Origin of the sequence: Actinomyces sp. ICM47, assembly GCF_905369875.1 — a bacterium.
Taxonomy (GTDB): domain Bacteria; phylum Actinomycetota; class Actinomycetes; order Actinomycetales; family Actinomycetaceae; genus Pauljensenia.
The window spans coordinates 1-57,671 of sequence record NZ_CAJPJE010000010.1 but is presented as its reverse complement, the minus strand read 5'-3'; the positions used below and the strand labels follow the sequence as shown (position 1 = coordinate 57,671).

General features: G+C 65.4%; 52 protein-coding genes and 4 tRNA genes (1 of these 56 running past the window's edge). 47 read left to right on the top strand and 9 right to left on the bottom strand.

Annotation, left to right across the window (positions count from 1 at the left end; translation table 11 throughout):
• A protein-coding gene (locus tag QZ149_RS03715; RefSeq protein WP_366488164.1) for an isochorismate synthase crosses the window boundary here: on the bottom strand, nt 1–657 show its 5' portion. Its footprint begins 483 nt before the window's first position; the window shows 657 of its 1,140 coding nt (coding positions 1–657); the start codon lies at nt 655–657; the stop codon falls past the left edge of the window.
• A gap of 195 nt (nt 658–852) precedes the next feature.
• Between QZ149_RS03715 and QZ149_RS03710 the strand changes: the two genes are divergently transcribed.
• The 19 genes from QZ149_RS03710 (at nt 853) to htpX (ending at nt 23,525) form a co-directional block, all read left to right on the top strand.
• Nucleotides 853–1,560, top strand: coding sequence for a class I SAM-dependent methyltransferase (locus tag QZ149_RS03710; RefSeq protein ID WP_291449933.1), 708 nt, complete (start codon nt 853–855; stop codon nt 1,558–1,560).
• A gap of 374 nt (nt 1,561–1,934) precedes the next feature.
• Complete coding sequence (locus tag QZ149_RS03705) at nt 1,935–3,203, top strand: geranylgeranyl reductase family protein (protein ID WP_291449941.1); 1,269 nt, start codon at nt 1,935–1,937, stop codon at nt 3,201–3,203.
• A 28-nt stretch (nt 3,204–3,231) separates the two neighbouring features.
• Nucleotides 3,232–3,591, top strand: coding sequence for an NADH-quinone oxidoreductase subunit A (locus QZ149_RS03700; RefSeq protein ID WP_009055563.1), 360 nt, complete (start codon nt 3,232–3,234; stop codon nt 3,589–3,591).
• 22 nt (nt 3,592–3,613) lie between these two features.
• Nucleotides 3,614–4,168 carry an NADH-quinone oxidoreductase subunit B gene (locus QZ149_RS03695; protein WP_009648365.1) on the top strand — a complete coding sequence of 185 codons (555 nt, stop codon included), beginning with the start codon at nt 3,614–3,616 and terminating at the stop codon, nt 4,166–4,168.
• Complete coding sequence (locus tag QZ149_RS03690) at nt 4,165–4,902, top strand: NADH-quinone oxidoreductase subunit C (protein WP_291449932.1); 738 nt, start codon at nt 4,165–4,167, stop codon at nt 4,900–4,902. The genes QZ149_RS03695 and QZ149_RS03690 overlap by 4 nt, the downstream gene beginning before the upstream one ends.
• Nucleotides 4,902–6,248, top strand: a complete 1,347-nt coding sequence (locus QZ149_RS03685; protein WP_291449931.1) for an NADH-quinone oxidoreductase subunit D — start codon at nt 4,902–4,904, stop codon at nt 6,246–6,248. Before QZ149_RS03690 ends, QZ149_RS03685 begins: the two co-directional genes overlap by 1 nt.
• Complete coding sequence (gene nuoE, locus QZ149_RS03680; RefSeq protein WP_291449930.1) at nt 6,245–7,030, top strand: NADH-quinone oxidoreductase subunit NuoE; 786 nt, start codon at nt 6,245–6,247, stop codon at nt 7,028–7,030. Before QZ149_RS03685 ends, nuoE begins: the two co-directional genes overlap by 4 nt.
• The gene (gene nuoF, locus QZ149_RS03675; protein WP_291449929.1) at nt 7,027–8,331 is read left to right on the top strand and encodes an NADH-quinone oxidoreductase subunit NuoF; all 1,305 of its coding nucleotides are present in this window, start codon (nt 7,027–7,029) and stop codon (nt 8,329–8,331) included. Before nuoE ends, nuoF begins: the two co-directional genes overlap by 4 nt.
• On the top strand, nt 8,328–10,889 hold the full coding sequence (locus QZ149_RS03670; protein WP_291449928.1) for an NADH-quinone oxidoreductase subunit G: 2,562 nt from the start codon (nt 8,328–8,330) through the stop codon (nt 10,887–10,889). Before nuoF ends, QZ149_RS03670 begins: the two co-directional genes overlap by 4 nt.
• Nucleotides 10,886–12,214 carry an NADH-quinone oxidoreductase subunit NuoH gene (gene nuoH / locus QZ149_RS03665; protein ID WP_009647454.1) on the top strand — a complete coding sequence of 443 codons (1,329 nt, stop codon included), beginning with the start codon at nt 10,886–10,888 and terminating at the stop codon, nt 12,212–12,214. Before QZ149_RS03670 ends, nuoH begins: the two co-directional genes overlap by 4 nt.
• On the top strand, nt 12,207–12,857 hold the full coding sequence (gene nuoI / locus QZ149_RS03660) for an NADH-quinone oxidoreductase subunit NuoI (protein WP_291449927.1): 651 nt from the start codon (nt 12,207–12,209) through the stop codon (nt 12,855–12,857). The genes nuoH and nuoI overlap by 8 nt, the downstream gene beginning before the upstream one ends.
• Nucleotides 12,857–13,834: an NADH-quinone oxidoreductase subunit J gene (locus QZ149_RS03655; RefSeq protein ID WP_291449926.1), complete on the top strand. Its 978-nt coding sequence runs from the start codon at nt 12,857–12,859 to the stop codon at nt 13,832–13,834. The genes nuoI and QZ149_RS03655 overlap by 1 nt, the downstream gene beginning before the upstream one ends.
• Entirely contained in the window at nt 13,831–14,130 is a 300-nt protein-coding gene (nuoK, locus tag QZ149_RS03650) for an NADH-quinone oxidoreductase subunit NuoK (RefSeq protein ID WP_009647453.1), read from the top strand. Before QZ149_RS03655 ends, nuoK begins: the two co-directional genes overlap by 4 nt.
• 15 nt (nt 14,131–14,145) lie before the next feature.
• The gene (nuoL, locus tag QZ149_RS03645; protein WP_291449925.1) at nt 14,146–16,122 is read left to right on the top strand and encodes an NADH-quinone oxidoreductase subunit L; all 1,977 of its coding nucleotides are present in this window, start codon (nt 14,146–14,148) and stop codon (nt 16,120–16,122) included.
• 25 nt (nt 16,123–16,147) lie between these two features.
• On the top strand, nt 16,148–17,689 hold the full coding sequence (locus QZ149_RS03640; RefSeq protein WP_291449924.1) for an NADH-quinone oxidoreductase subunit M: 1,542 nt from the start codon (nt 16,148–16,150) through the stop codon (nt 17,687–17,689).
• An 11-nt stretch (nt 17,690–17,700) separates the two neighbouring features.
• A complete protein-coding gene (gene nuoN / locus QZ149_RS03635) occupies nt 17,701–19,254 on the top strand; it encodes an NADH-quinone oxidoreductase subunit NuoN (protein WP_291449940.1) in 1,554 nt (517 codons plus the stop codon).
• Complete coding sequence (locus QZ149_RS03630) at nt 19,251–20,264, top strand: polyprenyl synthetase family protein (RefSeq protein WP_291449923.1); 1,014 nt, start codon at nt 19,251–19,253, stop codon at nt 20,262–20,264. The genes nuoN and QZ149_RS03630 overlap by 4 nt, the downstream gene beginning before the upstream one ends.
• A gap of 714 nt (nt 20,265–20,978) precedes the next feature.
• Nucleotides 20,979–22,490 carry an FAD-dependent oxidoreductase gene (locus QZ149_RS03625; RefSeq protein WP_291449922.1) on the top strand — a complete coding sequence of 504 codons (1,512 nt, stop codon included), beginning with the start codon at nt 20,979–20,981 and terminating at the stop codon, nt 22,488–22,490.
• Nucleotides 22,491–22,637: 147 nt separating this feature from the next.
• Nucleotides 22,638–23,525 (top strand): zinc metalloprotease HtpX, encoded by an 888-nt coding sequence (htpX, locus tag QZ149_RS03620; protein WP_291449921.1) that lies wholly within the window; start codon nt 22,638–22,640, stop codon nt 23,523–23,525.
• A gap of 189 nt (nt 23,526–23,714) precedes the next feature.
• Here the strand turns inward: htpX and QZ149_RS03615 are convergent, their stop codons facing one another.
• Nucleotides 23,715–24,218, bottom strand: coding sequence for a YajQ family cyclic di-GMP-binding protein (locus QZ149_RS03615; RefSeq protein WP_291449920.1), 504 nt, complete (start codon nt 24,216–24,218; stop codon nt 23,715–23,717).
• Nucleotides 24,219–24,318: 100 nt separating this feature from the next.
• On the opposite strand from QZ149_RS03615, the gene QZ149_RS03610 reads away from it, so the two are divergent.
• The 5 genes from QZ149_RS03610 to QZ149_RS03590 all read left to right on the top strand — a co-directional run bounded on the left by QZ149_RS03610 (nt 24,319) and on the right by QZ149_RS03590 (nt 26,044).
• Nucleotides 24,319–24,403: transfer RNA gene (locus tag QZ149_RS03610), tRNA-Tyr, on the top strand.
• A 91-nt stretch (nt 24,404–24,494) separates the two neighbouring features.
• Nucleotides 24,495–24,567: transfer RNA gene (locus tag QZ149_RS03605), tRNA-Thr, on the top strand.
• Between the two features lie 27 nt (nt 24,568–24,594).
• Nucleotides 24,595–24,671, top strand: a tRNA-Met gene (locus QZ149_RS03600).
• Between the two features lie 53 nt (nt 24,672–24,724).
• Nucleotides 24,725–24,895, top strand: a complete 171-nt coding sequence (rpmG, locus tag QZ149_RS03595; RefSeq protein WP_003792256.1) for a 50S ribosomal protein L33 — start codon at nt 24,725–24,727, stop codon at nt 24,893–24,895.
• 105 nt (nt 24,896–25,000) lie between these two features.
• Nucleotides 25,001–26,044: a sialidase family protein gene (locus QZ149_RS03590; RefSeq protein ID WP_291449919.1), complete on the top strand. Its 1,044-nt coding sequence runs from the start codon at nt 25,001–25,003 to the stop codon at nt 26,042–26,044.
• A gap of 49 nt (nt 26,045–26,093) precedes the next feature.
• On the opposite strand, the gene QZ149_RS03585 is transcribed toward QZ149_RS03590, so the two are convergent.
• Nucleotides 26,094–26,753, bottom strand: coding sequence for a GntR family transcriptional regulator (locus QZ149_RS03585; protein WP_291449918.1), 660 nt, complete (start codon nt 26,751–26,753; stop codon nt 26,094–26,096).
• Between the two features lie 174 nt (nt 26,754–26,927).
• Between QZ149_RS03585 and QZ149_RS03580 the strand changes: the two genes are divergently transcribed.
• From QZ149_RS03580 to QZ149_RS03530, 11 genes are all read left to right on the top strand, one after another.
• The gene (locus QZ149_RS03580) at nt 26,928–28,475 is read left to right on the top strand and encodes an ABC transporter substrate-binding protein (RefSeq protein WP_291449917.1); all 1,548 of its coding nucleotides are present in this window, start codon (nt 26,928–26,930) and stop codon (nt 28,473–28,475) included.
• Between the two features lie 118 nt (nt 28,476–28,593).
• Nucleotides 28,594–29,547, top strand: coding sequence for an ABC transporter permease (locus tag QZ149_RS03575; RefSeq protein WP_009649241.1), 954 nt, complete (start codon nt 28,594–28,596; stop codon nt 29,545–29,547).
• Between the two features lie 3 nt (nt 29,548–29,550).
• Nucleotides 29,551–31,593, top strand: coding sequence for a dipeptide/oligopeptide/nickel ABC transporter permease/ATP-binding protein (locus QZ149_RS03570; protein ID WP_291449916.1), 2,043 nt, complete (start codon nt 29,551–29,553; stop codon nt 31,591–31,593).
• The gene (locus tag QZ149_RS03565) at nt 31,590–32,408 is read left to right on the top strand and encodes an ABC transporter ATP-binding protein (RefSeq protein ID WP_291449915.1); all 819 of its coding nucleotides are present in this window, start codon (nt 31,590–31,592) and stop codon (nt 32,406–32,408) included. The genes QZ149_RS03570 and QZ149_RS03565 overlap by 4 nt, the downstream gene beginning before the upstream one ends.
• Before the next feature lie 2 nt (nt 32,409–32,410).
• A complete protein-coding gene (locus QZ149_RS03560) occupies nt 32,411–33,328 on the top strand; it encodes a dihydrodipicolinate synthase family protein (RefSeq protein ID WP_291449914.1) in 918 nt (305 codons plus the stop codon).
• A 106-nt stretch (nt 33,329–33,434) separates the two neighbouring features.
• Nucleotides 33,435–34,355, top strand: coding sequence for an ROK family protein (locus QZ149_RS03555; protein WP_291449913.1), 921 nt, complete (start codon nt 33,435–33,437; stop codon nt 34,353–34,355).
• 8 nt (nt 34,356–34,363) lie between these two features.
• Entirely contained in the window at nt 34,364–35,038 is a 675-nt protein-coding gene (locus QZ149_RS03550; protein WP_291449912.1) for an N-acetylmannosamine-6-phosphate 2-epimerase, read from the top strand.
• A gap of 93 nt (nt 35,039–35,131) precedes the next feature.
• Complete coding sequence (locus QZ149_RS03545; protein ID WP_291449911.1) at nt 35,132–36,379, top strand: MFS transporter; 1,248 nt, start codon at nt 35,132–35,134, stop codon at nt 36,377–36,379.
• 119 nt (nt 36,380–36,498) lie between these two features.
• A complete protein-coding gene (locus QZ149_RS03540) occupies nt 36,499–37,488 on the top strand; it encodes an NADP-dependent oxidoreductase (protein ID WP_291449910.1) in 990 nt (329 codons plus the stop codon).
• Between the two features lie 199 nt (nt 37,489–37,687).
• A complete protein-coding gene (locus tag QZ149_RS03535) occupies nt 37,688–38,809 on the top strand; it encodes a UDP-N-acetylmuramate dehydrogenase (RefSeq protein WP_291449909.1) in 1,122 nt (373 codons plus the stop codon).
• A gap of 38 nt (nt 38,810–38,847) precedes the next feature.
• Nucleotides 38,848–39,483: a DNA alkylation repair protein gene (locus tag QZ149_RS03530; protein WP_291449908.1), complete on the top strand. Its 636-nt coding sequence runs from the start codon at nt 38,848–38,850 to the stop codon at nt 39,481–39,483.
• A 676-nt stretch (nt 39,484–40,159) separates the two neighbouring features.
• Here the strand turns inward: QZ149_RS03530 and QZ149_RS03525 are convergent.
• The 6 genes from QZ149_RS03525 to QZ149_RS03500 form a co-directional block, all read right to left on the bottom strand.
• The gene (locus QZ149_RS03525) at nt 40,160–40,519 is read right to left on the bottom strand and encodes an antitoxin (RefSeq protein WP_291449907.1); all 360 of its coding nucleotides are present in this window, start codon (nt 40,517–40,519) and stop codon (nt 40,160–40,162) included.
• A gap of 32 nt (nt 40,520–40,551) precedes the next feature.
• Entirely contained in the window at nt 40,552–41,022 is a 471-nt protein-coding gene (locus QZ149_RS03520) for a helix-turn-helix domain-containing protein (RefSeq protein WP_291449906.1), read from the bottom strand.
• 43 nt (nt 41,023–41,065) lie between these two features.
• Complete coding sequence (gene rmuC, locus QZ149_RS03515; RefSeq protein ID WP_291449905.1) at nt 41,066–42,745, bottom strand: DNA recombination protein RmuC; 1,680 nt, start codon at nt 42,743–42,745, stop codon at nt 41,066–41,068.
• 501 nt (nt 42,746–43,246) lie between these two features.
• Nucleotides 43,247–44,329: an adenosine deaminase gene (locus QZ149_RS03510; protein ID WP_291449904.1), complete on the bottom strand. Its 1,083-nt coding sequence runs from the start codon at nt 44,327–44,329 to the stop codon at nt 43,247–43,249.
• Nucleotides 44,330–44,332: 3 nt separating this feature from the next.
• Entirely contained in the window at nt 44,333–45,142 is an 810-nt protein-coding gene (locus tag QZ149_RS03505; protein ID WP_291449903.1) for an alpha/beta hydrolase, read from the bottom strand.
• Nucleotides 45,142–46,347, bottom strand: coding sequence for a pyridoxal phosphate-dependent aminotransferase (locus tag QZ149_RS03500; protein WP_291449902.1), 1,206 nt, complete (start codon nt 46,345–46,347; stop codon nt 45,142–45,144). The genes QZ149_RS03505 and QZ149_RS03500 overlap by 1 nt, the downstream gene beginning before the upstream one ends.
• Before the next feature lie 181 nt (nt 46,348–46,528).
• Here QZ149_RS03500 and QZ149_RS03495 point away from each other — a divergent pair.
• From QZ149_RS03495 to rplL, 12 genes are all read left to right on the top strand, one after another.
• Nucleotides 46,529–46,601 (top strand) — tRNA-Trp (locus QZ149_RS03495).
• A 34-nt stretch (nt 46,602–46,635) separates the two neighbouring features.
• Nucleotides 46,636–46,932, top strand: coding sequence for a preprotein translocase subunit SecE (gene secE / locus QZ149_RS03490; RefSeq protein WP_291449901.1), 297 nt, complete (start codon nt 46,636–46,638; stop codon nt 46,930–46,932).
• 76 nt (nt 46,933–47,008) lie between these two features.
• Nucleotides 47,009–47,806, top strand: a complete 798-nt coding sequence (gene nusG, locus QZ149_RS03485; RefSeq protein ID WP_291449900.1) for a transcription termination/antitermination protein NusG — start codon at nt 47,009–47,011, stop codon at nt 47,804–47,806.
• A 161-nt stretch (nt 47,807–47,967) separates the two neighbouring features.
• On the top strand, nt 47,968–48,399 hold the full coding sequence (rplK, locus tag QZ149_RS03480) for a 50S ribosomal protein L11 (protein WP_291449899.1): 432 nt from the start codon (nt 47,968–47,970) through the stop codon (nt 48,397–48,399).
• Between the two features lie 67 nt (nt 48,400–48,466).
• A complete protein-coding gene (gene rplA, locus QZ149_RS03475) occupies nt 48,467–49,174 on the top strand; it encodes a 50S ribosomal protein L1 (protein ID WP_009648753.1) in 708 nt (235 codons plus the stop codon).
• A gap of 198 nt (nt 49,175–49,372) precedes the next feature.
• Nucleotides 49,373–49,972: an MptD family putative ECF transporter S component gene (locus QZ149_RS03470; protein ID WP_291449898.1), complete on the top strand. Its 600-nt coding sequence runs from the start codon at nt 49,373–49,375 to the stop codon at nt 49,970–49,972.
• The gene (locus QZ149_RS03465) at nt 49,965–50,741 is read left to right on the top strand and encodes an energy-coupling factor transporter transmembrane component T (RefSeq protein ID WP_291449897.1); all 777 of its coding nucleotides are present in this window, start codon (nt 49,965–49,967) and stop codon (nt 50,739–50,741) included. Before QZ149_RS03470 ends, QZ149_RS03465 begins: the two co-directional genes overlap by 8 nt.
• Nucleotides 50,738–52,195, top strand: coding sequence for an ABC transporter ATP-binding protein (locus QZ149_RS03460; protein ID WP_291449896.1), 1,458 nt, complete (start codon nt 50,738–50,740; stop codon nt 52,193–52,195). Before QZ149_RS03465 ends, QZ149_RS03460 begins: the two co-directional genes overlap by 4 nt.
• On the top strand, nt 52,192–54,012 hold the full coding sequence (locus QZ149_RS03455) for an ABC transporter ATP-binding protein (RefSeq protein ID WP_291449895.1): 1,821 nt from the start codon (nt 52,192–52,194) through the stop codon (nt 54,010–54,012). The genes QZ149_RS03460 and QZ149_RS03455 overlap by 4 nt, the downstream gene beginning before the upstream one ends.
• Nucleotide 54,013: 1 nt before the next feature.
• A complete protein-coding gene (locus tag QZ149_RS03450) occupies nt 54,014–55,777 on the top strand; it encodes an ABC transporter ATP-binding protein (protein ID WP_291449894.1) in 1,764 nt (587 codons plus the stop codon).
• 398 nt (nt 55,778–56,175) lie between these two features.
• The gene (gene rplJ, locus QZ149_RS03445) at nt 56,176–56,697 is read left to right on the top strand and encodes a 50S ribosomal protein L10 (protein WP_291449893.1); all 522 of its coding nucleotides are present in this window, start codon (nt 56,176–56,178) and stop codon (nt 56,695–56,697) included.
• Nucleotides 56,698–56,787: 90 nt separating this feature from the next.
• Nucleotides 56,788–57,168: a 50S ribosomal protein L7/L12 gene (gene rplL / locus QZ149_RS03440; protein WP_291449892.1), complete on the top strand. Its 381-nt coding sequence runs from the start codon at nt 56,788–56,790 to the stop codon at nt 57,166–57,168.
• Nucleotides 57,169–57,671: the final 503 nt, after the last annotated feature.

Here is a 57,671-nt window from a genome sequence, read left to right as displayed (position 1 = left end):
CTCGCCGGGCTTGCACGTGCCCGCCAGGACGCGCGACGACGCGGTCCCGTGCGAAGCGGCAATCAGCATCTCCGGCGACGCCCCCACCAGCGAATCAACGCAGAAACGCCACGTCGAGGGGTACAAGTCGCTGAGGCGCTCGAGCAGGAAACGCTCATCGAAGCCGCGCGGGCAGCGGATCGTCATGTCGCGCGCCATGACGGCCTTATCAGCTGCTCCCTCGCGCAGCCGTGCAGCCATCGCCTGGACCGAATCACGCCACTGGGTCCGCGACATCGACCCCTGACCAAAGGACAGGGAATCGGGCACGCGGGCAGCGAGCCTCGCACAGGAGAGGGCAGCATCAACCGCAGACAGCGGATCGGGTGCATCCCCAATCCCGGCGGTGATCGCCCAGCGCGCCCCTGCCTCGTCGATGAGAGTCAGCGCGGGCACAAAAGCCACCGAGCGGGCAGGGGAGCGGAACGCGAAGGACGCGAAGAGGACCGGGGAGGGGCCAGGCGCGGGGGACGAGGCCGGGGTCGCCTGCCGGGTGCAGCGCGCGTCAGTGGTTGGGGCGGAAGACAAGGCCGAGGCGGCCTCCCACGCGCGGCGCACCCGGGCGATGGCGTCGGGGGTCGCGGACTCGAGCGTGAGTGCGCGACCGAGGCCGATCATGGAGCGGCGCTCGCCGAGCCAGGCCGCCCCACCCGATGTGGGAAGCAGAGATGTCAGTGAGCAAGTAGACCCCGGGTGCTGCGGGGGCAGGACCAACGCCCGAAAAGCGAGGCGTGAGCAGCCACAGTCGTCATGCATGGGTCCATGGTAGGAGCAGGGGCGGCGGCGTGCTGAAAGACGTGGGAGGATTAACGCATGACAGAAGCCCCGCGCGCGGACCTAACCAAGGTTCCCGAAGAGATTGCCTCGATGTTCGACTCCGTCGCCACGCGTTACGACATGATGGACACGCTAATGACGGGCGGTTTGAATCACGTCTGGATGACTGCCCTGCGCAAGGCGGTCGCCCCACACCCCGGTGAGCGCATCCTGGACCTGGCGGCCGGCACCGGCGCGTCGGCCGCTGCGCTTGCACAGGGCGGTGCCGAGGTCGTCGCCTGCGACCTGTCCGAAGGCATGATCGAGGTCGGTCGCGAGCGTCACCCCGAACTCGAGTTCGTCCACGGCAACGCGATGGACCTGGACTTCGAGGACGGCTCTTTCGACGCAGTCACGATCTCGTGGGGCCTGCGCAACATCCCGGATCCGGCCCTGGCGCTGCGCGAGATGGCGCGCGTCGTGCGCCCGCGCGGCCGACTCGTGATCCTGGAGTTCTCGACCCCGCCGTCGCGCGCGTTCCGCAGCCTGTACAGCGTCTACCAGAAGACTGTCATGCCGACGATGGCGCGCCTGGCGTCTACGAATGATGGCGCGTACGACTACCTGGTCGAGTCGATCCGCCAGTGGCCCGCGCAGGAAGAAATCGCGCGCATGGTCGCCGCGAACGGCTGGGATGAGGTCGAATACCGCAACCTGACCGGCGGCATCGCCTGCATGCACCGCGCGGTCAAGCCGCTGCCGTAGTTTGTCATTGACGAGGCCGGGGTCCCTTTGTAGGGATCCCGGCCTTTGTCGTGGGCGGGGGCGAGAGCCCCCCATGATGGCCGCAACGTGGGGTGACGGCGCGGTGGGGCTGGCGCGCCCGAGAGCGTTCACAATGGTGTAGCAGAAAGTGTCAATTACGACAAGGAAGCGTTGCGCAAATGACGGGTGTGAGTGTGGTCTTCCCCGGCCTCGGCGACTGAAAACGTGCGGAAAAGTCGCGTGCTCGGCGCGGTGAGGGTGACCTAGCTAGTCTGACTGGCGGAATGAAGTGATGTGCACACTTCGTCCGCCTTGCACACTTGCGCGGCTGCACCCGCGCGCCCACGTTACGGAGGAATGCCGTGGCATCCACCATGCCTAGCGACATGAGCGCTGACGTCGTCGTCGTCGGCGCGGGCCCGGGCGGGTCCTCCACCGCCTATCACCTGGCCAGAGCTGGCCTTGACGTCGTCCTTCTTGAGAAAAGCCCGTTCCCGCGCGACAAGATCTGCGGCGACGGACTCACCCCCGCCGCCGTCCACGAACTCATCGCGATGGGCGTGGACACCACCGGCTGGATGCGAAACCGCGGCCTGACCGTCATTGGTGGCGGCCACACCGTCCACTTGGACTGGCCCGACCAGAAGTCCCTGCCCGGATACGGCATGGCCCGAGCCCGCACGGACCTCGACCACGCGCTCGCCAAGCGCGCCGTCGAGGCCGGGGCACGCCTCTATGAAGGCGTGACCGTCACCGGAGCCCTCCAAGACGGCTCCGGCCGCGTCGTCGGCGTGACCGCAAAAGCCGGTCGCGGCAAGAGCGCCGCAACCTTCGAGGTACGCGCCTCCATCACCGTCGACGCCGGGGGAGTGGCCGCGCGACTGGCCACCAGCCTCGGCCTCGAAAAGAAGATGAACCGCCCTATGGGCGTGGCCGCGCGCGCCTACTTCCACAGCTCCCGCGGCGACGAGGAATGGATGGAATCCCACCTCGAACTGTGGAGCGGCACTCCCGGCGCCTCCGACCTTTTGCCTGGCTACGGCTGGATCTTCCCCATGGGCGACGGCATCGTGAACGTCGGCCTCGGTTCCGTCGCCTCGCGGGCCGGTGCCACTCACCTGCCCTACCGCGAGGTCTTTAAGACCTGGACCGCGAACCTGCCCGAGGAATGGGGCTTCACCCCCGAGAACCAAATCGGCCAGCTACGCTCCGCCGCCCTGCCCATGAGCTTCAACCGCAAGCCTCACTACGTCCAGGGCCTCGTCCTCGTCGGCGACGCCGGCGGCATGGTCTCGCCCTACAACGGCGAAGGCATCGCCCCCGCCATGAAGGCCGGACGCTACGCGGCCTCGTGCATCGCGCAGGCCTTGTCCCGCTCCCACCGCGCCGGCATCGACCGCGCCATGAGCGAATACCCCCACATGCTTCGCGACGAATACGGCGGCTACTACCAGCTCGGCCGCATCTTCGTCACGCTCATCGAAAACCCGACGATCATGCGCACCTGCACGAACGTCGGGCTGCCCATTCCGCGCCTCATGACGCTCGTCCACAAACTCCTGTCGGACGGGTACGAGAGGAGCGGGGGCGACTTCGACGACCAACTCATCACCATGCTGACCAAGGTGGTGCGTCCCGCATGACCACCACCACCCATAACCGGGAGGAACGATGACGAATCCCTACGTGCCGCTGCTCATCATGTCCGCAGCCGCCCTCGTCCTAGCCTTCGGAGGCCTGGTCGCCTCCGCGATCCTGGGCCCCACCAAAAAGTCCACGACCAAGGCCGACAACTACGAGTGCGGTATCCAGCCGACCAGCGCTCACCTCACCGAGGGCCGCTTCCCGGTGCGCTACTACCTGGTCGCGATGACCTTCATCATCTTCGACATTGAAGTTGTGTTCATGTACCCGTGGGCCGTCAGCTTCAACCAGCTGGGCCTGTTCGGACTGGTCGTCATGATGAGCTTCCTGGTCACCCTCTGCGTCCCCTACGCCTACGAATGGCGACGCGGCGGCCTGGACTACTAAAAGAGAAGTAAAGGATAGACAAGTGGGACTTGAAGAATCCCTGCCCGCGGGCATCGCGCTGACCAGCGTCGAAAAAGTCCTCGGACTCGCACGCAAGTACAGCCAGTGGCCCGTCACCATGGGCCTGGCGTGCTGCGCCATCGAGATGATGGCCGCCGGTACCCCCCGTTTCGACATGGCGCGCTTCGGCCTCGAGGTCTTCCGCGCCTCGCCGCGTCACTCCGACATGATGATCGTGTCGGGCCGTGTCTCGCACAAGATGGCCCCCGTCATCCGCCGCGTCTACGACTCGATGCCCGAACCCAAGTGGGTCATCTCCATGGGTGCATGCGCGTCCTCCGGCGGCGTCTTCAACAACTACGCCGTCGTCCAGGGCTGCGACCACATCGTCCCCGTCGACGTCTACCTGCCCGGATGCCCGCCCCGCCCCGAGGCCCTCATCCACGCGGTCCTCGTCCTGCGTGAGCAGATCGGCAAGGAACCCCTCGGCGTGCACCGCCGCGAGATCGCGCGCCGCGCCGAGCAGGCCGCCCTCGAGGCGACCCCCACCCACCAGATGAAGGGACTCCTCGCATGAGCGACCTTTCCACCCCCGAGGAAAACGCGCCCGCCGAGGTCGCCCCGGCCTCGTCCCAGCGCGGTTTTGCTCTCCCCGAGCCCATCGCACACCGCCAGGGCCTCTTCGGCGCGGGCACCGACTCCTCCACCTCCGGCTTCGCGGGCCTCGTGACCGATTCCTTCCTGCCCGGCGAGGCCTCACGACCCTACGGCGGCTGGTTCGACCAGGTCGTTGACGTCCTCGAAGAACTCATCGCCGCCGACGGTCTGAAGGTTTCCGACGTCATTGAGAAGGTCACCATCGACCGCGGCCAGCTCGGCATCTTCATCGCCCGCGAGCACATCGCGCGCGTCGCCAAGTACCTGCGCGACGACGCCGACCTGCGCTTCGAGCTGTGCCTGGGGACCAACGGCGCGCACTACCCCCTCGATAAGGGTCGCGAGCTGCACGCCATCTACCCGCTGTACTCGATCACGTACAACCGCATGATCCGCCTCGAGGTCACGTGCCCCGACGAAGACCCCCGCATCCCCTCCATCGTCTCCGTCTACCCCGGAAACGACTGGCAGGAGCGCGAAACCTGGGACCTCATCGGCATCGTCTTCACCGGGCACCCCTCGCTCACGCGCACCGCGATGCCCGACGACTGGGTCGGACACCCCCAGCGCAAGGACTACCCGCTGGGCGGCATCCCCGTCGAGTTCAAGGGCGCCGTCAACGCTTCCGCCGATGTTCGTAGGAGTGTGAACTGATGACCACCGCTTTCCACGCGCCCGCCGGCGCGACCGATCTGCCCCTCGAGGATATTCCCGAGGTCCTCACCCAGGGCGGCGACTGGGACGACGTCCTGCACGAGATCGAGGCCATCACCTCCGAGCGCATCGTCGTCAACCTCGGCCCGGTCCACCCCGCGACCCACGGCGTTCTGCGCCTCATCCTCGAGCTTGACGGCGAAAAGGTGCGCGAGACCCGCATCGACACCGGCTACCTGCACACCGGCATCGAGAAGAACATGGAGTACCGCACGTGGACCCAGGGCGTCGCATACTGCACGCGTATGGACTACGTGGCTCCCTTCTTCCAGGAGGCCGCCTACTGCCTCGGCGTCGAAAAGCTCCTCGGCATCGAAGAGGACATCCCCGAGCGCGCGTCCCTCATCCGCATCCTCATGATGGAGCTGTGCCGCATCGCCTCGCACCTGGTCGCCATCGGCTCGACCGGTAACGAAATGGGTGCCACGACGATCATGACGATCGGTTTCCGTGGCCGCGAGGAGATCCTGCGTATCTTCGAGCGCATCACGGGCCTGCGCATGAACCACGAGTACATCCGCCCCGGCGGCGTCGTGCAGGATATCGACGAGGGCACCACGGACTACATCCGTGACCGTCTACGCCGCTGCCGTAAGGACATCGGCGAGCTCCAGGACATCCTGGTCGAGAACCCGATTTTCAAGAAGCGTCTGTGCGACGTGGCCGTCATGCCACTGAGCGGCCTCATGGCCCTCGGCTCGACCGGCCCCGGCGTGCGCGCCGCCGGCCTGCCCCTGGACCTGCGCAAGAGCCAGCCCTACTGCGGCTACGAGAACTTCGAGTTCGATGTCCCCACCCGCGACAAGTCGGACGTCTACAACCGCACGATGGTTCGCTTCGACGAGTGCTACGAGTCGATGCGCATCATCTGGCAGGTGCTCGACAAGCTCGACCAGTGCGAGGGCGCGCCCACCATGGTCGCCGATCCCGAAATCGCCTGGCCCGCGCGCCTGGCTGTCGCCACGGACGGCCAGGGCAACTCGTTCGAGCACGTCCGCGAGATCATGGGGGAGTCCATGGAGTCCCTCATCCACCACTTCAAGCTCGTCACGGAGGGCTTCCACGTGCCCGCCGGCCAGGTCTACCAGACCGTCGAGCACGCGAAGGGCATCCTGGGCGTCCACCTCGTCTCCGACGGTGGCACGCGCCCGTTCCGCGCGCACTTCCGCGACCCCTCCTTCGCCAACCTGCAAGCGCTGGCCATGATGACCGAAGGCGGCCAGCTGGCCGACGTGGTCGTCGCCCTGGCCGCTATCGACCCCGTTCTCGGAGGCGTTGACCGATGAGCTACACACCCGACACCCTGGCACGCCTGCAGGCGGACGCCGCGCAGATCATCGCCCGCTACCCGGACGGTCACTCGCGCTCCGCGCTGCTGCCGATGCTGCACCTGATCCAGTCCGTCGACGGCTATGTCAGCCCGAACGGCATCGACTTCATCGCCGCCACGCTGGACCTGCCCCGCGCAGAGATCAGCGCCGTCGCGACCTTCTACACGCAGTACAAGCGCCACCCCACCGGCGACTACCTGGTGGGCGTGTGCACGAACGCGCTGTGCGCCGTCATGGGCGGCGACGAGATCTGGGAAAAGGTCTCCGAGAAGGTCGGCGTCGGCAGCGACGAGACCAGCGAAGACGGAAAGATCACGCTCGAGCGTATCGAGTGCAACGCGGCGTGTGACTACGCGCCCGTCGTCATGGTCAACTGGGAATTCTTCGACAACCAGAGTCCCGAGTCGGCCCTGGAGATGATCGAGGACATCCAGGCCGGTCGCGACGTCCACCCGACGCGCGGCCCCATCGTCGCCCCCACGTTCAAGGAGAACGAGCGCGTCCTGGCTGGCTTCCTGGATGGGCACGAGAACGAAGGCCCCTCCGCTGGCCCCGCCACCCTGCTGGGCCGCGAGATCGCCGCGAAGAACGGCTGGACCGAGCCGGTGGCTGACAAGGCCGCCGACCAGGCTCCCACGAAGGCCTCGAAGGCATCCGCGAAGGCCACGAAGGCCCCCACGAAGGCCTCGAAGGCATCCGCGAAGGCCTCGAATAAGAAGGGAGTGAAGGCGAAGTGAGCACCGCATATGTGACGCCCGGGCCGCTGACCCCGATCCTCACCAACGGGTGGGGAGAGGAGCGTTCCTGGACGCTGGACTCCTACCGAGGCCGCGGTGGCTACCAGGGCCTCGACAAGGCCCGCACGATGGAACCCGCCGAGATCATTCAGGCCGTCAAGGACTCCGGTCTACGAGGCCGTGGTGGCGCAGGCTTCCCGTCCGGCCTCAAGTGGTCTTTCCTGCCCCCGGCCGACGGCGGTCCACGCTACCTCGTGGTGAACGCCGACGAGTCCGAGCCGGGCACCTGCAAGGACATCCCACTCATCATGGGCAACCCGCACGTCCTCATTGAGGGCATCGCGATCACGTCGCGCGCGATCGGCTGCGACCATGCGTTCGTCTACCTGCGCGGCGAGGTCACCCACGTGTATCGCCGCCTGCTGGAGGCTGTGCGCGAGGCGACCGAAGCCGGCGTGCTCGGCGACCTGCGCATCACCGCTCACGCGGGTGCCGGTGCCTACATCTGCGGTGAGGAGACGGCCCTGCTGGACTCCCTCGAGGGACGCCGAGGCCACCCGCGCCTCAAGCCCCCGTTCCCCGCGGTGGCCGGCCTGTACGCCCGTCCCACGGTCGTCAACAACGTGGAGACTATCTCCCAGGTGGCGGGTATCTTCCGCAATTCCCCCGAGTGGTACGCGTCCATGGGCACCGAAAAGTCCAAGGGACACGGCATCTTCTCCGTGTCGGGTCACGTGAACAACCCCGGCCAGTTCGAGGCCCCCTTCGGTATCACGATGCGTCAGCTCATTGAGATGGCGGGCGGCATCCGCGATGGCCACACGCTCAAGTTCTGGACCCCCGGTGGTTCCTCCACGCCGATCTTTACTGAAGACGAGCTGGATACGCCCCTCGACTACGAGTCCGTGGGTGCTGCCGGTTCGATGCTGGGCACGCGTGCCCTGCAGGTGTTCGACGAGACCGTCTCGGTCGTCCGCGTCATCACCCGCTGGTCCGAGTTCTACCAGCACGAATCCTGCGGTAAGTGCACGCCCTGCCGCGAAGGCACCTACTGGATGAAGCAAATCATGCTGCGTCTCGAGCGAGGCGAAGGTCGCCCCGGCGACGTCGACCTGCTCGACGAGATCGCACACAACATCGCGGGCCGCAGCTTCTGCCCGCTCGGTGACGCCGCAGCAACCCCGATCATGTCGGGTATCAAGCGCTTCCGCGACGAGTTCGAGGCTGGCCTCACCACGCCCGCCCGCGAGCTTTTCCCCTACGAGGCGTCCGCTAACTACGCGCGAGGAGGTGGCCGATGAGCGACGCGCCCAACATGATTGACGTCACCATCGACGACGTTCAGGTTTCTGTCCCCCAGGGCACGCTCGTGATCCGCGCGGCCGAGCAGGCCGGCATCCGGATCCCGCGTTTCTGTGACCACCCGCTGCTGGCTCCCGTGGCCGCGTGCCGCCAGTGCCTGGTCGAGGTCGGCATGCCCGACCGCAACACGGGTCAGCTGCGCTTCATGCCCAAGCCCCAGCCCTCGTGTGCGCAGACCGTCACCCCGGGCATGGTCGTCAAGACCCAGTACACCTCCGAGGTGGTGGATCGCGCCCAGCGTGGCGTCATGGAGTTCCTGCTCATCAACCACCCGCTGGACTGCCCGGTCTGTGATAAGGGTGGCGAGTGCCCCCTGCAGAACCAGGCGCTCACGGAGGGTCGCGGCAAGTCCCGTTTCACGGACGCCAAGCGGACCTTCAAGAAGCCGCTGCGCCTGACCTCTCAGATCCTGCTGGATCGCGAGCGCTGCATCCTGTGCCAGCGCTGCGTGCGTTTCGGCAAGGAGATTTCGGGCGACGTGTTCATGGACTTGCAGGGCCGAGGCGGCGGCACCGCCCCCACGGACCACCACTACTTCATGGGCGAGCAGGTCGGCGGCTTCGATACGACCACGCTCGACTTCTTCGACCCGTTGGCCAAGGATGCCTCGACCTCGTCCCTGTCGTCCCCGTTCGGCACGGACGCGATCGTTGGGTCGCTCAACGAGGGCGAGTTGTCCGTCGCCGAGCGCGACGTGTCGGGTCGTGCCTTCGCGTCCTACTTCTCGGGTAACATCATCCAGATCTGCCCGGTCGGTGCCTTGACCGCCGCGTCCTACCGCTTCCGCGCGCGCCCCTTCGACCTGGTTTCCACGGCCTCGGTCACGGAGCACGACGCGTCGGGCAGCGCGATCCGCCAGGACATGCGCCGCGGCGAGGTCGTGCGTCGCATGAGCGGCAACGACCCTGAGGTCAACGAAGAGTGGATCACCGACAAGGACCGCTTTGCCTTCGAGTGGGACAAGGTTGATCGCCTGACCTACCCGCTCGTGCGCGAGGATGGCGAGCTGGTTCCCACCTCCTGGTCCGACGCGCTCGACCGCGTCCGCGAGGGCCTGGAGTCGGCGGGTTCGTCCGTTGGCTTCCTGCCCGGCGGTCGCCTCACGTTCGAGGACGCCTGGGCCTGGTCGAAGTTTGCTCGTACCGTCGTCGGCTCCGACTCGATCGACTTCCGTTCGCGTCCTTCCAGCGAGGAAGAGCGTTCCTTCCTGGCCTCCTTCGTGGCGGGCTCCGGCCTCGATGTCACGTACTCCGATCTGGAGAGCGCTGGGCAGGTGCTGCTGGTTGCCCTCGAACCCGAGGACGAGTGCGGTGCCATGTTCCTGCGCCTGCGCAAGGCCGTGCGCAAGTCGGGCCTCAAGGTCGCCACGGTTGCGCCCTTCACCTCCAACGGCTCGCGCAAGATGAATGCTCGCCTCTTGCACGCCGCCCCCGGCGCTGAGCCGGGCGTCGTGGACGCGATTAAGGCGGGCGGTGCCTACGCCGACGTGGCTGAGGCGCTGTCCGGCGGCGTCGTCCTCGTGGGCGAGCGCGCTGCGCAGACGCCTGGCCTTCTGTCTTCCGTCGTTGCTCTCGCCGAGCGCACGGGTGCTCGCCTCGCGTGGATCCCGCGCCGCTCCGGCGACCGCGCCGCCATCGAGGCTGGCCTCCTCCCGGGTCTGCTTCCCTTCGGCCGCGGCATTGACGAGGCCGGGGCACAGTCCCTGGGATGGGGCGAGCTGCCCGAGCGAGGCCTCGACGCCAAGCAGATGATCGAGGAAGCCGCATCCGGCAAGCTGAAGGCCCTGGTCGTCGGCGGTGTCGACGTCCGTGACTTCGACGCGTTGGCCGCCGTGCGCGACGCTCTCGATGAGGTTCCTTTCCTCGTGTCGCTCGAGGTTCGCGCCTCTGAGATCACTGATCGCGCGGACGTCGTCCTGCCGGTCGCCCCCGCGGTCGAGAAGAACGGCACCTACATCAACTGGGAAGGCCGCCTGCGCCCCTTCGGCCAGGCGCGCTCCGCGACCTCCTTGACCGACCGCGACGTGCTCGTGCGCCTCGCCGAGGAGTTCGACGCCGACCTGGGCATCACCACCCTGTCGGACCTGTACGCCGAGGTCAACCCCCTCATGGAGTGGGACGGCGACCCGCAGGACTTCACCCCGGCCTCGGCGCAGACTCCCGCTGCTGCCGGTAAGGGGCAGGTCGTTGTGGCCTCCCACAAGCTCATGATTGATGCCGGTCGTCTCCAGGACGGTGCTCCGTGGCTGGCAGGATCGGCCCGCCGTCCCGTCCTCCTGGCCTCGGCCGCGACGCTGGCCGCCGCGGGCATCACCCCCGGCGCTGACGCGACGCTCGAGACCGAGCGTGGAACGATCACCCTCCCGGCCGCCATCGCAGACCTGCCCGACTCCATCGCGTGGGTTCCTGAGTGCTCGACCGGTTCCGTTATTCACGAAAACCTCGGCGGTGTCGGCACCGTCGCGACCCTGCGCGCCACGCAGGAGGTGGCACGATGACACTGACCCCCTTCGCAGTCCCGGAGTACACCGCCGCGGACTTTAGCCAGGAAACCTGGTGGCTCAGCCTCATCAAGGCCGTGTTCATCATCGTCTTTCTGATCGCCAACGTGCTGCTGGCCCTGTGGGTCGAGCGCCGAGGCCTGGGCCGCATGCAGACGCGTCCCGGCCCGAACGTGGCGGGTCCCCTCGGCCTGTTCCAGGCGTTCGCCGACGCGGGCAAGCTCCTCTTCAAGGAGGACATGTGGACCCGCAGGGCCGAGCGGTTCCTGTACTTCCTGGCCCCCGCGATCGCGGCTTTCGCGGCTTTCAGCGTCTACGCGGTCATCCCGATGGGTCCGAACGTGTCGATCTTCGGCCACTCGACGCCGCTGCAGCTCGCCGACATGCCCGTCGCTTCCCTATACATCCTGGCGATTGCCTCGCTGGGTCTGTACGGCATCGTCCTGGGTGGTTGGTCGACCCGCTCGACCCTGCCCCTGTATGGTGCCGTTCGTTCCTCCGCGCAGGTCATCTCCTACGAACTGGCCATGGGCCTGTCCCTCGTGAGCGTGTTCCTCATGTCGGGCACCATGTCCACGTCGCAGATCGTCGCAGCTCAGGGACAGTTCTGGTGGGCATTCACCCTCTTCCCGGCGTTCGTCATCTACTGCATCAGCGCCACCGGTGAAGTCAACCGTCTGCCCTTCGATCTTCCCGAAGCCGAAGGCGAAATCGTCGCCGGCCACATGACCGAGTACTCCTCGATGAAGTTCGGCTGGTACTACCTGTCCGAATACGTCAACATGCTCAACGTCTCGGCCGTCGCCACCACGATGTTCTTCGGCGGCTGGCACGCCCCGTGGCCGCTGTCCCACGTCGAGTTCCTCAACTCCGGCTGGTGGGGCATGCTCTGGTTCTTCCTCAAGATCTGGTTCTTCATGTTCCTGCTGATCTGGACGCGCGCGACCCTGCTGCGTTTCCGCTACGACCAGTTCATGAACCTCGGCTGGAAGCGCCTCATGCCCATCGCCCTGGGCTGGCTCGTCCTCGTCGCCCTCGTGCGCGGCGTCACGCAGTTCGTCCAGCTCTCCACGCCCGTACTCTTCGGCAGCGTCGGCGTTCTCTTCCTGGTCGCCCTCGTCATCATCTGGGTGACCGACAAGCCCGAACCCGAGCCGATTCCCGCCTCCGAGCGCGAATACACCGGCTTCGAGGACGGCTTCCCCGTCCCGCCGCTGCCCGGACAAACACCCGTCGCCAGCCCGCGCGCCAGGGCCACCATTGAGGGCACACTGGCCACGGCCTCGGCAATCGACAACCCGAAGGAGGGCACCGATGAGTGAGAAGACCACCGGCGAGGACATGCTCTTCGAGCACGACCCCAAGGGTGCGTTCGCGCAGTTCGTCGCCCCCATGGCCGGCTACGGAGTCACGATGGCTTCGTTCTTCCGACCCACCGTCACCGAGCAGTACCCGCGCGAACCCGCGCGCGTCATGCCTCGCTTCCACGGACGTCACCAGCTCAACCGCTACGACGACGGCCTCGAAAAGTGCGTCGGCTGCGAGCTGTGCGCCTGGGCGTGCCCCGCCGACGCGATCTTCGTCGAAGCCGCGTCCAACATGCCCGACGAGCAGTACTCCGCGGGCGAGCGCTACGGCCGCGTTTACCAGATCAACTACTTGCGCTGCATCTTCTGCGGCATGTGCATCGAGGCATGCCCCACGCGCGCCCTGACGATGACGAACGACTTCGAAATCGCCAAGTACACCCGCGAGGACGACATCTACGAGAAGGGAGACCTGCTGGTCCCCCTCTCCGACGGCATGCTCGACACGCCCCACCCCATGGTCGAGGGCAAGAACGACATCGACTACTACCGCGGGGACGTCACCGGCCCCACCGCTGCCCAGGTCGACTGGGTCGCGGCCCGACGGCCTGACGATCCCTCCCTCAAGACGGTGCGAGTCGCGAAGGAGACACACTGATGAACCTGTCCAACGGTTGGCCCATGATGGGGTCAACGGGGGAGATCATCCTCTTCGCATGCACGGCCATTGTCATGGTCGGCTGCGCCCTGGGTGTCCTCTTCATGAAGAAGGCCGCGCACTCGGTCATCTGCATGGTCGGCGTCATGCTCGGCCTGGCGGTCCTGTACATTGCGAACAACGCGCCCTTCCTGGGTGTCGCGCAGATCGTCGTGTACACCGGTGCGATTATGATGCTCTTCCTCTTCGTCATCATGCTGATCGGCATCGGCACCTCCGACGACTACGCCCGCCAGTCCCGCGGCGCGATCGTCGCGGCGGTCCTCGGTGGCCTCGGCCTGATCGTCATCGTCACGACGGCGATCCTCAAGGCGGCCCCCGCCACCTACGCGCCCAGCGACGTCGACCCCTACTCGAACCAGCCCGTCACCGACCTGGCGATCACACTGTTCCAGGAGCACTGGCTCAGTATGGAACTCGCGGGCGGCCTGCTGATCACCGCCGCGGTCGGCGCGATGCTGCTGACCCACTCCGACCGCCTCGGCCCGAAGGTTAACCAGGAGCAGACGGCTCGCAACAAGATGCGTGCATTCGCCGAAAAGGGCACTCGTATCGGCCAGCTGCCCGCCCCCGGCGTCTACGCTCAGTCGAACGCGGCCGACGTGCCTGCCATCTCCGGCGAGACCCTCGGCCCGGTCGAAGAATCCGTGCCTCGCGTCCTGCGCGTGCGCGGCCTCGCCCGCACGATCGGCGAGGTCACCCCCGAGGTCTCCGAGAAGCTCGCCCTCGCACGCCACGACGACAACACCGCCGTGGCCGTCGAGGAATCGCCCTTCACCATCGGGCGCACGCCCGACGTCCCGCGCTCCGGCTCCTTCGGGATGCCCGGCGCTGCCGCGCCCACCGGACTGGCCCAGCCTCGGGCTCGCAAGGCGCGCACCACCACCCCCACTGAGAAGAAGGAGGAGAGCAAGTGAGCCTCGCCTGGTACCTCATCCTCGCGGGTGTGCTGTTCGCCATCGGAGCGACCACGGTCCTCGTGCGCCGCAGCGCGGTCATCGCGCTCATGGGCGTCGAAATGATGCTCAACGCCGCGAACCTCGTCCTCGTGACGTTCTCGCGCATCAATTCCAACGTCGACGGAGAGATCATGGCATTCTTCGTCATGGTCGTCGCGGCCGCTGAAGTCGTCGTCGGCCTGTCGATCATCGTGTCCATCTATCGTTCGCGCTCGACCACGAGCGTGGACGATCTCAACCTGCTGAAGAACTGAAGGAGGACGTAACCCATGACCACCTTCCTTTCTGCGCAGGCGTCCGGCGCCGCCCAGACGGTCGCCGCCACCGGAGCCGCCTCTTACGCGTGGCTCCTCATCCTGATCCCGCTCGCCAGCGCAGGCCTGCTCCTGCTGCTCGGGCGCACTTCCGACAAGTGGGGCCACCTGCTGGCGACCCTCGCATCCTGGTCTACCTTCGTCATCGGTGCGGCCATCGCCGCCCAGATGTGGGGTGCCCCCGAGGACGCGCGCCGCTTCAGCGAGACCCTGTTTACTTGGATCCCCGCCGGTGACTTGACCGTGAACTTCGGTCTGCTCGTCGATCCGCTGTCCATCACCTTCGTCATCCTGGTGACCTTCGTCGGTTCGCTCATCCACGTGTACGCGATCGCCTACATGGAGCACGACGAGGCCCGCCGCCGTTTCTTCGCCTACCTGAACTTCTTCATCGCGGCGATGCTCACGCTGGTGCTGGCCGACTCCTACGCCGGTCTCTTCGCCGGCTGGGAGGGCGTGGGCCTGGCCTCGTACCTGCTCATCGGCTTCTGGAACCACGTCCCCGCCTACGCGGTGGCAGCCAAGAAGGCGTTCGTCATGAACCGTGTCGGCGACATGGGCATGCTGATCGCCATGATGGGGATGGTCGCCTCCTTCCAGTCGGTGTCCTTCTCCGAGGTCTCCGCTCGCGCAGGCTCGATCCCGACGGCCTCCGCCACGTTCATCGGATTCTTCCTGCTCGTGGCTGCCTGCGGTAAGTCCGCGCAGTTCCCGCTGCAGGCCTGGCTGGGCGACGCCATGGCCGGCCCGACCCCCGTCTCCGCGCTCATCCACGCGGCCACGATGGTCACCGCCGGCGTCTACCTGATCGTCCGCTCCGGCGCGGTCTTCGTCGCCGCCCCCGTCGCCGCTACCGCCGTCGCCATCATCGGCACGATCACGCTCCTCTTCGGCGCGATCGTCGGCTGTGCGAAGGACGACATGAAGAAGGTCCTCGCCGCTTCCACCATGAGCCAGATCGGCTACATGATGCTGGGCGCTGGCCTGGGTCCCATCGGCTGGGCGTTCGCGATCTTCCACCTCTTCACCCACGGCTTCTTCAAGGCCCTCATGTTCCTCGGTGCCGGTTCCGTCATGCACGGCATGGGCGACCAGGTCAACATGCGTCGCTTCGGTGCCCTGCGCGGCGCCATGAAGGTCACCTGGCTGACCTTCATGATGGGCTGGCTCGCCATCCTCGGCGTTCCGCCATTCTCCGGCTACTGGTCGAAGGACAAGATCATCGAGGCCGCCTTCAGCGCCCACACCTTCGGCGGGTCTGAGGCCACCTGGATCGGCTGGATCTACGGAACCACCGCCCTGGTCGGTGCCGGCGTCACCGCGTTCTACATGTCGCGCCTCTTCTTCATGACGTTCCACGGCAAGGCCCGCTGGACCACCGAGGCCGAAGGCTCCCCCGTGCACCCGCACGAGTCCGGTGCCCTCATGACGGTCCCCATGATCATCCTCGCCGTCGGCGCGGTCATCCTGGGTGCCGCCCTCTCCATCGGTAACACGTTCGTCAACTGGCTGGCCCCCTCCATCGGCCACCTCGAGCACGGACACCCCGTCATGAACGAATACGTCATCCAGGGGGCCACGCTCGTCCTCGTCATCATCGGCGCGCTCATCGCGTGGATGAAGTACGGTCGCGACGAGGTCCCCACCTCCGTCCCCGCAGGCAACGCCCTGACCGAGGCCGCACGCCGCGACCTCTACCAGGACACCGTCAACGAGACCCTGTTCATGATGCCCGCCAAGGGCCTCGTCACCGTCGCAACCGTCGGCGATGCGAGCGCCATCGACGGTGCGCTGAATGGCCTCGGTGCCGGTTCCCAGCTGCTCGGACGACTCGTTGGCGTCACCCAGAACGGCCTCGTGCGCACGTACGCCGCCTACATCCTGGGAGGCGTCATCCTCGCCCTGGTCATCGTCTTCGGATTCTGGCTCTAAGGGGTACACGACAATGGAAAGTGCAATGGTTGTTACTAACTTCCCGTGGCTGACCGTCCTCGTGGCCCTTCCGGCCGCGGGCGCGGCACTCCTCGGCTTCGTCCCGCCCCTGCGCCGGGCCGCCGGGCGCGTTATCGCCCTGGTGATCGCTCTCGTCGAGCTCGCCATCGGCGTCTACGCCGCCGTCACCGTCTTCGACTGGTCGGCCCCGGCCTCGTACCAGCTCTACGAGTCCCGCGCGTGGATCCCGCAGATCGGCGTCACCTGGTCCGTGGCCGTGACCTCCCTCGGCCTCGTCATGATCCTCCTGGCCCTCGCGCTCGTGCCGCTCGTGCTCATCGCCGGCTGGGACGAGAACGAGGACCGCGGCGCGTACCCCGCGCTGGTGCTCGCACTCCAGTCCTTCATGGTCCTGATCTTCGCGGCCTTCGACCTGGCGGTCTTCTACTTCGCCTTCGAGGCCATGCTGATCCCGCTGTACTTCATGATCGGACGCTACGGCGTCGGCGACGAAGCGGCGCGTCACAAGGCCGCCATGAAGTTCCTGCTGTACTCGCTGTTCGGTGGACTCATCATGCTCGGTGGCGTTCTGTTCATCTGGGCGCTCGGCTCCTCGACGCAGTCCAACACGGTCGCGTTCTTCCGCATGGACACGCTGGCCGCGCTGCTGCCGAACCTGTCGGCTTCCGTCCAAATGGTCGTCTTCGTGTCCTTCATGGTCGCCTTCGCGATCAAGGCCCCGATGGTCCCCGTCCACACCTGGCTGCCCGACACGGCCGCCGTCGCCCGTCCCGGCACGTCCGTGCTACTGGTCGGCGTGCTGGACAAGATCGGCACCTTCGGCATGATCACGATGTGCCTGCAGCTCACCCCCGGCGCTTCCGCGTCGGCCAAGTGGGCCATGTGCGTCCTCGCCGTTATCTCCATCCTGTGGGGCGGCCTGTCCGCCAACGGCCAGAACGACATCATGCGCCTCGTGTCCTACACGTCCGTGTCGCACTTCGGCTTCATGGTCCTGGGCATCTTCATCGGATCCGAGATCGCGCTGGTCGGTGCCATGTTCTACATGGTCGCCCACGGCGTCTCCATCGCAGCTATGTTCCTGCTCTCCGGCTGGCTCTCGAAGCGTGGCGGAACGCAGGACATGCGCGACTACGTCGGCATGCAGCGCGTCACCCCGGTCCTCGCCGGCCTGTGGCTCATGAGCGGACTCGCCTCCATCGCGCTGCCCGGCCTGTCCGGCTTCGTCCCCGAGTACCTCGTCCTCATGGGCACCTGGACGGTCTCCGGCCCGCTGGCGCTCTTCGCGGTCCTCGGCGTCGTCATCGCCGCAATGTACATCCTCATGCCCTACCAGCGCGTCTTCACCGGCGCGCCCGGCAAGGGCAAGGAGGACCTGGCGGACCTCGGGGCGCGCGAGCGCGGCGTCATGACGCCCCTCGTCGTCGCGATGCTCGTCCTTGGTATTTGGTCGGCGCCCCTCGTGAGCGCCCTGACCCCGGTTGCTCAAGACCTCGACCTGGCTAACTCGCAGGTTCCGGCCGCCGCTGAAGGGAGCGCACAGTGAACGTCCTACCTATGGCTAACTTCCAGGCCCCCGAGGTTCACTGGCTGAGCCTCGTGCCTATCCTCATCGTGCTGGGCGGCGCGGTCCTCGGCATCCTTGTCGAGGCCTTCGCCCCCGCGAAGGTACGCCGCTCCATGGTCATCGGCCTGTCGATCCTCGCCACGGCCGGCGCATGCGTCATGCTCGGCCTGCGCTGGGAACCCGTCCTCCTGACGCCAACCTCGCTCGGTGAGTACATCGAGGACCCGCTGACGGTCGCCGCCCAGTCGATCCTTGTCATCATCGGATTCATGGCCGTCCTGGTCATGGCTGACCACACCTCCGTCGGCGACGGAGCATTCGCCGGCCAGCCCTCCGACCGCCCCGACTCGGCCGCCGAGGAACTCACCGAGCGCAAGGGCTACCAGCGCTCCGAGATGTTCCCGCTGACCCTGTTCTCGCTGGGCGGCATGATGATCTTCCCGGCCGCAGATAACTTCGTGACCCTCTTCGTGGCTCTCGAAGTCATGTCGCTGCCGCTCTACATCATGGCCGCGACCGCACGCTACCGCCGCCAGCTGTCCTACGAGTCCGCGCTGAAGTACTTTGTGCTCGGTGCCTTCTCCTCGGGCTTCATGCTGATGGGGTCGGCGTTCCTCTTCGGCTTCGCCAACTCGCTGCGCATCTCGGCGCTCGGCCCGGCCATCGCCCAGAACACCAACATGGACTGGATGGTCCTCATCGGCGTCTTCTGCGTCATGGTCGGCCTCCTGTTCAAGGTCGGTGCCGCGCCCTTCCACGCCTGGACCCCCGACGTCTACACGGGTGCACCGACTCCGGTTACCGGCTTCATGGCCGCCGCTGTCAAGATTGCCGCCTTCGCTGCGATGCTCCGCTTCTACACGGCCGTCGCCGTGTACCTGCAGTGGGACCTCCTGGCTATCTTCGCGGGCGTCGCCGTCCTGACGATCATCGTCGGTACCTTCGCCGGCCTCGTGCAGGACAACGTCAAGCGCATGCTCGCCTACTCCTCGATCGCGCACGCCGGCTTCATCCTCATGGGCATCATCGCGATCCAGAAGGGCGGCTCGGGCCATGTGTTGTTCTACACGCTCGGCTACGGCCTGGCGACGGTCGGTGCCTTCGGCGTGGTTGCGCTCGTGCGTGGCCGCGACGCCGACGGCAACGTCCTGGGTGAGGCCCCCAGCCTGCGCAAGTGGGCGGGTATCGGCCGCACCAACCCGTGGATCGCGGGCTCAATGCTGGTCTTCCTGCTGTCCTTCGCGGGCATCCCGCTGACCGGCGGTTTCATTGGAAAGTTCGTCATTTTCTCCGACGCGATCAAGGGCGGCCTCGCCTGGCTCGCGGTCGTCGGCCTCGTGGCCTCGGCGATTACGGCGTTCTACTACTTCCGCCTCGTGCGCGTCATGTTCTTTACTGAACCCTCGGAGGAGTCTGTCGTCGTGAAGTCGGAGGGGCTGTCCGCTCTGGCCATCGTGGCGTGCGCACTTGGAACCATCGCTCTCGGTGTGTTCCCGGGTCCCGTGTTGAGCCTGCTTGAAAAGATCGTCATACTGATCCCGTGAGCGCTCAAACACCCGATCTTCATGTTCCCGACCTCGAGTCCCGTATCACCCCGGGGCTCGAGGTCGTCGAGCGTCGTTTGCTCGACGCCGTCTCGTCGTCGCGCGACCTGACAGACGAGCTGACGCGTCACCTGGCCGTTGCGGGCGGCAAACGGATGCGTCCACTGCTGACCCTCGTGTGCGCTCAGCTCGGCGATCCCGAGCGCGCACTCAGCGACCGGGTCATCACGGCAGCCGCCGCGGTCGAACTGACGCACCTGGCGTCCCTGTACCACGACGATGTCATGGACTCCGCTCCCACGCGTCGCGGCGTGCCTTCGGCGCAGCGCCTATGGGGCAACAACCGCGCGATTCTCGCCGGCGACATCCTGTTCGCCCGCGCGTCGCTACTGGTCGCTTCCCTGGGACCCGAGATCGTCGCCCACCACGCGCGCACGTTTGAGCGTCTATGCGAGGGCCAGCTCAACGAGACCTTCGGCCCCACAGACGACACGGATCGCGTCGACTTCTACCTGCAGGTTCTCGCGGACAAGACCGGCTCGCTGGTTTCTACTGCCGCCTCCTTCGGTGCGCTGCTGTCCGGGGCCGGTTCCCTGATGGGTGGCATCGTTGCCGACTTCGGCGAAAAGGTGGGCGTTGCCTTCCAGATTGCCGACGACGTGCTGGACCTGGCATCTTCTGGCCAGCAGTCCGGCAAAACGCCCGGCACCGATCTGCGCGAGGGCGTCGACACGCTCCCCGTCCTCCTGCTGCGCCGCCGCGAGGCCACCGGCACGATCGACGAGGCCGGCTTGCAGATCCTGCGCGACCTGGACGGCGACCTATCCTCCGACGAGGCCCTCGCCTCGGTCGTGGAACGCCTGTGCGCCCACGACGTGCTCGATGAGACGCGCGAACTCGCGCGCACCTGGGCCAACGACGCTATCGCAGCGCTCGCACCGCTGCCCAAGGGCGAGGTCAAGACCGCGCTCGAAGCATTCGCCACCCTCATGGTGGACCGCCTGGTCTGACTGTTTCACGAGACCGGGGTCCCCTGCGCTGTATGGCGCGGCGGGCCCCGGCCTCGTTGTATGCGCGTGTTCTGCGTGTTGGTGCCTGGGGGCGGCGGCCCGCCCGCTCGGCCCGCCCACTCGGCGTCCGCGCCGCGAGCTGCCTGCTCGGCGTCTGCGCCGCGAGCCGCCCGCTAGGCCCGCCTGCTTGCCGTCCGCTCCGTGAGCTGCCTGCTTGCCGTCCGCGGAGCTTGTGTTCTCTTGCTTGTCTGCGTGTTGGTGCCTGGGGGCGGCGGCCCGCCCGCTCGCCGTCCGCGCCGCGAGCTTCGCTCGGCGCGTCGTCTCGAAGCCCGGCCAGGCCCTGCCGCCGCCCCCAGGCACCAGAGCCAAGCCTTGTGGGTCTTTCGGTGTCCTCCATTCGGGCAACTCCGTGTTTTTGCTTGTTACTGATGGGGCTGTGCACCCCATCAGTAGGCATTGCACCCTCTCTGATCGGGTGCAATGCTCCTTAACGGGTGCATGGCTTCTCGCCTTGTTCCGGTCTGGGGCGGATCGTGCGTAGGGGAGAACCCGCAACTGAGCAGGGTGCACCGACCCGCCACGGCCTCGTGATCGGGAGCGACGCGCCGAGGGCTGTGTTTGCCGTCTCAGCTTAGGTTCCCCTTGGCCTTTGGGCGCTAGACTTGGTGCCCAGGTGCGCGCACTCGCGCGCGGTCACGAAGAAGGAGAACTCGCTTGGCACCGCTCAACGTTGCCGTCATCGGCGCCGGTCCCGCTGGCATCTACGCGTCGGACATTCTGTCGAAGTCGGGACTCGAGGTGAATATCGACCTGTTTGAGCGGCTTCCCGCGCCGTACGGCCTCGTGCGCTACGGTGTGGCCCCCGACCATCCGCGCATCAAGCAGATCATCGTCGCCCTCTACAAGATCCTCCAGCGCGGCGACATCCGCCTGCTCGGCAACGTCGAGGTCGGCCGCGACGTCACCATCGACGACCTGCGCGACCACTACGACGCGATCATCATCGCAACCGGTGCGGATCGCGACCACCCGCTCGACATCCCCGGCGTCGACCTGCCCGAGTCCTACGGTGCCGCCGACTTCGTGTCCTGGTACGACGGCAACCCGGACTACCCGCGCACGTGGCCGCTGAAGGCCCGCGAGATCGCGGTCCTCGGCGTCGGCAACGTGGCGCTGGACGTCTCGCGCGTGCTGGCTAAGCATGCCGAGGACATGCTCAAGACCGAGGTCCCCGCCAACGTCGCCGAGGCCCTGGCCGAAAACCCGATCACCGACGTGCACGTGTTCGGCCGCCGAGGCCCCGCGCAGGTCAAGTTCACGCCGCTGGAGCTGCGCGAGCTGGGCAAGGTGCCGGACGTCGACGTCATTGTTTCGGAAGAGGACTTCGACTTCGATGAGGGGTCGGAGGAGGCGCTGCGCGCGTCGAACCAGCAGCGTCAGGTCGTCAAGACCCTGACCTCCTACGCGATGGTCGACCCCGAGGAGCACACGGCCTCGCGTCGCATTCACATTCACCTGTTCCAGTCCCCGGTTGAGATCGTCGCCGACGAGAACGGCCACGTGAAGGCCCTGCGCACTGAACGCACCGCCCTGAACGGTGATGGAACCGTGTCGGGTACGGGCGTCATCACGACGTGGCCCGTACAGGCCGTGTACCGCGCGGTGGGCTACTACTCGTCGCCGATCCCGGGCCTGCCCTTCGATGAGCGCGCCGGCGTCGTGCCCAACGTCGAGGGCCGCGTCATCGAGGGTGACACCACGAAGGACGAGTCCGTCCCCGTTATCCCTGGCGTGTATGCGACCGGCTGGATTAAACGTGGCCCCGTCGGCCTCATCGGCTCCACCAAGTCCGATGCTCAGCAGACGATCACGCACCTCGTGGAGGATGCCTCGGAGGGGCGTCTGCACGCGAATACCGCCGAGGTCGGTCACGAGGCCATGGTGGCCCTCCTGGAGTCCCGTGGCGTCGAGTTCACGACCTGGGAAGGTTGGGAGCTGCTGGATGCGTACGAGCAGGCCCTCGGCGAGGGCTACGGCGAGCTTCCGGGCGGTCGCGGCACGCGCGAGCGCGTCAAGGTCGTGTCCCGTCGTGCGATGACCGACATCTCGCGCGGTGCCGAGGTGGATGCTGCCTCCGCCGACCTGATCGGCGAGATGGGCGAGATGGGCGTGCCCACCGCCCCTGAGCGCTTCGATGACTACACGGGTCCGGGGCGTCGCAACTGAGATTGTCATCTCCCCAATTGTGACGAGGCCGTGGCTGGGTTTTCCGGCTGCCGCCTCGTCGCACCCTGCTGGTTGTCGTACACATTCTTACCGGTGACTCGGGTGTTTTTCAGGGCGTTCCCAGGTAACCTCTTTAGTATCACGAGCATGGTGCACCGCAACTATCACAATGGCCTCAAGACGACCCTCCTGCTGGGCGGCATGTGGGCGTTGTTGGTGTGCATTGGCGCGCTCGTGGCGCGGGGGACGGGGCAGGCTATGTGGATCCTCTTGTTCGCGGGGATCGGACTCGCGCAGACCGCCTATTCGTACTGGAACTCTGCGTCGCTGGCGCTGCGCTCGATGAATGCGTACCCGGTCTCCGAACTTGAACGGCCAGAACTTTACGCTATCGTGCGTGAACTCGCCGAACGCGCTGGCCAGCCGATGCCCCTCATCTGGGTTGCCCCGACCATGACACCTAACGCGTTCGCGACGGGCCGCGACCCGAACCACGCGGCCGTGTGCTGCACTGAGGGTATCCTCGCGATCCTCAACGAGCGCGAGCTGCGCGGCGTCCTCGGGCATGAGCTTATGCATGTCTACAACCGCGATATCCTCACGTCGTCCGTTGCCGCAGCCATGGGTGGCCTCATTACGTCGGTCGCGCAGTTCCTCATGTTCTTCGGTGCCATGAATCGACGCGACGAGGAAGGCGGATCGGGGATCTTTGGGGTCCTCGGGATCCTTGCTATGAGCATCCTGGCTCCGATTGCCTCGACACTTATCCAGTTCTCCATTTCTCGCACCCGTGAATTCGACGCTGACGAGGACGGGGCGGAGCTTACGCAGGATCCGCTGGCCCTCGCGTCCGCGCTGCGTAAGCTTGAGATGACGACCGACCGGCGCCCCATGGCCGACACACCCGGCACGCGCAACGTTGCCGCCATGATGATTGCAAACCCCTTCCGCGGCGAGTCCCTGGCTCGCCTTTTCTCCACGCACCCCCCGATGGGCCAACGCATCGCGCGCCTGGAGAAGATCGCGGGCTACTGAGATCGTTGATTGTAGGCCTGACCCGTTACCCGATAGATCCTGCGGTGCCCTTCGGGTTTGGGCCTCGGGTGTCCTCCGTGCAGCCGATTCGTGGTACGTGAGATCGGCAATAAAAAGCGGGGCGACTCGGAGGAGTCGCCCCGCCGCGCAGCCTGTCAGGGGGTCGCGCTCGGGAAGGGTGAGATGTGATCAACGGTAGTTTACGAACTGGAGTGCGACGTCCAGCTCCTCGCCCTTGGGACCTTTGAGCAGGGCGATGACGGCCTGCAGGTCGTCGCGCGACTTCGAAGAAACGCGAAGTTCGTCACCCTGGATCTGTGCCTTGACGCCCTTTGGGCCTTCTTCGCGGATCAGCTTCGAGATCTTCTTCGCCGTGTCTTGGGGGATGCCCTCCTTGAGGGGGCAGGCCAACTTGAAGAGCTTGCCGGAGGCCTTGGGCTTGCGGTCCTTGTAGTCCAGAACCTTCAGGGAGAGGCCGCGGCGGATGAGTTTGGACTGAAGAACGTCGAGGATTGCCATGACGCGGGACGCGGAGTTGGCTTCCATTGAGATCGTGTCACCGCTCAGGGTGATAGCGGCGTCCACGCCGCGGAAGTCGTAGCGGTTGGCGATCTCCTTAGCAGTCTGGTTAACGGCGTTGTCGACCTCCTGGCGGTCGAGCTTGGAAACAACGTCGAAGGAGGAGTCGGCCATGAGGGGCACCTTTCGTTGAAATTCTGCCAATCAAAGTTTCGATTGGCGCTCGGGTCTATTTTAATGCTATTCTTTCACGGCACCGCGAGAGCGGCGCAAAGGCAGGTTACCAAAGCGGCCAAATGGATCTGACTGTAAATCAGACGCTTCGTGCTTCGGGGGTTCGAATCCCTCACCTGCCACCACTCGCTGGTTTCAGTGAGTAACGCCTGTGAGGCGCTTCTCAGGTTTCTGGTTTGCTTCGGCAGCTGGAGATAGGATACGCTTCTCGGCGTTGCCCCGATAGCTCAGTAGGCAGAGCGTCTCCATGGTAAGGAGAAGGTCAAGGGTTCGATTCCCTTTCGGGGCTCCGGTCGCGGATTTTTCCGCTTCCGGCGGCGGGGTAGCTCAGCTGGTCAGAGCGCACGACTCATAATCGTGAGGTCGCGGGTTCGAGCCCCGCCCCCGCTACCAACTCTTTATTCGACAGGTCGCTTGAGCGACGAAACAAAGCGAGGGAAACAACCGTGGCAAGCAAGTCTCAGGACGTTCGCCCCAAGATCACTCTGGCCTGCTCGGAGTGCAAGGAGCGCAACTACATCACCAAGAAGAACCGTCGTAACACGCCGGATCGTCTCGAGCTGGCGAAGTACTGCCCGCGCTGCCACAAGTCGACGGCGCACCGCGAGACCCGCTGACGGTTTCCCTAAGAACCCCGAGGAACGACAAGTTCCCCGGGGTTTTCTCTATATCCGCTACGAGGTCTTACTATGTGTTGTGCGCCACTCATGTAAGCTGGGCGAATGACTGAGACCTATGGCGTATCCGTTCAGGTACATGTTCGCCAGATCGTCGCGCCAATCGGCGCGGGTGAGGCGCGAATTCCGGCCTTGGTGAGGCTTCCGGATGAGCGCCTCTTTCTCTTTTATGACGAGCGCCCCGCCCCGGCCTCGGGCACGGGAGCCGACTTCAACGGGCTGACCATGGCCTCGGACCTGCCAAACCCGAACCAGATCCGCTGGATGGAGCGCAACACGCGCGGCGAGTGGTCAGATCCGCATCCTCTGCCGGAGGGGGCACCTCCGGTGTCCTCGGACGCCTGTGTCGGCGTCGATGAGGACGGGGTGATGCACCTGGCGTTCGCGTCGAGTGAGGGAGCTGTCGGCTACATGGACTCGCGCGCGGACGGGGAGCGACTGCGCGCATGGTGGGCGTGGGGGAGTGGTCCCGGGGGTCTGGCCTTCGTGGATATGACGGATGCGCTGTACGAGGCCACGGGCGCGGATGCGTTGTTCGCGACGTCGGGCTCGACTGCGAGTGTCGACGGCGCGGTTGCCATGCCCTACGTGGTACGCGTGGGGGAGCGGACTCATGTGCAGGTCGTCTATGTGCGGGGCGGGCGCATCGTGAGCCTCGCTGACCCCCTCGCGGGGCCGGACGGGATCCTCCTGGATGAGACGTCCGTGACGGTCTGGGATGGTCGCGTCGTCGCGAACTGTCGCCTGCAGGGCTTTGAGGGGCGCGGTTCGGGCGCGCGCTACCTGGCGTGGGGCGATGGGCAGCGCTGGGAGGATGGGTGCCTCTGGGAGCTGGAGGATCCCGGCTGCAATGCCTGCACGTCGCAGAGTATCTTCGTGCATCCGCATGCTCGCGACGCGCGCTCCGATGGTCTGCTTGCGCAGCTTTCTGCGCCGTGGGAGGGGCCGATCCGCTTGCGTCGGCTCGTGTCGATGGGGCGTGGCTCCTTCGGCTATAGCGACATCAGCGACTATGGATACGAGGTCGTGGTGGTCTTCGAGCGGGAGCGCGGCCTATGGGCGGCGTCGTGTTTCCCAGAGCGATGGTAGGTGACGTTCCCGGCGCGCGTTGTCGTCGTCGAGCGCGCCGGGACTGCTGTCAGCGGCCTTCGATGATGGCCATGAGGGGTTCGTAGTGTGCGTCGACGGCTGCGGCGTACGCCTCCACGTCCCCGGCCTCGCACGCGCGCAGGATCGCGGCGTGCGCCTCGGCGGTGTCCTCCATCTCCTGGCGCGAGGCAATGGCCAGTTGAGGGGTCACGCTCTGGTGGACCAGCCACATGGCAGCGACGAGCTGGTGCATGAGCGGGTTCTTCAGGTAGGCGAGCAGCCCCGAGTGGAACGCGATGTCCTGGTCCAGGTAGGTGCCACCGGTGTGCGCGTGGTCGGTCATCGTGTTGACGAGTTCCCACAGCTGCGGGTTGCTCGTGCCCTTCATGGCGCGGGTGAGCGGCAGGGCGATGCCAAGGTCGAGGGCGTGGCGGGTTTCGACGATCGAGTGCAGCGATTGCACGCCGTTGATGTCGTCAAGGGCCGCTCGTAGAATCAGGGTTTCGACCAGTGGCTGCAGGGACATGTCTCCGACGTAGGATCCCGATCCTTGGCGCACCGTGACGATGTCGAGGGCCTGTAGTTTACGCAGGGCTTCGCGCACGGAGGAGCGCGAGACTCCGAGGTCGGCGCACAGTGCTGACTCGGTGGGTAGGCGGTCTCCGGGGTGCAGGCCGTGGCGCAGAATGTAGGATTTGATAGCGTCCATCGTTACTGAGGATCGCGTATCGATGTGCGCTGGTCCAGTGCGGTTTGAGTCTGTGGATCCAGGTGCTTGTGCTGTAATCTCTTGCACAGATTTGTCTGACAACATAAACTAAGTATAGCGAGCGGAACAAAAAAGGTCCGCACGTTCCATTTCTCGAAGATGAGGAGCGAGAGCATGCGAATGCGTAAACACTTCGCGACCGGCGCGGCGCTGGCCGCAGCGGCTGCACTGGTCCTGACCGCGTGCGGTGGTGGCGGATCGACCGGCAGCGCTGGGGGCACAAACGATACTCTGACCGCTGGCGTTGCCTACGAGACCACCGACTACGGGCCGATCACTACCTCGGCGCTCGGCATGGGCACGAACTGGCAGGTCCTCGAGGGCCTGTACCGGTTCAATATGGCCGACTACTCCGTCAGCCCCGCGCTGGCCGCCGGTGACCCCGTGAAGGTTTCCGACACCGAGTACGAGGTCAGCCTGCGTGACGGAGCGAAGTTCTCCGACGGCACCGACGTGACAGCCGCGGACTTCGTCGCCTCCTACGAACGCGCGACGTCCGAGAAGTCCATCTACCGTCAGTTCTTCACCTTCGTTGACTCCGTCGAAGCCAAGGACGACAAGACCATCACGATCACGCTGAAGCACCCCTTCACGAACCTGAAGGAGCGTTTCGTCAACGTTCGCGTTGTTCCCGCATCCATGGGTGAGGACGCGCTGAAGGCCAAGCCTGTCGGTACCGGTCCTTACAAGTATGAGAGCATCACGGCGACCGAGGTTACCGTGGTTCCCAACGAGTACTACAACGGCAACGAACCTGCCAAGGCCCCGACCCTCAAGTGGCAGTCCCTCAAGGATGACTCTGCCCGTCTGGCCGCCGCCGTTGGCGGTACCGTCGACATCATGGAGGCCGTCCCCGCGTCCGCCCAGGATCAGCTCAAGGCTGCCGGCTGGAACGTCGAGTCCAAGCCCGGCTACGGCAACCCCTTCCTGATGTTCAACACGCAGGAAGCACCCTTCGACAAGCCCGAGGTGCGTCGCGCATTCGTGAAGGCCGTCGACAAGCAGAAGCTGATCAGCTCCGCACTGGAAGGACAGGCCGTTGAAGCGACCTCCTTCCTGCCCGAGGCCAACCCGGCGTACAAGAAGCCCGCGACCGACCTGTCCTACGACAAGGACGCCGCCACCAAGCTCCTGAGTGACGCTGGCGTCACCGACCTCGAGATCAACCTGGTGACGACGGATCACCCGTGGATCCTCGCCCTGGTTCCCCAGATCAAGTCGGACTTCGAAGCCCTCGGCGTGAAGGTCAACCACACGCAGATGGCCTCCTCCGACATGTACGCCAACGTCACCGACGTTGACGACCCGTCCTACGACATCGTCCTGGCCCCCGGCGACCCCTCGGTCTTCGGCACCGACCCCGGCATCATCATCTCCTGGTGGAACGGCGACAACGTCTGGACGAAGAGGCGTGACGGCTGGCAGACCTCTGACCCCGAGTCCTTCAACCAGCTGCAGACGCTCATCTCGGAAGCTGGCGAACTCGACGGCGACGATGCCAAGGCCAAGTGGGGCGAAGCCCAGGATCTGCTTGCCGAGAAGACCGTCATCTTCCCGCTCGTGTTCCGCAACATGATCACCGGCTCCAACCCCGCCAGGGTGGAGGGATTCCAGGCGATCTCCTCCACCGGCCTGCAGCTGCTCGGTGTGAGTGCAAAGTAAGTCCCGCTGGGACTGATGAGGAAGGAGGGGTGGAGCGCCCTCCCTGAGGCAGACGCCACAGTAGGGCGCCACCCCTCCTTTCCTATTGTCAAAATCCGTTGAAAATGGAGGTCTAGCAGTGAATAACCTTCTGCGACTCATCGGACGACGACTAGTGGCCCTGCCGATCATGGTGGTCGGCGTGTCCTTCCTCGTCTTCTTCATCATGTCGCTGTCTCCTATCGACCCGGCCTACTCGGCACTGGGTGAGACGGCGACTCCCGAAGCCCTCGAAGAGTACCGTGTTCAGCACGGTCTCAACGACCCCTTCCTCGTTCAGTACGGCCGCTACCTGTGGAACATGCTCCACGGCGACCTCGGCACCTACGGTGTGGGCACGTCTAACCACGTGACTGATCTGGTCGCGAAGGCGCTCCCGATCACCCTGCAGCTGACCTTCCTCGGTCTGCTCTTTGCCGTCCTTATCTCCTTCCCCCTCGGCGTCCTCGCCGCCCTGTACCGTGATCGCTGGCCCGACCAGGTCATCCGCATCTTCTCGGTGATCGGCATCGGTACCCCGTCCTTCTGGCTGGCAGCGCTGCTGGTCCTCGGATTCGTCGGCAAGCTCCCCGTGTCCGGCCCTCTGCCCGCGTTTACCGTTGATCCGGGCGGCTGGTTCCTGCGTATGCTGCTTCCCGCCATTGCCCTCGCCGTCCCCGTCATCGGTCAGATGACGCGCGTTGTACGTACCTCGATGGTGGAGGAACTGGACCGCGATTACGTCCGCACCGCCATCGGCGCGGGCATCCCCAAGCGCATCGTCGTGGCCCGCAACGTCCTGCGCAACGCGCTCATCACCCCCGTGACCGTCCTTGGCCTGCGCATCGGCTACCTGATGGGTGGTGCCGTCGTCATTGAAATCATCTTCTCCGTCGATGGCATGGGTAAGGCAGTCCTGCTCAAGGGCATTCAGGAAAACTGGGTGACGCTGGTGCAGGGCGGCGCGCTCGTCGTCGCGATCGCCTTCATCGTCGTCAACATCATCGTCGACATGCTCTACCTGCTCATCAATCCGCGTATTAGGTCGGTGTGAGGCATGAACCAGAAAGAAAAGCTCAACAAGGTCACCGCGACGAGCGCGCGCTTCTCGCGCATCGGCGCGATGTCCCTGGGATCGAAGATCGCGATGGGCATCCTTGCCCTCGTCGTGCTCATGTCGGTCCTCTCGCCCTTCGTTTCCCCCTATGGCCCCGACCAGATCTTCGACAAGTGGAGTGCCCCCTCCGGCGAGCACCTGTTCGGAACTGATCACGTCGGCCGTGACATCTTCGCTCGCGTTCTGTACGGCGGTCGTTTCTCCCTGCTGATCGGCCTGTGCTCGACCCTGATCGCACTGTTCTTCGGCGCGATCATCGGCTCGGTTGCGGCGGTCGTCCGCAAGAGCTTCTCCGAAGCCATCATGCGTCTCATGGACATCATCATGGCGGTGCCCGGTATCGCTATGGCGGCCGTCTCCGTCTTGGTCTTCGGCCGCACGCTGTCCAAGTCGGGTAACACGTGGGGCCTGGTGGTCGTCATTATCTGCTCGATCGCCTTCGTCTACATTCCGCAGCTGTCGCGCATCGTCCGCGCGAACGTCATGGCCGCCTACGGTGAGGACTACGTCCGTGCCGTGATCGTCTCGGGTGCCCGCGCCCCGTGGATCCTGGTCAAGCACGTCATGCGCAACACGGCAGCCCCGGTCCTGGTCTTCGCGACCGTCCTTGTCGCCGACGCGATCATTCTCGAGGCCTCCCTGACCTTCATCGGGTCGGGCCTCCAGGCGACCACGGTGGCCACGTGGGGCAACGTCCTGTCCGAGGCCTCGTCGAACCTGTCGGTCCTCCTGGGTAAGTGGTGGACGGCCTTCTTCTCCGGCCTGTTCATCATGATCACGGTCCTGTGCCTGAATATCCTCTCCGAGGGCATCACTGACGCCATGGTCGCCGCGCCCGCTTCGGCTGCGGTCGCCCAGGTCGATAAGGATTCCGACCGCGAGGCCGACAAGCTCCTCCTCGACCCGCGCCGTGCCTACGCCGAGCAGGCCGAGTCCCTCCAGGCTCGCCTGGACGACCTTGAGGCCGTTGAAGAAAAGCGCACCGACCGCTTCGAGGCGTCCTTCGAGGCAACGCCGCTGCTGGAAGTCAAGGACCTGTGCATCAAGTTCGAGCGCCACGGCGACGTCAACGTCGTCGACCACGTCTCCTTCAAGGTGCGCCCGGGCGAGACCATGGGCCTCGTCGGTGAGTCCGGCTGCGGCAAGTCGATCACGGCCCTGACCATCATGGGTCTCATCGACCCCAAGGCGCAGATCACGGGCGAAATCCTCTACGAGGGCGAGAACCTACTGGAGAAGTCCGCCGAGGAGCGCCGCGCGCTGCTCGGTCATGAGATGGCGATGATCTACCAGGACGCCCTGTCGTCCCTGAACCCCGCCATGCTGATTCGGGCTCAGATGAAGCAGCTGACCAGCCGCGGTGGCACGCGCAGCGCCGAGGAACTCCTCGAGCTGGTGGGCCTGGATCCCAAGCGTACGCTCGAGTCCTACCCGCACGAACTGTCGGGCGGCCAGCGCCAGCGCGTCCTGATTGCTATGGCCCTGACGCGCGACCCGAAGCTCATCATCGCCGACGAGCCGACCACCGCCCTGGACGTCACCGTCCAGAAGCAGGTCATCGCACTGCTCAACGAGCTGCGTGAGAAGCTCGGCTTCGCCATGATCTTCGTGTCCCACGACCTGGCGCTCGTCGCCGAGGTGGCCCACCACATCACGGTCATGTACGCCGGTCAGGTCATCGAGCAGGCCCCCACGAAGGAACTGCTCACGCACCCCACCCACGAGTACACGCGCGGCCTGCTGGGCGCGGTCCTGTCCATCGAGGCCGGCTCCGGGCGACTGCACCAGGTCCCCGGCACGGTGCCCTCGCCTCGTGACTTCCCGGTCGGCGACCGCTTCGCCCTCAGGTCCTCGCACCCCGATTACGGCCTGGACATCCGTCCGGTCCTCACCGAGGTCGGTCCCGAGCACGTGTACGCGGCTTTGCCATCCCGTGATGAGGCCGCCACGCAGGAAACCACCGGGAAGGAGGAAACCCGATGAGCGACACCACTCCGATCATCGAGCTGAAGGACGTTGAGGTGACCTTCACCTCGCGTACCGGCTCCCTGTTCAAGCCCAACAAGGTCTACGCGGTGCGTGGCGTCAACATGCGCATTGAGCGCGGGCAGACGCTCGGAATCGTCGGCGAGTCCGGCTGTGGCAAGTCCACGACCGCGAACGTCATGTGTGGCCTGCAGATGCCGACGAAGGGCCAGGTGTTCTTTAACGGCGAGGAAGTCACGAAGCGTGGTGCCGACGCGCGTCGCCGCATCGGACGTGTCGTCTCCGTGGTCTTCCAGGACCCGGCGACCGCCCTCAACCCCCGTATGCACGTCGCGGATCAGCTCGCTGACCCGCTGCGGGTGCACGGCATTGGGGACGAGGCCTCGCGAGCCAAGCGCGTGAAAGAGCTAATCTCGCTGGTTGGCCTGCCCTCCAGCGCCCTCGACGCGCTCCCCGGACAGCTCTCGGGCGGCCAGCGCCAGCGCGTCGCCATCGCCCGCGCCTTGTCCATCGGCCCCGATGCGATCATCGCGGACGAGCCCACCTCCGCGCTCGACGTGTCGGTGCGCGCACAGATCCTGAACCTGCTCACGGACCTCAAGAGGGACCTGGGTCTGGCGATGGTCTTCATCTCGCACGACATCCAGACCGTGCGATACGTCTCTGACCGGATCGCCGTGATGAACGGCGGCAAGGTCGTCGAAGAAGGGCCGGCAGCACAGCTGCTCGCCGACCCCAAGGACCCCTACACCCGCAAGCTCCTGGGCGCCGCGCCCTCGCTCCTGCACCCCACCCTCGAAGGAGAAAACTAAGTATGTCTTCGACAATCCGTGGCGTTGTCCCGCCCCTGGCCGTCCCGCTCAAGGACGGCGAACTCGACGTCCCTTCGCTCGAACGCCACATCAACCGCATGATCGAGGCTGGCCTCGACGGCCTGTTCGTCTCCGGCTCTACCGGTGAGGTCGCCTTCTCGACGACCGAGCGTCGTGCACAGATCCAGCGTGAAGCCGTGCGCATCGTCGACGGCCGTATCCCGCTCCTGGTCGGCGTCATCGACACCGAGACCGAGCGCGTCCTGGAAAACATCAAGGTCGTGGAAGAGATCGGCGGTGCCACCGGCGTCGTCGCGACCGCCCCGTTCTACGCCCTGGGCGGCGAAACCGAGGTCGAGAAGCACTTCCGCATCCTCAAGGAGAACACCGACCTGGAGATCTGGGCCTACGACATCCCCGTGTGCGTGCACACGAAGCTGTCGCCCGACCTGCTCATGCGCCTGGGTCGTGACGGCATCATCGACGGTGTCAAGGACTCCTCCGGAGATGACGTGTCCTTCCGCTGGCTGTGCCGCGCGAACGAGGCTGCCGGCCACCCGCTCCAGCTTCTCACCGGCCACGAGGTCGTCGTCGACGGTGCCTACATGTCGGGTGCGGACGGCAGTGTGCCCGGCCTGGCCAACGTGGACCCCGAGGGCTACGTGCGTCAGTGGCAGGCCTACGAGCGCCGCGACTGGGAGGCCGTGCGCACCGAGCAGGACCGCCTCGCGGACCTCATGCGCATCGTCCAGGTGAAGGGCGTTCAGGGCTTCGGTGCCGGCGTTGGTGCCTTCAAGGCCGCCCTGTACCTGCTCGGCGTCTTCGAATCGCCCGAGATGCCGCGCCCTGTCGCCGCCATCGAGGGTGACAATATGGAGCACGTTGCGTCCGTGCTGCGCTCGGTCGACCTGCTCTCCTGATACGTCGACGAGGCCGGGGCCTTCCCCTTCCGTACATGCCGCGCCCTCGGGCGTGGCCCTCCCCGGCCTCGTCGATTCTTTCTACCCACTGACCGTAAGGATCCTCATGACTACGCTCCTTGCCCTCGACATTGGTGGTACCAAGGTCGGGTGGGGCATCGTCGAAGCTGGTGACACGTACGAGGTCACCGAGCGCGGATCGATCCCCACCGACGCGATGCGCGGCGGAGCGGACGTGGCGGCGCGCATCTGTGAGCTCGCTTCGTCCCTGGTCGCCTCGCACCCGTCCGTGAGCGGTGTCGCCGTCGCCAGCGCCGGCGTCGTCAACCCCGCAACCGGCGACATTGTCTCCGCGACGGGCACTATGCCCGGCTGGGGAGGCACCCGCCTCGGCGCTCAGCTTGAGGCAGCGACCGGGCTGCGCGTGCGCGTCCTCAACGACGTGCACGCCCACGGTTTGGGCGAAGCCACGCTCGGTGCGGGTCAGCCTTACCGCATCGTCCTGTCCATCGCCGTGGGTACCGGCCTCGGCGGTGCCCTCGTCGACGATGGCCGCGTCGCCTTCGGTTCGCGCGGCATCGCCGGACACGTCGGCCACATCCACCACCACTTCGCCCCCGACATGACGTGCTCGTGCGGTCGCAAGGGTCACATCGAGTCCTTCTGCTCGGGATCGGGGATTACAGCCTGGTACGACTCGCTGCGCGGCGAGTCCGACCCCGAGGTGGACGGCGGACGCGCCCTGCAAGAGTTAGCCGAATCCGGTAACACCCTCGCGGCCGACTGCTTCTCCCGCTCCGCGTACGCGCTCGGCGAGGCCACGGCCTCGTTAGTCAACTGCGTGGACCCGGCCGTCGTCATCTTCTCCGGGTCCATGACACGCTCCGGGGACATCTGGTGGGACGCCCTGCGCGAAGGCTTCGCGGCCTCCGCGATGACACCCGTCGCGGATACTCCCATCCTCGTTGGTGCCCTCGGCGGCGACGCGCCGTTGCTCGGAGCCGTTTCCTTCTTTCTGCACGCATAGGAGTTCACATGCACCCGCTCATTGCACACCTGAAGGGTAAGCTCATCGTCTCTGTCCAGGCGTACCCGGGCGAACCCATGCGCCACCCCGAGACGATGGCGCAGATCGCGCGCGCCGCCGAGATCGGCGGTGCCGCCGCTATTCGCTGCCAGGGCCTGTCCGACATCTCCGCGATCAAGGGCCGCGTCGACGTGCCCGTCATCGGTCTGTGGAAGGAAGGCCACGAGGGCGTGTACATCACGCCGTCGCTGCGCCACGCTCGCGCCTGCGTCATGGCCGGTTCCGACATCGTCGCCCTGGACGCGACGGGCCGCCCGCGCCTCGATGGCCTGAGCTTCGCCGAGACCGTGAAGGCCCTGCGCGAGGACGGCACCCTCGTCATGGCCGACTGCGGTTCCTTCGAGGACGCCCAGCGCGCCGTCGACGCTGGAGTGGACATCGTGTCCACGACCCTGGCCGGATACACGGGCGACCGCGTCAAGACTGACGGACCCGACCTGGAACTGCTGCGCGAGGTCGTCGCCGCGTTCCCGGACGTCCCCGTGATCTGCGAGGGCCGCGTCCACACGCCCGAGCAGGCCGCCGCGGCCATCGAGGCCGGTGCATTTGCCGTCATCGTTGGCACCGCGATCACACACCCCACGTCCATCACGACGTGGTTTAAGGCGGCCGTGGAAGGCTGACCTGTTGTCGTTGCGACGCAGCGCGCGGGCGGGTGATGAACATCCGACCGCGCGCAGTTTTATACGCCGTGACGTGAGCGTATATTACCCAGCATGTCTGTTCCCCACGCCCGCTCTCACGCTGCCCTTCGTGCCACCGGTTTCGTCTGCGCATGCCTCGGTTTTGGCACCTCCGCCTGGCTCTCACGCCTGCCTGACGTGCGCGACGCCCTCAGCCTGACCCCTGCGATGATTGGCACGATGCTGCTCATCGCCTCGCTCGGTTCCCTCGTGACTCTGCCGTCTTCCGGTCCGCTCGTTACGGCAATCGGCGCTCGAGCCTCGGGACGCATCGGCGTGTCAATCTGGGCGATCGGCGTCTCGTGCGCGGGTGTGGGAGCGCTTCACGCGTCGATCCCACTGGCGACCCTCGGCCTCGTCCTGCTTGCCGCAGGCAACGGCCTGTGGGGCGCGACGATGAATATCGAGGCTGGCCTCGTTCAGGCGGCCGTGCGCCGTACGGTCGTCCCCATCATCCAGGCGATGTACGCCGTCGGCATGCTCAGCGGTGCCCTCCTCGGTGCGCTCGCCTCACAGCTGGGAGTACCCCTAGGCGTCCACCTCTTCGGCCTTGCCGCTCTTGAACTGATCGCCTGCGGCACCGCCGTCGGCTTCTACCTGACCAAGGAGGAAGTTGCCTCCATCACCCCCGTGAAGGATACGGACAACGGCGAGGGGGAGGAGGCCTCGTCGAAGACAACGAGGGGACTCACCCGCGTCGCGTGGCGCGAAAAGCAGACCGTCCTCATCGCCCTCATGGTCATGAGCGCCGGCCTCGTGGAGGGCGCGGCGAACGACTGGCTCAACCTGTCCATGGTCGACGGCTATGGCTTCTCGACGGCTGCGGCGTCCGCGGCCTTCGCGTTTTTCCTCCTCATGATGACGATTGTGCGCTTCGCGTCCCCGCGCCTCGAAGCGCGCCTGGGGGCACCCGCGCTGCTGCGCATCACCTTCTCCGGAGCGGTTGTCGGCCTGCTGCTCGTGGCGTTCGCCCCCCACTACACGCTGGCGGTTGCGGGCGTCGCCCTGTGGGGCATCGGGGCATCCCTCGGCTTCCCGCTGGGTATCTCCGCACTGTCCACCGACCCTGTCATGACGCCCGCGCGCGTCTCCGTCCTGTCCACCGTCAACTACGGCGCGGCCCTCATCGGCCCGCCCCTCCTGGGTATCATCGCCGACCACATCGGCTACCACAGGGCGCTCGCATTCGTGGCTCTGCCCGTCCTCCTCGCGATCGTGCTGGCCGGGCAGGTGCCGGACCAGCGCGGCAGGACGCGCACGGATATCGCGTTGGACGACTAGACAGGCAGCGTATCCATCTCTTGTCCTGCGTCTTCCTTCGGCGACTCTACGGGCGTATCCTGGTGCGCAGGAACGCCTGTGATGTGGCGCTCAGTGTCGCTTCGAAGAGAGAAGAAATCATGGCACGAATGATCGGATACCGCCGTTTCGGGGGCGTCGAGGTCCTTGAGGAAGGCTCAGTGTCGCTCCCCGCACCCGCTGAGGGACAGGTGCTCGTGAGCGTGCGGGCCGCCGGCATCAACCCCGTCGACTACAAGCTCTTCGGCGGATTGACGAGGCCCCTCGAAGTCATCCGCACCATCGTTCACCCCAGCCGATGGTTCGCTCGCGGCAAGGAACGCCCGCTGCGAGGCGTCGGACAGGACTTCGCCGGTGTCGTGACCGCCGTCGGCCCGTCAGTGAGCAACGTGTGCGTGGGCGACGAGGTTATCGGCCTCCTGCGCGCCGCTCCCTGGTCCGCTCGGGAATACGGGGCACTCGCGACGGACGTACTCACCTCGGCAACGAACGTTGTCCCCAAACCCGCCTCCGTCAGCTTCGACGTCGCCGGAGGCCTGGGTGTTGCCGCACAGACCGCGATGGGTGCCATGCGCAGCGTGAAGGGCGAGGCGGGCGACGTCATCGTGGTCGCCGCAGCCGCCGGGGGAGTGGGAGGCCTCGTCACACAGCTCGCACTCGCCCGAGGTGCGACCGTCATCGGTATCGCCAGTCCCTCGAACGCCGACTACCTGCGTTCCCTCGGCGCGATCCCCGTGTCCTACGGCGAAAGCCTCGAACAGCAGATCCGGGACGCAGCCCCTTCACCCGTCACAGCCTTTATCGACTGCTTCGGTGGCTACGCGTCACTGGCCCACCGCCTCGGCGTCCCGGGAGAGCGCGTGGGCACTCTCGTTCCAACTCCCGCGATCGCCCTGCGTCGCGCGCGCTTTACAGGCGGACGCGACGGAAAGATCGCTGACATTGCAACAGTTGCGGGACTCATTGACCGCGGCACGGTGAACCTGGCTATCGCGGGCACCTACCCGTTCGACGTGGAACAGGTGCGTGCCGCCTACACCGAGCTGATGGGCGGCCACGTGCGCGGCAAGATCGTCATCACTATTCCCTGAACTCGTCACCGTGCCCTCCGGTGAACGCTCGGAAAACGGAGAAACTTGCCACGGCCTCGTGCCTCAGTCCGCCCACCGCTGCGTGCGCCGGATCGCAGGCTTACCACGGCCTCGTGCCGGTGCGTACCACCCGGCGCTCACGGGGCCGAGGCCTGCCGGGGTTAGGCCGAACGCGTGCCGTGCGACTAGGCTTAGGGGCATGACGACCCTTGCTGATCTGACGACCCTTGCTGATCTGACGACCCTTGCTGATCTGACGACCCTGCGCGTGGGTGGGCCCATGGCCGAGTACGTGCGCGTTTCTACGACCGACTCCCTGCTGGAGGCCGTTCGCGCGGCCGACGCCTCGGGCGGCCCGCTGCTCGTCGTGGGCGGCGGATCGAACCTGCTGGCCTCCGACGCGCCCTTCGAAGGCACGGTCGTGGACGTGCAGCCGTTCGGGGAGCTCGCCTCCATCATCGATGAGAGTCCTTCCGGGTCGGTGCTCGTGCGCGCCGGCGCAGGCACGGTCTGGGACGAGTTCGTCTCTTGGACGCTGTCTCAAGGACTGTCCGGCGTCGAGGCCCTCTCCGGCATCCCCGGGACCGTCGGCGCGTCCCCCGTGCAGAACGTGGGTGCCTACGGCCACGAGGTCGCCGAAATTATCTCCTCGGTAGAGGCCTACGACCGCCTGACGGGTGACGTCGTGCGCCTGGTACCCGCGGAGCTGGGCTTCGCGTACCGTTCCTCCGCGATCAAGCGCAGCGTCGGTCAGCTCGGCCTGCACGACCGCCCGTGGGGTCCGACCGGCCGCTGGGTGGTCCTCTCCGTGGACTTCCGCCTTGAGCGCTCGCCGTTGAGCGCCCCCGTCATGTATTCCGAGCTGGCTCGCCGCCTCGGCGTCGAGGCCGGGTCGCGTGCCGACGCCTCCCTGGTCCGCTCCACTGTCCTGGATCTGCGCCGCGGCAAGGGCATGGTCCTCGACCCTGCCGACCACGACACGTGGAGCGCCGGTTCATTCTTCACGAACCCGATCCTGTCCGAGTCCGCTGCCGCCCTGCCCGAGGGAGCGCCTCGCTTTAGGGCAGGGGAGGGCCTGGTCAAGACCAGCGCCGCCTGGCTCATCGACCACGCGGGCTGTGGCAAGGGCTTCCACCTGCCCGAGGCCGGGGACCCGCCGCGCGCGTCCCTGTCCACCAAGCACGTGCTGGCCCTGACGAACCGCGGGAACGCGACGGGTGCCGACATCGAGGCACTGGCCCGCGCGGTGCGTGAGCGTGTTTATGATGCGTTTGGCGTCACCCTGGTTCCCGAGCCGGTGACGGTCGGCATCACCTGGTAGCGGGCGCGCCTTGCGCTGAGCGGGTGGAGGAGGCGGCCGTGAAGGAGTACGTGGAGGGCCTCGAACGAGAGTTTTCCGCCATCGAGCGAGGGTTCTTGCGCGAGCAGCGTCGTGCCCGCTCAGACTACGCTTCCTTCGACCCTGAACAGGCTCGGCGCGTGGCATTCCTTGCGTACCGCTCCGAGGTCTACCAGGTGCGCATGTACGCGGTTTTCCTGCTGGGGCATCTATCGCAGGAGTCGGATGTTCTCTCTTTTCTTCGGGACGATGTATCCGCGGACTCCAATTGGAGAGTACAAGAGGTCCTCGCGAAGGCCTTCGACGATTTCTGTGCTGTCAGGGGCTACGAGGCGGCGCTTCCCGTCATCGACGAGTGGCTGAGCGACCCGCGCCCCAACGTGCGCAGGGCCGTCACGGAAGGCTTGAGGATCTGGACGAGACGCCCCTACTTTCGGGACCATCCGGGCGATGCTATTGCGAGGTTGTCGAAGCTTCGTAGCGATGCAAGCGAATATGTCCGCAAGTCTGTGGGAAACGCGTTGCGGGACATCAGCAAGAAGCATCCGGAGCTGGTCGTGGCCGAGCTGAGGACTTGGAGCCTGGAGACCAAGAAGGTTTCGCAGGTCTACCGCCTGGCCTCCACACTCATTTCATGCGCCACAGCTGAGCGGTGATAGCAGCTCAGCACACAGGTGCACGGTGGCGGTTGGGGCAGATGGAGCGGTGGAGTGTGTGCGGGTGACGGTGTATGAGGGCAGTTGGCACCTAGAATTCATCGATGTCCCAAAGTGCAGACCACCTCGGCCATAATGGCTGTTTTTGGTGGTTTTCGTCGAGGTGGTCTGCGTTTTGGGCGCATGCTGCTGTAGGCGACCGACCAGCGACCGCGTTGGTGCCCCGGTAAAGCCCGCTGGGAGTCTCCACAAAGTTCGTACGTCATTCACGTGTTTCGCTCCCCGGCCCAGACTCGAACCGGAGAGACCTCCATAAGTTTCGCACGCAATTCCCCGGTCATGTCCTGGAATACACCCCGAAAACCGCAGAACATCAACGTTTTGGATTCAAAGTTTGAAAAAGTGTGGGAGAATTGCACGCGACATTGTGGGGGACTCTGCCGGACCCTGTGGCTGTTGAGAAGAATCTGCGCGTGTTGATGTGGTGCCCGGATCTGCGTGTTGCTTGGCTTATCCGTGGATCGGCATGCCGCCTTGATGTTGCCTGCGTTGGCTCTGCGGCTTGCGCTCGCGGATCCGTTCCGTGGGTTGGTTGCCGCTATATGGATAGGTTGCCACCACACGGACAGGTTATTCGCTTGCGGATAGCTTAATAACCTATCCGTAAGCGCGGTTCCTATCCGCGTGAGGCTGCGGCGCGCAGACGCACGATCATGTCGGGCACGTTGCGAGTGACGGCCGTCCACAGGAGCTGGTCGTCCATGCTTTGGTACCCCGAGTGCGCCGCGATGTTGCGAGTTGTTCGCAAGGCGCGCTTCTCGGAGGAGGTTAGAGCGTCCATGTAAGGTGCATACTCCTCTCGCTCGAGGAACGCGGCTAGCCGGATGATCACCATGCAAGCGGAGTCGTACTCCGGGCAGTCGGCGCTGAAGGCCTCGACGGGGACAGCGGCAACCCGTTCGACGCGATGGGCGATGACGTCGAGTTCACGCAGGAAGTTATCGGCGTCGAAACTGGGCGCGTGCCTCCGTGTCACTCGCGGCCGAGGGGTGAAGGAAACAGACTCACTCATAGCGCTACGGCCTCGTCAATGGCTGCTCGTAGCGCTTCGGGTACGTGCGTATCTGCGTGAACCTCCGTCGGGAAGCCGGTGAGTTCACTCGTGAACGAGGCAATGTCCGCCAACTCGAACAGCGAAAGGTCTCGGGTGGGCGTGCCAATGAGGTCAATGTCCGACTCGAATCCGTCCGTGCCCCGGGCAACCGAACCGAAGACGCGGAGGGAACCCAGGCCTCGTTCCTGGGCGTAGCTGCTGATCGAGGACGCGTAACGGGCGAGCGGCACGGAAGGACGGTAGTCGGCGGCGCGGAGAATGCGTTCGAGCAGTTCGGCGGAGACTACGCGCCTGCCGGACTCGATCTGCGCGAGGGTCGACTGGCTCATCCCGGTCATCCCCGCCAGTTCGGCCTGCGTGAGGGACGCGTCCTGACGTGCAGCACGCACGAGGGACGGTGCATCGTCACGACGAAACCGGCTCATGCTTCCATGATAGTGCACGTGTGCACTATCGGGCTATCAATCGTTAGTTTGACTCAGGAACATCTGTTGATGTTAATTCGGGAGAGGAAAACGGGCGCACTATTGCCTTCTCGGATTCAAGGGCCGTCACAGTTAGTTTTCGGTCCGATGAATCGGCAAGCGCGGTAATTTGGCGTGCCTGGACGAGGAATCGCTTTTCGAGAGAGCTGGCGACCCCATTGTATAGTTGAACGCTCTTCTGGATGTTCTTCCCAAGCTTGTCGATGTGTTCCGCGAGGATCCCGAGGCGCTTGTACAGTGTGCTCCCAAACTCGATCACTTCGTGAGCTTGCTCGTTGATGGCTGTCCTTGCCCAAGCGGTCGCGCATGTCCTGGCTAGAGCGAGGAGCGTGACGGGTGAAGCTAGGGCTATTCCCTGGCGGAATGCGTACTCGAGGAGTGAGGAATCGCTTTCTAATGCTGCGGAAAGAGCAGCTTCCGACGGAACAAAGAGCACAACGATCTCCGGTGATGAGCCGAGTGCTGCCGCATAGTCACGGTTGTGCAGATCGTCGATGTGACTGCGGAGAGCTTTGGCGTGTTGGACAAGGAATGATCTGCGCGCAGAATCAGCTTGTTCCCCGACGCCATCGACATCTGTAGCGCGAAGATAAGCATCCATTGGCGTCTTCGAGTCGACTGCGAGGAAGCCACCTCCTGGGAGGAAAATCGTGACGTCGGGACGGCTACGGTCATTGTCGGCACCGGCTGTTCCGGTTGGGCGTATCCCTCCCTGCACGAGCGTCCCGATGGACTGTTGTTGGGCGAAATCTACATGGTTTAACATCCCTGCAGCTTCGAGAACTCGGACGAGCTCGACTTCGCCCCATGTGCCTCGGGCGCTCCGTGAACGCAACGCTCCCGTCAAGGAGTTCGTTGCCTGTACTAGTTCTGCTTCGCGCTGCTCTGCTTGCTTGAGCCGTGTGTCGAGGACCCCGTGTTGAAGTGCGCGCTGTTGTTCCATCTCATCGATGCGTTTGCCAAGGTTTTCGAGATGAGATTGAACAGGCTTAAGGAGGCCAAGAACAGAATCGGTGCCAGCAGTACTCTTTTGCGCCGCAAGGGCCAGCTCAGTTTCGCGTTTAGCGGTTGCTTTCAACTGTTCGGTGAGATTTGCATGCTCAGCCGAGCGCTGCTGTTCCATGAGACGCACGCGCTTCTGCATTTCTTCCAGTTCGGTTCGAACTGGAACGAGAGCCTTGATGATGCTCGTTGTCTGTTCGGCGTTGGCAGTTGCGATGCCGTCGTCGCGTTTCGCTGCTTCCTCAAGTTGCTGGGAGAGCTTGCCATGTTGTTCGGCGCGCTGTCGCTCCATCGAGTCGACTCGATCATGCATCTGCTCAAGCTGTTGGCGAATGGGTGTCAGAATCTCTAAGACATCGGAGTTCTGTTTCGCGCTCGACTCCATCTTAGAAAGCTGGACTTCCAGTTGCTGTGCCCGCGCCTGTGCCGCTGCTGCTTGGGTCTGGAACTGAATGAGTCCAGCTGCTCTGTGCTCCGCATCTTCGAGGCGGTGAGTCAGCTCGTCGACTTGTGTCCGTGACGAGGCGGCATCCTGCCGGAGGGTGATGAGCTCGCTGTTGTTTGTTTCAGGTGTAACGGTCTTGCGCGACGTTGCAAAAAAATAGCCGAGAGCGATGCCGATAACTGCACCGAGGATGAGGAAAACTACATTGGCAACCATGAAAGCATTGTAGACACAGATGCTTACGGATGAAGTGTTAGCTGAGTGGTGTGGGGGAATTATGCGCGAGGCTGTGGGGAACTATGGCAAGAACCTCGCGGTGTTGAGAAGAATCTGCGCGTGTTGATGTGGTGCCCGGATCTGCGTGTTGCTTGGCCCTTCCTGGATTGCCATGCGGCCTCGATGTTGCCTGCGTTGGCTCTGCAGCCTGTGCTCGTGGATCCGTTCCGTGGGTTGGTTGCCGCTATATGGATAGGTTGCCGCCACGCGGATAGGTTATTCGCTTGCGGATAGCTTAATAACCTATCCGCGTGCTCATAACCTATCCGTGTGCGAGCTGTCGGCCGCTGAGGTGGTGTCGGCAGTCGATGCTGCGTGCCGGTGAGGATGGCCCTCACCGGCAATTTGCCCAAAGTGCAGACCACCTCGGTCAAAATGCCTGTTTTGTGGCGTTTTTGTCGAGGTGGTCTGCACTTTGAGCGCAGCCACCCCGCGACAGTGCTACGCCGCTGGCTCCGTCGCCAACCACGCGTCGATGTCGGCCTTCCACGCCGCCTTGCGCGAGGCCGAGGCCAGCGACGCGTCGATAGAAGACCGCGCCAACGATGCCAGGGCCTCGTCGGACAGACCGAACACATCGCGCGCGACCTCGTACTGGGCGACCAGGCGCGAGCGGAAGAGCAGTGGGTCGTCGGCAGCCAGGGCAATGCGAGCCCCGGCCGACAGCAGCGTCGGCAGCGGCATCTGCGAAAAATCCGTGTACACGCCCAGGTGCACGTTCGACGTGGGGCATACCTCCAGGGCAATGCCCGCATCCACGACGGCACGCAGCAACGCAGGGTCCTCGCTGGTGCGCACCCCGTGCCCGAGGCGCGCGGGGGCCAACGTGGACACGACCTCGCGCACGGAGGACGGCCCCAGGAGCTCGCCGCCGTGTGGGACGCCCACGAGACCGGCGCGGCGCGCGATGCGGAACGCGGGACCAAACGAAGCCGTCGACCCCACGCGCTCGTCGTTCGACAGGCCAAAACCCACGACCTCGCCGGGGCCGTCGCCCGCGAATGACGCTGCCAGGCGTGCGAGAGTGCGCGCGTCCAACGGGTGCTTCATGCGCGATGCGGCGACGATGACGCCGATATCGACGCCGGTGTCGCGCGAGGCCGAGCGCGCCTCGTCGATGATAATTTCGAGGGCCGGGGTGATGCCGCCAACGTAGGGCGCGTAGCTGGTCGGGTCGGCCTGGATTTCCATGCGCACGGATCCTTCGGCAGCGTCGTCCTCGGCGGCCTCGCGGATGAGGCGGCGCATTGCGGCTTCGGAGCGCACGAGGTGGCGCGCGGAGTCGTAGGCGCGCTGGAAACGGAACCATCCGCGCCCGTCGGTTGGCATGGATGCGGCATCGATGTGCAGCAGGTGCGGGGGCAGGCGCACACCCTGGGCGCGCGCCATGTCGACCATGGTGGCGGGGCGCATGGCTCCCGTGAAGTGCAGGTGCAGGTGAGCTTTGGGCAGGGTCGTGAGATTTCGCCTGCCCGCAGGCGTGGGGCGCGGTGCCGTCAGGTTGGGGACAGCGGGTGCGTCCACGGCCTAGTGCTCCCCGAGCCAGATGATGATGTCGCGGATTAGGCCCGGACCCTCGGGTTCGTTGAGCAGCTCGTGGTACGCGCCGTCCACGATGCGCAGATGCACGTCCGCGTCGGGGTGGGCACCGCGTGCGGCCCGCACGAAGTCGCGTGATCCGCGCAGGTCCGCCAGGAGGTCGCCGGAGCCGTGCATGACCAGGGTTGGCGTGGTGAGGCGGTCGGCGCGTCGCAGCACTTCGTCGCCCTGCAGGATCATGGTTGCGCCCGTCAGGATCGGCACGCCACCCTTGTATGTGAGCGGATCCGCGTCGAAGTCGCGCTGGACCTGCGGGTCGCGAGACAGGGGAGAGACCTGCATCTCGGAGGCTCCCTTTGCGACGATGAGGCCGGGGCTGATTCTGGCGACCGGCAGGAGTCTGCGGGCGCGGGAGGGGGAGACGTGGGGGAGGGGTCGCAGCGCCGGCGCGGAGAGGACGGTGCCGCGCAGCCGCGTCGGGTCCAGGATCGTCGACGCGGCTGCGATGATGCCGCCCATTGAGTGTCCGAACAGGAACAGGTCGGGGGTGCGTGCGTGAGCGAGGGTCACCCGGCGCGCATCACCAAAGTCGCGGACGAGGGCACCCACGTCCACGCGGGCGCGGGGACCCTCGGAGGTCCCGTGGCCCGCGTGGTCGTAGTAGGCGACGTCGTATCCGGCGCGGGTGAGCGCGGAGCACAGGTGGACGTAGCGCCCGGAGTGCTCCGCGTACCCGTGAGAGAGGAGGACGGTCCCGCGGGGCGTCTCCTCATCTGTCCGTTCGAACGAGATATGCATCAGGCGAAGAGCTCCTGTACGCGGGTGATACCTTCGACGAGGTCGTCGTCGGACAGGGCGTAGGAGAAGCGCAGGAAGCCGGAGGGGCCGAAGGCCTCGCCGGGAACCGCCGCGACCTCGACCTCGTCGAGGATCAGGTCGGCGAGTTCGCCCGACGTGTTAGCGACGCGTCCGCGGATCTCGCGACCCAGCAGGCGCTCGACGGAGGGGTAGACGTAGAATGCGCCCTTGGGCGTGGGAACGTCGAAGCCGTCGATGTGGCGCAGCATGTCGACGATCGTGCGGCGGCGACGGTCGAAGGCGACGCGCATCTCGTTCACTGCATCCAGGGAACCCGAGACGGCGGCGCGCGCGGCCTCCTGGGCGATGTTGTTGACGTTGGAGGTCAGGTGCGACTGGAAGGACAGGGCAGCCTTGATGACGTCGGAGGGGCCGATCATCCAGCCCACTCGCCAGCCGGTCATTGCGTAGGTCTTGGCCACGCCGTTGAGGATGACGGCCTGGTTCGCGAGTTCGGGCACCAGCTTGACGATGTGCGCGGTCTGCGCGTTCTCATACAGCAGGTGCTCGTAGATTTCGTCGGAAATGACCCAGATGCCGTGCTCGAGCGCCCACTGGCCGATGGCAGTCAGCTCCTCGGGCGTGTAGACGCTGCCCGTCGGGTTCGACGGTGAGCACATGAGCAGCACCTTCGTGCGAGGGGTGCGCGCGGCCTCGAGCTGCTCGACGGTCACCTTGTAGTCCTGGTCGGCACCCGCGAATACCTCGACGGGGGTCGCGCCTGCGAGCTTGACGACCTCGGGGTAGGTGGTCCAGTAGGGGGTCGGCAGGATGGCTTCGTCGCCGGGACCCAGCAGTGCAGCGAAGGCCTGGAACACGGCCTGCTTGCCGCCGTTGGTGACGACGATGTCGGCGGGGGAGACCTCGTAACCGGAGTCACGCAGGGTCTTGGCGGCGATGGCTTCGCGCAGCGCGGGCAGGCCGGCTGCCGGCGTGTAGCGGTGCATCGCGGGGTTGCGCGCGGCCTTGACGGCGGCCTCGACAATGTAGTCGGGCGTGGCGAAGTCGGGTTCGCCGGCACCGAAGCCGATCACCGGGCGGCCGGCGGCCTTGAGGGCCTTGGCCTTCGCGTCCACGGCCAGGGTCGCGGACGGCGTGATGGCGTTGAAACGATCAGAGACACGGGTGCGAGGTGTATTGGTCACCCCTCCATGGTCCCACGTCATGCGCCTGAGCGGGTTGACACCCCTGCAATGCGCGCGTGGGCTACCTCTCATTTACGAGGCCTGGGCCGGAATTTCGGGGATTGTGCGGACTGGGGGTGGAACTCGGTTGGACAAAGTCGCATCACATCCACTAATGTTTCTCAGGCAGGTTTTCCTGCGTAGGGCAGTGGCGCAATTGGTAGCGCACCGGTCTCCAAAACCGGCGGTTGTGGGTTCGAGTCCCGCCTGCCCTGCGGATAAGGCTTTCATTTTCGCAGGAGGATTCCCATGGCCACAGAAAAAGCCTCGGACGTCGAATCCTTGCGCCGAGACCGTACGAAGGCGAGCGCCACTCGCAAGCGCGATGTCGCCGTTAAGGATAAGGCTAAGAAGCCCGGTTTCTTCGCAGGTATCTTCCTGTTCTTCAAGCAGGTCATCGATGAAATGAAGAAGGTGACCTACCCGACCGGATCGGAAACCTGGACATACTTCGTTGTTGTCGTTGTGTTTGTCGCCGCAATCATGCTTTTCGCTGGTCTCCTTGACTTCGGATTCGGTAAGCTAAGTGCATTGATCTTCGGCTGAGACCGACGAACCCGCCCGCAGAAACCTGCAGGCGGGTTTCTTTCACGGTCCGGCCCCATTCGCAGGAGGAGAAGTCGTGAGCGACGAACAGTACAGCGAGGACCGGGTCCTCGAGGAAACCCGGGAAAAGGTCGAGCGGGAGACCGCCGAAGCCCTGGCCGACGGAGCTGCTCAGGAAGTCGTCGACGAGGTGACCGAGGAGGTTGCCTCCGAGGAAGTCGCGTCCGAGGAAGCGGAAGAGGAAGAGGTCGCACCGGCCTCGCCCGAAGAGGAAGCGATCGCCAAGCTGCGCCGCAAGCTCTACATGTCCCCCGGCGACTGGTACGTTATCCACACCTACTCCGGCCATGAGCGCAAGGTGAAGGCGAACCTCGAGCAGCGCATCACCACGCAGAACATGGAAGACTACATCTTCGCCGTCGAGGTCCCGGACGAGTACGTCATGGAATACCGCGGCACCACGAAGAAGCGCGTGCGCCACGTGCGCATCCCCGGCTACGCGATCGTCTGCATGGACTTCAACGAGGCCTCGTACCGTGTCGTCAAGGAGACCCCCGCCGTCACCGGCTTCGTGGGCGACCAGCACAACCCCGTGCCGCTCTCGATCGACGAGGTTGTCATGCTCCTGACCCCCAACGTCCTCGAGGAAGCCGCCGAGGCCGCCAAGGATCAGCCCGCGCCCGTTCAGGCCGTCCAGACCCAGTTCGAGGTCGGCGAGATCGTCACCGTCACCGACGGCCCCTTCGAGACTATGTCGGCCACGATCTCCGAGATCATGCCCGAAACCCAGAAGCTCAAGGTGCTCGTCACCATCTTCGAGCGCGAAACCCCGCTCGAGCTCGGCTTCGACCAGGTGGAGAAGCTCGAGCAGTGATGTCACCCACCCGGACTTGGGGATAGGCCCGGGTTGGAGTTATCATACATATTCGTGTGCGTTGGGTGCACTGTGCCCACTGAGACCCAGTAGGCCCGCCTCTGACGCGCCGCCCTGGTCGGCACCCGTCGGCCAGAACTTCAGTAGAAAGACCCGCATTCATGGCAAAGAAGAAGAAGGTCACCGGCCTGATCAAGCTTCAGATCGCAGCCGGTGCAGCCACCCCCGCACCCCCCGTCGGCCCCGCACTGGGCCAGCACGGCGTGAACATCATCGAGTTTACCAAGGCGTACAACGCGGCCACCGAATCGCAGCGCGGAAGCATCATCCCCGTTGAGATCACCGTCTACGAGGACCGTACCTTCACGTTCGTCCTCAAGACCCCGCCCGCCGCTGAGCTCATCAAGAAGGCTGCTGGCGTCCAGAAGGGTTCCGGCACCCCGAACACCGCCAAGGTTGGTTCGATCACCATGGCTCAGGCTCGTGAGATCGGCGAGGCCAAGATGGCCGACCTGAACGCCAACGACGCTGATGCCGCCGCCAAGATCATCGCCGGTACCGCCCGCTCCATGGGCATCACCGTCGAGGACTGACACCAACTAACCTCCGTGGTAGGGCAGGCGCTGCCCGACACCCACGACTGCAAGGAGAAGAAGCAGAATGACCAAGCGCTCCAAGAGCTACCGCGCAGCGGCCGAGAAGGTCCACGCGGACGTGCTGTACACCCCCTTCGAGGCCATGAAGCTGGCCAAGGAGACCACCGTCACCAAGTTCGATTCGACCGTTGAGGTCGTTTTCCGACTCGGTGTCGACCCCCGCAAGGCGGACCAGATGGTCCGTGGCACCGTTTCCCTGCCGCACGGCACCGGCAAGACCGCCCGGGTCTTGGTCTTCGCCGTTGGTCCGCGCGCTCAGGAAGCGATCGACGCAGGTGCCGACGAGGTCGGTGGCGACGAACTCATCGAGAAGGTTGCCAAGGGCTACACCGACTTCGATGTCGCCGTTGCGACCCCCGACCTCATGGGCAAGGTTGGCCGCCTCGGCCGCGTTCTCGGCCCCCGTGGCCTCATGCCGAACCCCAAGACGGGCACCGTGACCATGGATGTCGCGAAGGCCATCAAGGAGATCAAGGGCGGTCGTATTGAGTTCCGCGTCGACAAGCACGCCAACCTGGCGTTCATCGTCGGCAAGGCCTCCTTCACTGCCGAGCAGCTGACCGAGAACTACGCCGCCGTCCTGGATGAGGTGCTGCGTCTCAAGCCGACCTCCGCCAAGGGCCGCTACCTGATCAAGGGTTCCGTCGCGACGACGATGGGTCCCGGCATCCCGCTGGATGTCACCAAGGTCAAGGACCTGCTCGAGAAGTGAGCCTCGCTCGCTGATTAAGCGTCCGGGTCCCCGCGCAGCACACGCTGCGCGGGGACCCGCTTTTTTGTGGCGGGGACTGGCGTTCGGTGCGCTGGCACATGCATGCGCAGATTAAGGGACGTAGGTCACACAATATAGGTCGCGGATAGGGTACCCTTAATTCGCTTCTATAAACCTACATTCGTAAAGGGTTACAAAATGCCTCAGGCTGCAGGGTTGGGCGTCACAAAAGCACGCTCGGCCGTCACGATCGGTGCTTTTACCGCCGTCTACTTCGTCCTCATGTGGTGCTCGGGGATGCTGGGCTTCTTCGGGCCAGCGTTCATGTTCGTCGGTTGGATCGTCGGACTGCTGCTCAACGGATCGGTCGTCATGCTGATGCTGGTGCGTTCGCGTATGTTCGGCACGCTCACGATCGCGGGCGGAGTTGTTGCCTTCCTGATGGTCGTGACCGGGCACGCGTGGGTGACCATTCCGGTTACCCTGATCCTCGGTTTCCTGGGTGATCTCATCGCCCGGGGTGGCGGTTACGTCAGTGCCCCTCGAAACATCGCCGCATACATGCTGTTCTCCTTGTGGATGATCGGTCCGCTTGCCCCCATTTTCTTCGCTCCGGATCCCTATTACGAGGACGTTGCGTCCCAGATGGGCCAGGACTACGCGGATGCTATGCGTGCGCTCTTTAGCCCCGCCGTTATCGGCGGTTGGGTTGTCGTCGCAATGATCGTCGCGTGCATCGGTGGACTCATCGGACGCTTCCTGCTGCGCAAGCACTTCGCGAAGGCCGGCGTTGCCTGAGATCTCGCTCGCCGAGGCCGCCCCAGACGAGGCGACGAGCAAGCTTGATCCGCGTACAAAACTTCTGGCCCTCCTCGTCTTCAACGCGCTCGTCATGCGCGCGAGCCCCACATCCACGCTGCTGGCTGTGCAGGTGCTCGCCGTCGCCGCCCTCGCGTGGGAGGTTGGCGGTCGGGCGGCGGTACGTACCGGGCTTGGGTGCCTCGTCTGCGACGCGTTGAGCCTCGGCTCGCCCCTCCTCGTCGCGTGGCTCGAGGGCATGGGGTTGCCGCGAGGCGTGGTCCTTGTGATTGGCACGTGCAGTGCGATCGCATTCTGGTTCGCGCGGTTCTTCGCGGGATTCGGCATCGCCCTCTACGTGTACCGCACGACGAGAATTGGCCAGATGAAGGCAGCCCTGTGTGCCGTTCACTTGCCGCGTGTTTTCGTCGATGCCCTCGTTGTCGCGTTTCGTGTCCTCCCGACGGTGGGTGCCGAGGCGGTCGCCATCCGCGAGGCGATGGAGATGCGTGGCGTTGACCTCGGGATTCGCGGCATCATACGGCACCCCCTCGTGATCGCCGAGCGTTTCCTGGTCCCGCTGCTGTCGTCTATCGCGCGCGTGGCCGACGACCTGGCTGCTTCGAGCGTTGTCCGAGGCCTGGGTGGCCCCACGCGTCCCACCTCGCTGACGCGTCTGCGCACCACCGTCTGGGATGTGGTCGCCCTCGCGTGTGTGGCCGGAGTCATCGCCATCGAGATCTGTGCACACCTGGGAGTCCTGCCGTGATTGATGTTGAATCCCTGTCGTTCTCCTACGTCAGTGAGCTGATGGGAGATCGTGTTGAGGCCCTACGTGGGGTCGATGTGTCTGCCCGTCCGGGCACTCTCACCCTCGTGTGCGGGTCCTCCGGCTGTGGGAAGTCGACGCTCATGCGGGCGCTGACCGGCCTCGTCCCACAGATGACTCCGGGGCAGCTGGAAGGCGCGGTGCGGATTGATGGTCGCGACCTCGCCGAGGTCCCCCTGACCGAGGTCGGTCACCTGTGCTCATCCGTCTTCCAGAATCCGCGCACCCAGTTTTTCTGCGACACCGTCGCCGAGGAGCTGGTCTTTTGCGGGGAAAACTACGGTTGCGACCGAGAAACCCTGATCGAGAACAGTGAGCGCGCCGCCGAACTCATAGGCATCACCCATCTCATGGACCGTAAGCTGTCGACTTTATCGGGCGGGCAGCTCCAGAAGGTGGCGCTCGCCTGCGCGCTGTCGTCGGGTGCCCCGGTCCTCCTCGCCGACGAACCGACCTCGAACCTGGACCCCGACGCTATCGCCGACGTGCGTCGCGCTCTCACAGTTCTCAAAGAGCAGGGGATGACGATCGTCGTCGTCGAGCACCGCCTCCACTTCCTGCGGGGGCTTGCTGACCAGGTTCTCCTCATGGAGGACGGAGAGGTCACGCGTGCGTGGAGTGGTGAGGAGTTCTATGCGATGGATGACGCGCAGCGACAGTCGCTCGGACTGCGTTCCCTCGTGGATCCCGGTCCTCCCGAGGCCTGGGTGCCCTCGCGGGACTCCGAGAATGAGTCCTCGCCTGATGGGGGAGTGCGCCTGTCCTGCCGGGATCTGAGTTTCTCCTACGGGAAAACTCCCGTGTTCGAAGGGTTTAGCGCCGACTTTCCTGCCGGGCAGATCACCTGTATCGCGGGAGTGAACGGCGTCGGAAAAACGACTCTCGTGCGCGTGCTATGCGGTCTGGCTGCTCCCAGTTCCGGAACGATCACCCTGGACGGACAGGCGACGAGTCGACGGCAGCGACGGGCCGCGTGTGCGCTCGTCATGCAGGACACCGGGCGGCAGCTGTTCTCCGACACGTTAGCGGGTGAACTGACGATCGGGGCGTCGCGGGCCAGCGGCGAGGCCGGGGAGAAGCTTTTGGCTGACTTCGACCTCGCTCACCTGGGGGACCGCCATCCCCTCAGCCTGTCGGGAGGACAGAAGCAACGCCTCGTCATCGCAGCTGCGCGAGCCACTGGGCGCCGAATCGTCATCCTCGACGAACCCACGTCGGGAATCGATGCCCGGCACCTTGACTCAATTACCGCGACCCTGCGCCGCATTGCGAACGAAGGAGCGGCCGTCATCGTCGTCACCCACGACGGCGAGTTCGCTTCTGCCTGCGCGGACCAACTCATCACACTGACGCAGACGGGCACCAAGCGTGCGCGCGAAGGAGAACCCCAATGACCGATACCGACGAGCGCGAGGACGCCACTGCCTCGGCCCCGAGTGCCCCACTCACTGACGATAAGCAGAGCGACGATCCGCGTGCCGCTCACCTGGCGGGCCAACGCGCCTTCAAAGAACTGACCGCCCCCATCCGTGGGTCCATGATGGTCGCCCGAGTGCTCGGGTTCCTCTACGGCGCGCTCGCGGTCGCCCCCTACGTCGTCCTCGTCCAGCTGGGGGAGGTGCTGCTGGCTGCGGCTCGATCAGGTGTCCTGCCCGACCGAGGGGAGGTGATGATGCTGCTCATGTGGCTGACAGGCGCCTTCGGCCTTCGATACGGTATCTACTTCGTCGCGCTGACCGTCACCCACTTCGCGGACGTGCGTTTCGGACACATCGTGCGCTCGCGCATGGTGGGTGTCCTCTCCGCAGCGCCCCTCGCCTGGTTCACATCCACGAACTCGGGGGCCGTGCGCAAGGCCATCCAGGACGACACACACGATGTACACACCGTTATCGCCCATGCGCCCGTCGAATCCGCAGCCGCCGTCAGCGCACCCCTGTCCTTGCTCATCTATTCCTTCGTCGTCGACTGGCGGCTCGGGCTTCTCTCGATTGCCACGCTGCCCATCTACGGGCTCCTCAACGCGTGGATGATGCGAGACATGGGGGAGAAGACCGCGCAGATGGACCGACACCTGACGCGCGTCTCATCGACGATGGTCGAATTTGTGTCCGGAATCAGCGTGGTGAAGGCTTTTGGGACCGTCGGGCGTTCACACGAGCGATTCACTCGGGCGGCCGAGGACTTCTCGCGCTTCTATCGCGACTGGTGCGGTCCGCTGCTGAAAGGCTCCGCGCTCGGGCAGGCCAGCGTGTCTCCCTCGTTGATCTTGCTCATCTCGACCGCGGGAGGCGCAGCGTTCGCGGCCGCCGGGATCGTGAGCCCGGTCCAGGTCATCACCTGCGCGCTCATTGCCCTCGTCATCCCGGCTGCCATCGAGGTGCTGGGGACGACTGCCTGGTCCTACCAGATCGCGGGGGCGGCCGCGCTGCGGATCGTGGATCTGCTCTCTGTTGATCCATTGCCCGCCGAGGGGCATTCCGTGCCAGATGGATCGGATGTTGAGATTGACGGTGTGTCCTTCTCCTACGGGACGACCCTCGCGCTTGACGATGTGAGCCTGACGATCCCCGAGGGCACGGTGACCGCACTCGTTGGTTCCTCCGGCTCGGGTAAGTCGACGCTCGCGACGCTGGTCGCGCGTTTCGCCGACCCGGACCGTGGAAGCGTACGCATCGGAGGGGTCGACGTGCGCGATATCGCCCCCGACGTTCTCTACCGCCACGTCTCCTTCGTCCTCCAGGACCCCCAGCTCCTCGATATCTCCGTGCGTGACAACATCGCGCTCGGAGTCCCGGACGCCAGCGATGAAGCGGTGTGGGCTGCTGCTGGGTCCGCTTGCATCGATGACTACCTGCGTTCCCTACCCCGAGGCCTCGACAGCGTCATCGGGGAGGATGCGCATCCCTCGGGTGGTCAGGCACAACGCATCGCGATCGCGCGCGCCCTCCTCGTCGATGCCCCCATCCTCGTCCTCGACGAAGCCACCGCCTTCACCGACCCGGAAGCCGAGGCCGATATTCAGCAGGCCCTTACCCGCCTCGTGCAGGGAAAGACAGTCCTGGTGATCGCGCACCGCACAGCATCCATCGTCGGCGTCGACCAGATCGCCATCCTCGACGCTGGTCGTCTCATCGCGCTGGGCACACCCGACCAACTCGCCGATCATCCCTACATGCGTCGCATGAGCGCACCCGCGAAAGGACACTGACATGCTCGACCTCATCTCCCGGCTGCGCGAACCCCTCTCCGAGCAGGGACGAGCCGACTTCGCCCGGGCGACCGTCCTGTCCTGCATCGTCGGTGTCGTGCGCGGAATCTCGCTCATCGCGTTCATTCCGGCCGCGCTCGCCCTGACCTCGGGTCACAGCGCCTGGGGGATGCCTCTGAGCGCGTGGCTCGTGGTGCTGGCTGGATGCGCGCTCGCCTCATTTGTCGTCGAGTACCTGCTCGCTATGCGTTCATACTCGGTGGCCTTTGACTTCCTGTCGAACATGCACCGCGCGATCGGCGACAAGGTGGCGTCCCTGCCGCTCGGGTCCTTCCGCGCAGACACGGCCGGAAAGACGTCGCGCCTCGTCTCGCGTGAGCTCATGGTTCTGGGTGAGATCTTCGCGCACATGTACTCGCCCCTCATCGCCGCCATCGTCACCTCGGCGACGATGCTCGTCGGCATTACCGTGTTTTCACCGGTCCTCGGGCTGGTGTGCGTGGCCGCGATCCCGGTCGTCGGCGGGGGAGTGTGGGTGGCGCGCCGCTGCCTGCAGTCGGGGGCCGCCCTGAAAGAGCCGCCCGCCCGCGAGCTGTCCCACCGCATCGTCGAATACGCGACCAAGCAGGGGGCGCTGCGAGCCTGCGGGCGCTCCGCCTCCTACGAACCCCTCCTGCGAGCCGAGGATGCGTACGGGGTGGCGGCGCGGCGTTCTCTCATGCGGGAAACCGTCGGCCAGATCGTCAACGGCATGGCCGCCCAGGTCGTCATCGTAACGCTCATCTGCGCGATCGGGTGGCTCGCGGTCGGGGAACAGGTCGGCCCCGTGGCTGCGATCGTCGCGATCGGGCTGCTTCTGCGTTTCACGCAGATCCTCGTCGACATCGGGACGCTCACCTCAGCCTTCGAGACGCGTCGACCGGTCCTCGACCTCAGTCACGAGATCCTCTCCGCCTCAGAACTGCCCGCCCCCAAGGGCGTGCGACGCACGGACGAGGCTTCGGCCTCGTCGGGCGCATCCGTGGCCCTCGAGGACGTGTCCTTCTCCTACGAGGCCGACCACCCGGTCCTGCAAGGCGTGTCCTTCTGTGTCGAACCCGGAACCATGACGGCGATCGTCGGTCCCTCGGGCTGTGGCAAAACCACCATCGCGCGCCTCGTCGCACGCTTCTACGATGTGGACGCGGGATGCGTTCGAGTGGGTGACGCAGACGTGCGCGACTGGGACACCACTGACCTCATGGCGCAGCTATCTCTCGTCTTCCAGGACGTCTACCTCTTCGACGACACCCTGGAAGCTAATGTGCGCGTCGGAAACCCCGACGCGAGCCGCGCAGATATCGAGGAAGCGGCTCGCCTGAGCGGAGTCGACGAGATCATCGAACGCCTGCCGCACGGCTGGGACACCCCCGTCGGCGAGGGCGGGCGCGCGTTGTCCGGAGGAGAACGCCAGCGCGTTTCCATCGCCCGCGCGCTCCTGAAGGCCGCGCCCATCGTCCTCTTCGACGAGGCCACGAGCGCCCTTGACCCCGAAAACGAATCGCGCATCACCGACGCCATGGCCGCCCTGCGGCGCGACGCGACCCTCATCGTCATCGCCCACAAGCTCGACACAATCACGGCAGCCGACCAGATCGTCGTCCTCGACGAGGGCGGCTGCGTCGCCCAGATTGGTACGCACGCAGAGCTCTACTCGCAGGCGGACGGCCAGTACCGGGCCTTCTGGGACGCGCGCTCGCGGGCAGCGGGGTGGAAGCTCGTCTGACGGCTCTCACGCCGCGAGGCCGGGCCCCCAATGCGCATCTCCGGACGGCGAACACCGTTTCGTGTGTCGGATACCAGGCGCTCCACCCAGAGTCAAGCCGGACGCATCCTTCCCGGATACCCCGCAAACCAGCCCCGACCTCGCGCATCCTCTGATGCACCCATCGCAGGTGTGCGCGGTCGACCCCGGCCTCGTCTGTGAAACGCGCCGCCATGCTTGCACGCAGGTAACCGCCCTGTTAAGCTGATCCGTGCCGAAGACCGTTGGTGTCCACGCTAGTGGAGAAAAATCCAACGCAGGTGAGTGAGCCGCCCCGCGCGGCATTCGAGCATGTGCCCGACACGAACCTGCGTGTCGGGTTTTTTCTTACCTGCGGTCACGTATCTGGAAGGAGGACCATGGCGAAGTCCGACAAGGTGGCAGCAGTTGCCGAGCTCGTGGAGCGCTTCCGCGCAGCCGACGCTGTCCTGCTGACCGAGTACCGCGGCCTGACCGTCGGCCAGCTGAAGCAGCTGCGTCGCGGCCTGGGCGAGAACGCGACCTACGCCGTGGCAAAGAACACGCTGGCGCGCCTGGCGGCCAAGGAGGTCGGCCTCGACTTCCTGGCTGAGGACCTTAAGGGTCCCACGGCCATCGCTTTCGTCTCCGGCGAGCCCGTTGAGGCCGCCAAGACCCTGCGTGATTTTGCTAAGGAAAACCCCGCCCTCGTGCTGAAGTCCGGCTCGATGGACGGCGCTCCCCTGAGCGCCGAGGGTGTCAAGAAGCTCGCCGATCTCGAGTCCCGCGAGGTCCTGCTGGCCAAGGCCGCAGGCGTCCTCAAGGCGAAGATCGGTCAGGCGGCGTTCGCATTCAACGCTCTGCCCGTCAAGGCAGTGCGCACCATCGATGCTCTGCGCGAAAAGCAGAGCGAGGCGGCCTGACGAGACAGGCCATGTTTCACGCCGCCACCGGCTGCGTGAAACAAACCAACAATCTGCACTCGTGCAGGCCAATTAGGAAGGATGCCACTCATGGCTAAGCTCTCCAATGACGAGCTCATCGCAGCTTTCAAGGAAATGACCCTCATCGAGCTCTCCGACTTCGTGAAGCTCTTCGAGGAGACCTTCGACGTTGAGGCCGCTGCCCCCGCAGCCGTCGCCGTTGCCGCTCCGGCCGCCGACGCCCCCGCCGAGGAAGAGAAGGACGAGTTCGAGGTCGTCCTCGAGTCCGCCGGTGACAAGAAGATCGCCGTCGTCAAGGTCGTCAAGAACCTGGCCGGCCTGGGCCTCAAGGAAGCCAAGGACCTGGTTGACTCCGCGCCCTCCACCATCTTCCCCTCCGCGAAGAAGGAAGACGCCGAGAAGGCCAAGGCTGAGATCGAAGAGGCCGGCGGCAAGGTCACCCTTAAGTGACTTTCCCCGTCTGACTCGTTCAGACTTTTTCGCCCGACTGGGTGGGCTGACCCCGTCCCGCATCTGCGGGGCGGGGTTTCCGCGTGTCTGGCGCTCGTTACTTGTAGCACCGCTGGTGTTCTGGGCGCCGCTTCGTGTGTGTTTGAGCCCGGCTGCTTGGTGCACCCGTGGGCGGCGGCCCGCCCGCGAGCCGTCCGCGCCGCGAGCTTCGCTCGGCGCTGCTCGTTGTTGCTTGTAGCGCCGCTGGTGTTCCGGGCGCCGTCGGGCCCGGCCGCCCGCGAGATCGCCACACGCGAGCCTGACGGCTCGGAGTGGTCGATCTCGAAGCCCGCCCGTGCCCTCCGGACCCTCCGGTATCCTCCACGCTGGCGGTGCTATCGGGATTTTTGATTGTGCTTGTCGCTCGCGGGTATTGCACTGGATAGGTGGGTATCGCACGATGCGGGGTGGCATTGCACTGCTCCGCTGCTAGTGCATCGCATGCGGAAGTAGTGCAACGGTTT

Coding starts and splice junctions, on each gene's coding strand:
- QZ149_RS03585 (WP_291449918.1), bottom strand. CDS start 26,753: ATGGACGCTATCAAATCCTACATTCTGCGCCACGGCCTGCACCCCGGA.
- htpX (WP_291449921.1), top strand. CDS start 22,638: ATGGTGCACCGCAACTATCACAATGGCCTCAAGACGACCCTCCTGCTG.
- rplL (WP_291449892.1), top strand. CDS start 56,788: ATGGCTAAGCTCTCCAATGACGAGCTCATCGCAGCTTTCAAGGAAATG.
- QZ149_RS03470 (WP_291449898.1), top strand. CDS start 49,373: ATGCCTCAGGCTGCAGGGTTGGGCGTCACAAAAGCACGCTCGGCCGTC.
- rplJ (WP_291449893.1), top strand. CDS start 56,176: ATGGCGAAGTCCGACAAGGTGGCAGCAGTTGCCGAGCTCGTGGAGCGC.
- nuoH (WP_009647454.1), top strand. CDS start 10,886: ATGACACTGACCCCCTTCGCAGTCCCGGAGTACACCGCCGCGGACTTT.
- QZ149_RS03670 (WP_291449928.1), top strand. CDS start 8,328: ATGAGCGACGCGCCCAACATGATTGACGTCACCATCGACGACGTTCAG.
- QZ149_RS03705 (WP_291449941.1), top strand. CDS start 1,935: ATGCCTAGCGACATGAGCGCTGACGTCGTCGTCGTCGGCGCGGGCCCG.
- nuoE (WP_291449930.1), top strand. CDS start 6,245: ATGAGCTACACACCCGACACCCTGGCACGCCTGCAGGCGGACGCCGCG.
- QZ149_RS03710 (WP_291449933.1), top strand. CDS start 853: ATGACAGAAGCCCCGCGCGCGGACCTAACCAAGGTTCCCGAAGAGATT.
- secE (WP_291449901.1), top strand. CDS start 46,636: ATGGCCACAGAAAAAGCCTCGGACGTCGAATCCTTGCGCCGAGACCGT.
- QZ149_RS03590 (WP_291449919.1), top strand. CDS start 25,001: ATGACTGAGACCTATGGCGTATCCGTTCAGGTACATGTTCGCCAGATC.
- QZ149_RS03685 (WP_291449931.1), top strand. CDS start 4,902: ATGACCACCGCTTTCCACGCGCCCGCCGGCGCGACCGATCTGCCCCTC.
- QZ149_RS03580 (WP_291449917.1), top strand. CDS start 26,928: ATGCGAATGCGTAAACACTTCGCGACCGGCGCGGCGCTGGCCGCAGCG.
- QZ149_RS03570 (WP_291449916.1), top strand. CDS start 29,551: ATGAACCAGAAAGAAAAGCTCAACAAGGTCACCGCGACGAGCGCGCGC.
- QZ149_RS03540 (WP_291449910.1), top strand. CDS start 36,499: ATGGCACGAATGATCGGATACCGCCGTTTCGGGGGCGTCGAGGTCCTT.
- rplK (WP_291449899.1), top strand. CDS start 47,968: ATGGCAAAGAAGAAGAAGGTCACCGGCCTGATCAAGCTTCAGATCGCA.
- QZ149_RS03550 (WP_291449912.1), top strand. CDS start 34,364: ATGCACCCGCTCATTGCACACCTGAAGGGTAAGCTCATCGTCTCTGTC.
- QZ149_RS03615 (WP_291449920.1), bottom strand. CDS start 24,218: ATGGCCGACTCCTCCTTCGACGTTGTTTCCAAGCTCGACCGCCAGGAG.
- QZ149_RS03565 (WP_291449915.1), top strand. CDS start 31,590: ATGAGCGACACCACTCCGATCATCGAGCTGAAGGACGTTGAGGTGACC.
- QZ149_RS03655 (WP_291449926.1), top strand. CDS start 12,857: ATGAACCTGTCCAACGGTTGGCCCATGATGGGGTCAACGGGGGAGATC.
- QZ149_RS03700 (WP_009055563.1), top strand. CDS start 3,232: ATGACGAATCCCTACGTGCCGCTGCTCATCATGTCCGCAGCCGCCCTC.
- rmuC (WP_291449905.1), bottom strand. CDS start 42,745: ATGGTTGCCAATGTAGTTTTCCTCATCCTCGGTGCAGTTATCGGCATC.
- nuoL (WP_291449925.1), top strand. CDS start 14,146: ATGACCACCTTCCTTTCTGCGCAGGCGTCCGGCGCCGCCCAGACGGTC.
- QZ149_RS03535 (WP_291449909.1), top strand. CDS start 37,688: ATGACGACCCTTGCTGATCTGACGACCCTTGCTGATCTGACGACCCTT.
- QZ149_RS03455 (WP_291449895.1), top strand. CDS start 52,192: ATGACCGATACCGACGAGCGCGAGGACGCCACTGCCTCGGCCCCGAGT.
- nuoN (WP_291449940.1), top strand. CDS start 17,701: ATGGCTAACTTCCAGGCCCCCGAGGTTCACTGGCTGAGCCTCGTGCCT.
- QZ149_RS03560 (WP_291449914.1), top strand. CDS start 32,411: ATGTCTTCGACAATCCGTGGCGTTGTCCCGCCCCTGGCCGTCCCGCTC.
- QZ149_RS03520 (WP_291449906.1), bottom strand. CDS start 41,022: ATGAGCCGGTTTCGTCGTGACGATGCACCGTCCCTCGTGCGTGCTGCA.
- QZ149_RS03450 (WP_291449894.1), top strand. CDS start 54,014: ATGCTCGACCTCATCTCCCGGCTGCGCGAACCCCTCTCCGAGCAGGGA.
- QZ149_RS03555 (WP_291449913.1), top strand. CDS start 33,435: ATGACTACGCTCCTTGCCCTCGACATTGGTGGTACCAAGGTCGGGTGG.
- rplA (WP_009648753.1), top strand. CDS start 48,467: ATGACCAAGCGCTCCAAGAGCTACCGCGCAGCGGCCGAGAAGGTCCAC.
- nuoI (WP_291449927.1), top strand. CDS start 12,207: ATGAGTGAGAAGACCACCGGCGAGGACATGCTCTTCGAGCACGACCCC.
- QZ149_RS03505 (WP_291449903.1), bottom strand. CDS start 45,142: ATGCATATCTCGTTCGAACGGACAGATGAGGAGACGCCCCGCGGGACC.
- QZ149_RS03545 (WP_291449911.1), top strand. CDS start 35,132: ATGTCTGTTCCCCACGCCCGCTCTCACGCTGCCCTTCGTGCCACCGGT.
- QZ149_RS03690 (WP_291449932.1), top strand. CDS start 4,165: ATGAGCGACCTTTCCACCCCCGAGGAAAACGCGCCCGCCGAGGTCGCC.
- QZ149_RS03640 (WP_291449924.1), top strand. CDS start 16,148: ATGGTTGTTACTAACTTCCCGTGGCTGACCGTCCTCGTGGCCCTTCCG.